We start from the raw sequence: 57671 nt of genomic DNA, 5'->3' as shown, positions 1-57671 counted from the left end.
TTTTTCATACAAAATAATTCCTTCCTTTTGAATGCTCGCCAGCAGCTCCGGAGATACCTTCTCGTCCAAATTGACAACATCATACGTCAGCAGCGTAGAGGTTTCTTCTTCCAAATCCAGAGAAAAACGCGTGATGTCGCCGCCGGAAACTGCCAAATCAATATCGCTGGCTCTCCAATAATCTCCCCGTGCACGAGAACCAAACAGAATCACTCGGTTCAGATGATATTTTTCAGCCAGATGACAAATCTCGTCTTGCACTTGCGGTTTGATTCCGGTATTGTAAATCATAGGTGCACCCTCCCATCAAAATTCTCCACTTTTAATTTTTAAAAGACCACCCACTGGATGTTTCCCTCTAAATCGTCTCGGAAAACCTTCGTTATATCTCCTACCAGCAATTCGTCATCGTAGATTCGCACATGATAAATTGTCAGCTTTCTCGAGCACTGTACATCTCCAAGCCGATACTGTTTTCCATATTTGTCTTGCCGCTTTTCATGAAATGCAACAACTTTTCCTTTTCGCCTTGGATGCATGCCAAAGGCTTCTTTCATCTCACATATCCAATCATGCTCGTGGTTGGTATTATTCGTAAAGTACAAATGATGCTGATATCTGCACACCAAGACTGCGATATATCCAACTGTCACTCCCAAATAAATACATGTGAGGACGTCCATAGCAAAAACTATTTTTAATCCGAATATCCTGTACAGAGAGTATGAGATAACAAAGATAATCCATAATACGATCGCAGCAAACTGCATCACCCATTCTTGTTTTAAAACATGGTCTTTATATTTGAAAATATATAAAAAGCGAAAATGTTTTATCTGATGGAAAACCGGCTTTCCTGCCGGTTCTCTATTTTCTTTTTGTTTATTGGAACAATAGCTGCTGAAATAAAACTGAAATGTTATCAGCAAAAGAAATATGATTGTTTTTAACATAACTCCTGTTGTCGGTACTTTCGTGAGGAATCCATGATATGAGAATTGACAATTCCATCTCATGCGGTTATAATCTAAGTAGAAAAAGGGGCACACCGATAAACGGCGCGCCTTCTTATACGAAGTTATCTGAGAAAATAACCGCTAAGTTTGGTCGCTTGGGCGGTTATTTTCTTTTGCTTAAATAGGTAAGCAGAGCCAGAAAAAACATGCCAGACGTCGCAAATGCGGAAATCATCTGGAAAAAATCTGAAAATGTCACATACATAGCATCGCCCTCCCTTCTATTAAAAAGAGAGGGGTAAGAAAATTGTTCGCTCCCTCTCTGAAATAGAGAAGATGCGCCGCCTATCCGTTTATGGTGTACCTGCCAATAAGGATACTATACTTCTCAACAAAAATCAATATTTTATTCGAAAAGAGGCTCTTTCACATCGTAAGATTATAATACATCTTGTTTGATTGCAAAATTATATATCTCCTGAACGGAATCAAATAAATCCTGCTCTCGTTCTCTTTGCGGGCAGTCTCCTGCGCGATTCATTAAGAATTTTTTATGAGAATTGACAATTCCATCTCATGCGGTTATAATCTAAGTAGAAAAAGGGGCACTACCAGTAGACGATTTTTCCCCATACAGTGTTAAAGAAGTAACCGCAAGTTTCGTGGACTAGGCAGTTACTTCTTTTTTGTATGATCTAAAATCTGTAGAACTACAGAAATGACCGCTGCAATGGCTGCTGTATAAGCAAACAACGCTTCATATGTATCTCACAAGAATCAGGACAGCTTCCACCCCAGCGCCTCTGTGCGGACGTTGATGAGCGAAGCATAGATGCCGCCTTGCTTCATAAGCTGCTCATGCGTGCCGCGCTGGGCAATGCGTCCCTGATTCATTACAATGATCTGGTCTGCATTGCGCACGGTTTTGAGCCGATGGGCAATCATAATAATGGTCTTGTCTCTCGTCAGCTCTTCCATCGCATGTTGAATCAGCTGTTCATTTTCCGGATCAATGTTGGAGGTCGCTTCATCCAGAATAACAATCGGCGCATCCTTAATCATCGCGCGCGCAATGGAAATGCGCTGCTTTTCGCCGCCGGACAACGCCGCACCGTTCTCTCCGATGACCGTGTTGTACTGATCCGGCAGCTGCATGATAAAATCATGGCAGCACGCACGCTTTGCTGCGTCAATCATTTCCTTGTCCGTCGCATCCGGCTTTCCAAAGCGAATGTTATTGGCAATCGTGTCGTTGAACAAATAGACGTTCTGGAACACAACACTGATGTTTTCCAGCATCTGATCGGTATTATATTGACGAATATCCTTGCCGCCGATGGAAATCGAACCGCTGTCCACATCCCAGAATCGGCAAATCAAATTGCACAGGGTAGTTTTGCCGCTGCCGGAATATCCGACAATCGCCGTCGAGGTCTTTTGCGGAATGGTCAGCGATACATGGTCAATCACATTTTTCTTCTCATAGGAGAAACAAATATTGTTCACTGTAATGTCGCAGTTTTTACCGATGAACGTCTCGCCGCCGTTTTCCAGCTGCGGCGGATTTCCGCTCTCCTCAATTTCACCCAGTGCCGTGTCTACATTCTGCAAAATTGCAATCATGCTGCCTGCCAGCTGGAGCTGGTTGAAGATGACAAACAGCCAAATGACTGCCAAAGCAGATTTTTCGACAGCAATTTGTCCATTGAGACCCATCACCACCGCCGCATACATCGCCAGCACCGAGCCGCACTTCAAAATAATCTGTGAAATGACCGTGTACGGCATGACCTTTTTCTCATACGATGTCTCTGCCGCGCGGCTTTCATTGAGTACCTGCTTCATACGCACTTCGGCGCGATTATTGTCGTCCTGAAACGAGCGAATGATGACAATGCCCTGAATGTATTCCAATACGCCCTCAATGAGCTTGGTCACAGCCTGCTGCTTGCGCGGGGCTTCGTTTTGCGTCGCGCGGAACATGCCCTGCACAATGACACAGTAAAGCACGGCAGAAATCACCATAATCAGACCGATTTTCCACTGAAAGCACAAGAATCCGACGAGAAGGACCGCTGTGTACAAAATGCCCTGCAGGACATTGCTCAAAATAGACGGCACGGTGTTCTCGATCATATACAGCTTCGAGGATACCGCCGCGGTAATTTTGCCTAGGCTGCTGTCGTTAAAATATCCCATCGCCGCATGGCGCAGCTTGTTGCCAATGTCAATGCGCTTGTCCGCCGCCATGTATAGGCCGGCGCGCATCTGCTTGATGTTAGACTGCGCGTGCATGACAATACAACCGGCGATGCTAATCAGCATGACCCCAAATGCCTGCATCGGAATATTTCCCTCTGCATGAGTCGCTACCGCACGCAGAACCAGATATACCGCCAAAAACTGAAGCAGCTCAAAGGCGGAATACAGCAAGCCGTACACGACCGACTTTCTAATATACGGCTGTTCTTTCTCTGACAGGCAGTATAGCTTTTTTAGAATGTCTATCATGGTTATTCCTCCATCTCCTCGCTGCGCACACCGACATGGGAATCCCACATGTGCCGGTACAGCGCACTTTCCTGATACAGTCGGGCATGCGTGCCGCACGCCTCCACCTGTCCGTCGTGAATTAAGGCAATCTGATCCGCATCCGCGATGGTAGACAACCGGTGCGCAATGATAATCAAGGTCTTGCCCGCAACCAGACGAGAAATCGACCGCTGCAATACCGCTTCATTTTCTGGGTCCGTGAACGACGTCGCTTCATCCAAAATGACAATCGGCGCATTTTTCAGCATGGCGCGCACAATGGTGATTCTCTGCCGCTCACCGCCGGACAGATGGCCGCCCTTGTCACCGACCATCGTCTGATAGCCGTGCTCCAGCTGTTCGATAAATGCATGACAGCCGCATGCCTTTGCCGCATTTTTTACATCCTCATCCGTCGCACCCTTTCTGCCAATGCGGATATTTTCCATGACCGTATCATTAAACAGAAAGCTGTCCTGCGAGACATAGGCAATGCTTTGGTTGAGATTTTCCTGTGACAGCTGCCGCAGCGGTACACCACCAATAGAGATTTCTCCGGCATTGACATCCCAGAATCCGGCAATCAATTTTGCAATCGTGGATTTACCGCTGCCCGACGGGCCAACCAGTGCCGTCACTTTGTTCGGCTTCATGGTCAGATTGATGCCCTTGAGGATCATCGCGCTGTCCTCCGCATTCTGATAGCGGAAGCTGACGTTTTTCAGCACGACTTCATGGCTCGTGAGCGGTGCGCTCGTCTCCGGGCGAACCAGCTCCGGTGCCTCCAGTACAGCCGCGATCTTGTCAAACTCCGCCTCCATCTTGGTTGTTGTCTCGAACATAAACATCGCTTTAATCATCGGTGTCATGAGGCCAATCGCCAAAATGATAAACGTCAGCAGTACTTCTACCGAAATGCTGTCCTTGTGCCAGAAGTAATAGCCCATCGGCAGAATGGTCAGCATGGTAGAGTGCAAAATGCAAATGGCACCGGACAAAAATCCCTGTGCGCCCTTTTGCCACTCATAGCCAAATTTGGCGTTATTGTACACGGCGTTGGAATACTTGGCATAGGAGTCCGCCGAACGGTTGAACGCTTTGATGACCTCGATGCCATTGACATACTCGATGACTGCATCGTTTACGGCATCTTTTGCCGCATAGAACTTGCGGCACTTTTCGTCAAAGCCGCGCATCATGCCGACACAGCACAGCACAACCGCCGGAAGCGTCAGGAACATAATCAGCGTCATCTGCCAGCTGACGATAAACAGATACACGAGCAGCACCAGCGGAACCAGCAGATTGGCGGTCAGCTCCGGAATATAATGGGCAAGATACTGCTCCAAGCCGTCTACATTGTCAACAATGGTATTTTTCAGAGTGCCAGTCGGCGTTTCCTGAATATATCCCAGCGGCACCCGCTTCATCTTTTCGATGAGCGCACAGCGAATTTCATAGAGTACGTCAAATGTCGCCTTATGCGATGCCCATGTCGAAAGCGTTGTGAGAAGCGCACGTGCGATATACGCCGCCACGGCAATGCCAAGCGGCAGCACATATGCATGCAGATCGTTCTGCCCCTCATACATCATGCAGATGACCCGAACGCCGACAAAGTACGGAACCATTTCCGCGGCAACGCCCAACAGCGACAGAATGACGGACAGGATAAAGCCCTGCTTTCGCGACCCGATAAAGGTATAGATAGACAGTTTTTTCTGTTTCACCGGTTATTCCTCCTTGCGGCATGTGCCGACGGCAACGTTTTCCTGTTGTTCGTGCAGCTTTTCCGCAACCAGCTTGCTCATATCGCCAATCGTGGTATGCCGAATCATGCCGGAGAAATCAAAGTCGATGCTGTATTGGTTCTGAATCGCCTCAACTACCATCATGGCGGTCAGCGAATTGCCGCCGATGCTGAAGAACTCGGTGGACGCATCCAGCTCCTCCGGCTCCTCGATATCCAGGACGTCCGCCACAATGTCTCTGATTTCGATTTCCAAATCACTCATGTCAATACCTCCTAAAACAGCCCGTAGGCTCTTACAATTTTACCGTAGATATTTTTGGGAAACTCCTTCGTCCGCACCGTGATGTCCATGACACGGGAATAAAACGGCAGCCTTTGGTTGGTCTGATTGACCGCCTCCAGCACGGCCGCCTCGCGCCCTGCCGCATCTTTTTCCAGCACGGCATCCGTCGGATAAATCTCCGCGAGAATATGGTCGTTTTTTTCCGACACGCACACCTCGCGGACACTCTCGCTTTCTCTGAGCAGCTGCTCGATGTACTCCGGAGAAATATTTTCTCCGCTGCTCAGCACAATCAAATTCTTTTTTCGTCCGGTCAAATACAGCGCGCCTTTTTCATCGAACCGCCCCAGATCTCCGGTTTTTAGCCAGCGATCAGAAAGCATTTCTGCCGTCGCATCCGCATCTTTGTAATAGCCAAGCATGACGGAGGGAGAGTGAATCCATATCTCACCGTCCACCAGTTTGATCTGTGTATGCTGCATCGGCTCGCCGATCGACGCGGCCTGCGCCGGATTCTGCAGCAAATTCACCGTAGCCATCGGTGCATTTTCCGTCATGCCGTAGCCCGGCCGTACCGTAATGCCATAGTCCAGCATAGCGCGCACCGTGTCCGCGTTGGACGCCGCACCGCCGACGCCAATATACCGCAGGTTGTGCCCGAACAGCTTTTCCGCCGCCTCTCGTTTGGACAGCTGCGGGAACCGCTTTTGCATCCCGCGCAGCCGCTGATACAAAAATTCCAGCATCATCGGAATCAATACCGTAAAGGTCGGCTGATAGCGCTGCATATTTTTGAGCAAGTCCAAATGCGACGTCGCAATCAGCATATCTCCGCCATTGAAAAACGGGGCGAGTGTGCACTGGGTCATGCCAAAGGCGTGCGCCACCGGCAGAACACTCAGAAAGCTCTGATCCGCTGTATAGTCACAAATGGAAATCGTGTCCACAATATTGCTGACAATATTGGTCTGACTGAGCATCACGCATTTCGCCTGCCCCGTCGTGCCTGATGTAAATACCATCGTGCACAGCGCATCCGACTGTGCCGCGCCCTCATATCCGAGTATATCTTCGGTCGATTGGTCTTGTACGGCCTGTGCCAGCGAAACCACCTGGCAGCCCTGCTCGTACAGCGCACAAGTCAGCGTCTCCTGCATGGTATCATATACCACGCACGTGACGTCCGCCCGCTTGACATAGCTGACAATCGTTTCCTGCGGCAGCCGCCTATCCAACAAAACCGCTACATTGCCCGAAATCACGATTCCCAAGTACGCGGAAATCCAGTCCGTAGAGGAATCCAAGTACACGCCCACGTGCTTAACGCGGTCGTTTTTCAGCCATCGTGCAACCTGCACCGCTTTTTCGATAATCTCCCGTCTGGTTTTGGCGAGATAGGTATTGCCAACGGCATCTCGCACCAGGTATTTCGGGTGTTCGCCCTCGTTCTCATACTGCTTTCGCGTCAGTTCCCAAAAGGTTTTCACTGCAAGTTCCTCCCATGTCCTCGATCATCTCTGCCAGCGTCTTGATATTGGTGCAGTTCATCACGCGCTCAAAGCTGACATCCATGCCAAAGGTTTTGCTCAGATCCGAGGTGATTTTTAAAATAGATACGGAATCCATGCCGATCTGCAAAAAGCTGTCATCCATGCCGAAATCATCGTAGCCAAGATTCTTTTGGAACAGGGCAAACACGGTTTTCTGCATCTCGGTCTCCGGCTGTGTTTTGGACTGCACATTGTACGCCAAAAAGAGGGTCTGCAGCTGTTTTCGGTCTATTTTTCCGTTTGCCGTCAGCGGAATATCATCCACCGGCACATAGAACGTCGGCACCATATATGCCGTCAGCCGGTTCTTGGCCTCCTGCCGCAGCTGCTTCCACTCGTCCTCTCTTAGCTCATGCTCTCCGACAATGAACGCCGCCAGCTGTTTGCGCCCGCGCAGCTCTACCGGCTCCGCGACCGCCTGCTTGACAAACGGCAGCTGTCCCAGAACGCTTTCGATTTCGCCCTTTTCAATGCGGAAGCCATTGACCTTGACCTGTCCATCCATGCGCCCCAGAATTTCAATCCAGCCCTCCGGGCAGTACCGTCCGAAATCTCCGGTGTGGTAGATGCGTCCGAGCGTCGGATGCTGCTTAAACTGCCGCGCCGTGATTTCCGGCTGGTTCAGATACCCCTCTGCCACGCCGTCACCGCCAATGACAATTTCGCCGATGACATTCCACGGGCAAATGCGGCCGTTGGCATCCAGCACATAGCACTGCTGGTTATCCAGCGGGTATCCATACGGAATGCGGCTGTGCTCTCCCACGGTGTGCACAGGATAATAAATCGACCAAATCGCGCCTTCTGTAGCGCCGCCCAGACTGTACAACGCCGCGTGCGGCAGTTTTTCCCGAATTTCTCGCGCCAATGTCGGAGAAATCCAGTCGCCGCTCAGCAGTATCGTGCGCAGCGATGCGAGATTTTTTCCGCCCGTGACATCCATGAGCAGCTGCATGATCGCCGGAACCGAGTTCCACAGCGTGATGTGATGCCGCTGCACGAGCTGTGCCATGTGCAGGATGTCGTGCAGATCTGGAACCATGACCAGCTCTGCGCCTGCCGCCAGCGTACCAAAGATGTCATATACCGACAGATCAAAGCACATCGAGGAGATGCCGAGCACCTTGTCCGTCTCATCGACGCCAAACCGCCGGTTGATGCTCAACAGCGTATTGGATGCCTCATGGTGTGTAATGACGACGCCTTTCGGATTTCCTGTGCTGCCGGAGGTAAAGATGATGTACGCCATCTCCGATCCGTCCAGCTCCACCGGCTCCCGTGCAGCTGTGCTCTCTGCCGGTTTCCATTCGCGCAGATAGTGGGTGATATTTCCCTGTCTCACAATGTCGTCCTTGCGCTCCTGCGGGTAGGACGGATCAATCGGGACATAGGCCGCGCCCGCTTTGAGCACCGCCATCAACTGAACAACCGTTTCTTTTCTGCGCCAGCCTTCCACCGCAACCAACGTTCCTTTTTTCACGCCGTCCCGCTGCAATGCCGCCGCCAGCGCATCCGACATCCGATCCAGCTGCACATAGGTCAGCGTTCCGGTTTCGTCCGTCACCGCCGGACGGTCTGGGAAGCGCGCGGCGGCCTGCCGAAACAGCACATGCATCGGCTTTACCGGCAGGTCCGCCTGTGTCGCATTGTAACGCGCAATCTGCTGCATCAGCGCTTCACTCACCGGACGCAGATACGGGACTTCCTGTTCTCCCTCTGCGAGCTGCTCCACCAGCGCGCGGAACATCGCAAACATTTCGGTAATCTGTCTGCGGTCAAATTTGTGTACCAGATAGTCCCACGTCAACATCAGTCCGTCCTCTGTCTCCATCAGCTGGAAGTCCAGATAGACTTGCGGCGTCTGGCTGACGCTGTATTGTACCGTGCCGAGATATTGGTCAAAATCCTCCGTGTACCGCATGCCAATCATGCTGGTAAACACAACCGGATACAGTGCCTGCTCTCCGCGAACGCGGCCAATTTCCTGCTCCACCAGCACACCGTCAAACGCGCGATGCTGATAGTCTTTGAGAAATTGTGCCTGCACCTGCTGTGCCTTATCCCAAAAGCTCTCATTTTCTTTTCCTGCCGGAATTTCCAGCAGCAGCAGCGAGGTGAAGTCGCCCAGCGTCCGCAGCAGCTTTCCGGCAAAGCTGGTTCGATTGGTCAGTGTGACATTCAAACAAAAGTCTTTTCCCGGTGCGTAATGCCCCAGCACAGCGGCATAGGCCGTGAGGAAGAAATTCGATGCCGTAATCTGCCGCTTACCAAACTGCGCCTGTAAGTGTTCCCAGCAGCTTTTGCTCATGTTCCATGTCAGACGCTCAAACTGCGGCTTGTCGCTGTCCGTTGCAGCATACGGCAGATCCGGCGGCGGCGCGATACGCTCTAATCGCTGTTCCCAGTACTGCCGATCACCAGTGTATTTTTTCTTGCTCTTTTTGACCTCGGATTTGAGGACATAGTCTCGAAACGACATCGGCAGCGCGTCCTCTGTCGCCTCTGGATTGCGGTAATATTCCATGCATTCGCGCAGCAACAGGCGCAGGCTGCTGCCGTCCGCAATCATCAGGTCAAAGCTGTAAAACAGATAGGTCTCTGTCTCCGACAACCGAATGGCCTCCACCGCGAACATCGGCCACGTGCCAACCGCAAAGATTTTATGCGACAGCTCCTGCCGCCGCTGTAAAATCAGAGCCTTCTTTTCCTGTTCTGATGCACCCGACATATTATATGTTGGGATCTGATAGGACGGAATCGGATTCAGCTCGCGCTGATAGCCGCCCGGATAAATGACCGTGTGCAGCATCGGATGGCGGCGAATCGCCTTATTGAGCGCCGTCTCATAGCGATGAATATCCACGTGATTTTGAAATTCAAAATAGACATGCGTCGATATGCCGCCGGAGGAAAATGCCGCATTGCGTCCAAGCAAATAGCTCCGCTGAATATCCGTCAGCGGATACCCACCGGTCTTTTCCGCATACGCCGCCAGTGCCTTTCGATACTGCTCACACAGAAAGTTCGTATACGAATCCAAATCCTTTTCAAAATAGAAGTGATCACCTGGGAAAGTCTGCATCACGACGTCTTTGCCGACCACCGTTTTCCAGTCCTCCACCTGTCCGATCCGGTACGCGGGATCCTCTTGTCCATACGTTGCCACGAGATAAGACGGAAGCAGTTCCCCCTCATGGGCAAACCGATAGGTCCGCAGCGTATCCAAATCCGCCTGTAAAATTGGCAGCAGTTCGGTCTCAAAAATGCGGTTTTTCAGCACATTTTCCTCCGTGCCGCCGATGTCACGCAGATAAGCGATCATCTCTTCGTTTGACATGCCCACTTCCTGCTTGGCCGCCACATACGGAGAGGCCGCGCCGGAGAGTATCGTCATCACAGGGGCATTGTGATGCACTTTCTGCATCTGATATGCCGTCTCAATCGCCGCATACGCACCCATGCTGTGTCCGAACAAGCAATACGGTTCCGACGGGCCGAGCATACCGGCAATCTCCTCGCTCATGCTGTGCATCAGCTCGTCAAACGTCGAATAAAACGGCTGCCCATATTTTTTTCCTCGTCCGGCATATTCCAGCGGAATCAAGGTGATGCCGTCATTCGACTTTTTCGCCATCATATCTGCCATCGCGTCGTACCGCATGGCAAATCCACCCGCGTGCACCAAACAAAACATCTTCATTTTGCTGGCTCCTTTCCTGTTTAGATGTCCAAAATATCTATATCCTCCAACACATCGTCGGTCTGGTTTTCTTCCTTTTGTTCTGCAAATACTTCTTTCACCAAGCGCACAACCGTCGGCGCATTCAAGATATCCGTCGCGTGAATGGTGCGCCCGAAGGCATCTGCAATCATGGCGAGCAGGCGCGGAATCTGCGCCGATGAGCCGCCGGAAAAAAAGAAATTATCCTGCTCTGTCAGCTGCGTGTTGTGAAGAACCGTCTGCCACAGCGCAAGCATTTTTTCTATGTGTTGCTTGTGCTCTTGGAACTCGTTTGCGCACGGCTGCATCTCCGGTTCGCGGTACGGGGTCAGCGCACCGCTCTCCAGCAGCTGCCGCAGCGTCTTGCGCCGGATTTTGCCGACGCTCGTCCGTGGGATTTGCTCCGGCGAGACGAATATCAGGACATCATAGCTGCATCCGAAATGCGCAATCAGTACCCGGTGCAGCTGCTCGCTGCACGCCGCCTGATTTTGTGGATCGCAAACGGCAAAGACCGCCAGTTTATCTCTTCCGCTGTGCGTATCCGGCAGCACCACGCAAACGACCTTCGCACAATCGCCTGACAGCTCTTGTAAGACGCACGCTTCCATCTCTGCGCAGGAAATATTGCGTCCGTTTCGGATAAAAATATCCTTTTGCCGTCCCACAATGACAAACGTGTCACCCTGCACAAAAATCTCGTCACCGGAGTGCAGCCATCCATCCGCGTCACAGCACATCTCATCGCATCCGCCGACATAGGTTTGTGCAACCGTGTCGCCGCGCACCAGCAGTTCTCCATATCCATCTTCCCGATACTGCACGCCGACTTCAACGCCTGCAATCGGTTCACCGGTCGAGCAGATGCTGCCGACAGACGCGTTATGTTTCCATCCCCGTGAGGTCAGCATATATCCTGCGGTCTCGGTCATGCCCCAGCCGACGTGAATCACATCATCTTGCAGACCAAACGGCGCCCACTGCTGGACAAAGTGCTCGCACGCCGTCCTCGTCACGGTCTCGCCTGCGCTGAACAGGCAGCGAATGCGAGAGAGATCGAGAGGACGCAGCGGTTTAATGTTAGCGTCAGTTAATTCGTAAGCAAAATTCGGCGCCCAACTGATCGTCACCTGATATGCACTTGCCAGCTGCATCCACTGCGCCGGTTCGGAAAGAATTCTGTTCGTGGAAATCTGAATTTGCGCACTCTGCATATATACCGGCAGCAAATGCGCCTGCACCATAGCAGCAGAGTGATCGAGCGGCATCCAATTCAGGAAAATATCTTCATCCGTGAACGGAAACGCGGCCGCATGTCCGGCAAGGTTTGCCCGCAGCATTCGCTCGGTAATCGGAACACCCTTTGGCTGTCCCGTGCTGCCGGAGGTAAACAGAATCATCATCACATGATCGTCGTCCAGCGGCTGCGCGTTCCATGCCTGCGCAGGCTGCGCCGTCAACTGCTCCGACGTTAAGATCGGCACACTGCCTACTTGCTCCAACCAATCGGTTATCATCACCTTGGGCTGCGCGATGCGCTGGATACTGGCAATTCTGCTCCGCGCTGCCTCCTCCTTCGGTCTGCCGAACGCCGTGCGCTCAATGGGAATCGCCTCCGCGCCGCTGAGCACGACACCCCAGAAGGCAGTCAAAAAGCTCGCTCTGTTGCACACGGAAACACACACACTGTCTCCGCAGCCAATGCCCATCGCCTGCAAATTTGCCGCCGCTTTTTCGGCGTTTTCCCGCAGCTCACGATAGGTCATCTCAACACAATCCTGTGGTTCGGACAAACAAATCAGCGTTCGTTCCTGCCACGCGCCCTCTCGCAGCAGCAGATCTCTGGCAAAGCGAATCGCACTCAGCGGTGTCGGTTTGCCTCGTCGCAGCACCACGGTCTGGCTCTCGCTCATTCGTTCTCTCCTCCCACGTAATAGACTTCATTGCCGCGTTGTTCCGGTGCCGTTCCCGGTGCCGTCGGCCATCCGATTGCCATCATTGCCCACACAATATGGTTGCGTGGAATATGATATTCCTCCAGCTTCGCACGAATGGTCTGCTCGTCGCACAGCGTCATCAACGCATTGAGCCACACGCTGCCCAAGCCCAGCGACGTCGCCGCCAGCATGATATTCTCTGCCGACACTGCGGCATCCTGAATGCCATCCTGATTGCGCCGATCGTTAGAGATCAAAATCAACAGCGGCGGATTCTCAAATCCGTTAAGCGGCAAGTTGTTCTTTGCCGTTGCCTCGTGTATTACCTGTTTGAATGCCGCGATTTCTTCAGCATCCTGTATAACTGTAAACCGGCGCGTCTTGAGATTTTTGCCGGACGGCGCGGCCTTGGCGCATTCCACCAGCACAGAAACCATCTGCGCAGGCACGGCTTTGTCCTGAAACTTCCGAATACTCCGGCGCTGAAAAATGGTCTCAATGGTCTCATTCGTGCTGCTCTGTATTTCCCAGTCGCGCTTGAGCGCTTTGCGGTCGGGCTTTCCCATAGCATTGCGCGGAATCGCGGACAAGCGGATGTATTCCTGCGGCACTTTGTGCTGCGGCAGCTCTCGGCTCAAATACATTTTCAGCTCGTCTGCCGAAACCGGATGATTTGCATCCTTTGCCACATAAAATAGAGCGGGAACCTGTCCCATGCTGCCCTTTTTATCCTCTACACCGAGCACCATGCACTCAGTGAGCCATCCGGATTGCATCACCTGTTCTTCAATTTCGCGCGGCGCAACCTTTTCGCCGCCGACATTGATGATGTCATCCGCTCGGCCGACCATGTACAAATATCCATCCGCATCACGCCAAACCAGATCATTGACCAGCATCCAGCCGTCGCGCAGGGTTTCTCGCGTCAGCTCCTCCTGTCCGTAATAGCCGGACATCTGCATACCGCCGCGCAGCGCGAGCCGTCCGACGGTATCCGGGCCAACGCCGTCCATTAGCTCTCCGTCCGCACCCACAATACCGACCTCAATACCGTCTAATGGCCGTCCGGCAGAGGTAATTTTGTCTGTCCGTTTGCTGACAGGGAGAAACAGGCAGCCGCCGCTCTCCGAGGAACCCCACGTGTTGTGAATCTCCGTGTTCGGCAGCAGGTCTAACAGCCGCTTGCGCAGCGGAACCGATACGGCTCCCGCGCTGAATTCGATATACCGCAAGCCGCCAAACATGCGCTTCACCTGCTCCTCTCCTACCGCGTGCAGCATGGTCTCCATCGCAACACTGACGCTGATTGCCGCGGTGCAGTGGAACTGCCGGATGTTTTCCGCCGTCTCTTTGACGGAAACAGCGCTATTTTGCAGCACGACTGTTGCACCAACTGCAAACGCGGAACGCAGCACGCGCAGAGCAAATGAGTGATTGAGCGGCAGGGGGATGAGCACGACATCGCTCTCTCGCATTCCGATGCCGTCTCTGGTATTTTTGATATTGCACCATAGAGCACCTGCCGTGTGCATGGCTCCCTTGGGGCGTCCGGTCGATCCCGTTGTGAAAATCAGTTCCAACAGCGTCGTCTCGTCAACCGGTGCAGCTTCTTCCAGCGGCGCCTGTACCATGGCGCATTCCATATCGTGGTATGGTACCGCTGTTACGCAAAAGTCCCGCACCGCCGATGCATGTAAATACAGGCGCGCGCCCGTCAGCTCGGTGATATAGTCCAGCACATGGCGTTTTTCTGCCCGCGCTACCGGAATCGTTACAGCACCGACTGCCTGTACCGCGAGAAATGCCGCGACAAAAATTGGCTTCGGTACCGCCTCCAGCATCACGCGGTCTCCCGGCTGCAAACCCATGCTGCGCAGCAGCGCGGTCATGCGCGCTGCGCTCTCATACAGCTTTCCATAGGTCAGGCATTCGCCGCGATAGATGACAGCCGGATGCTCCGGCCGGCTCTCTGCCTGCCGTCTTACCAGCTGAACCAGCGTATTCATATCTATCCATCCCCCTTACGATGCAGTCTCCAAAATACGATGCGCGAGCTTTTCAATGGTCTCGTTCTCGTAAATCTCATAAATATCAAAGTCAATGCCAAATTGCTGGTCAATCGGGTCCGCCATCATCTCAATGAGCAGCGAATTTCCGCCCAAATAAAAGAAGTCCTCGTCGTAAGCAATGCTATCCGAGAAATTCAAAATTTTCATCCAGAGCTTTTCCAAAAACTGCTCAACTTGAATCAGTTTTCCGTCTCCGTTTATCGGCGGCTCCGGTTTCATCTGCTCGTTCTGTGCCGATGCCTGTGCGAGATGCGGCATTTTGATTGGCTGCGCCAAATGCGGCAGCTGAATCGGCTCAGCTGGCGACGGAGCAGCCGGTGCCGATGTCGGCGGCACAACGCTCGGCGTCACGCCGGAAACGCGCTCCGCCTGCTTTTTTTCCGGTGTGATCCAGTGGCTGCACTTCTCAAACGCGTAGCCGGGCAGGCACACGCGCGGCTGCTTTTCCTGATAGAATACCTCCCAGTCGATGGATTTGCCGTTGTTGTACCAATCGACAAATAATCCTGCCATCTCGCGCGGACGCGCCACAGACAAGACCTGTACGCCCTCCAGGCAAACCAACTGGCGCAGAGCGCCCTTATGTCCAAAATCGACAACCAATAAGTTATTATCTTTTGCTAACTTTTCCAGCTGCTTGACCACTTTTGTATAATCATTGTCCGTCTGGTTTACAGCCGCCTGCAAATCCTCTATGCTCCGGCGTCCCGCGGCATACTGTACCACCGCCTTGCCGGCTTTGTCTGCCAGAACGTAATCCGGGGTCATGCCGCACGCAGTGAAATACCGATAGGCCGCGCACTTAAACGTCAGATCCGGTATACCAGTCTCCTTCCAGAACGAGCGCATACCGGGAAACAGTGTCTCATACGCCCCGCACTGCGCCTGCTCACAGTCCTCCTGTTTGAGCACAAATACAAGTTTCTTGGGCTGCGGCTCCGTTGTCGGGCGCATCATATCCAGCCGTTCTAGCAAATCCTGTTTGCTGTCGCAATAGACCAGCCGACGCACAGCACCGTCGTCGCGCGCTGTGTTCATTGTGTACACGGCGGCCGCGTAATCGGTCTTGCCGTCACGAAGCGCCTGCGCAAACCGCTCGCTGTTGCCATAGAAGGATTCCTCACTCTGGGCGCTCAGTTTGACGAGGCTCGGCGCGTCATTGCGCTCCTGTACCTGCTTGTTGGCATAGTTTTCTACCAAAACATGGACGTTGGTTCCACTGATTCCGAAACCGTCAATACCGGCAACCCGATGGCTTCCCGGTGAAAAATGTCGGGTTTCGGTCAGTGGAGTCAAACCCACCGAAGCGAAATCAATCAGGGCGTTCGCCTGCTGGAAGTTTGCCAGCGGATACGCCTCATCATAGCGGAAGCCCAGCAACACCTTTACCAGACTTGCCACACCGGCGGCTTCATACAAGTGTCCAATGTTGGTCTTGACCGCGCTGAGGTAAATCTCTTTTTTATCCAGCCCAGCGGCACGCAAATTTTCAAATAGCGCTTCTGCTTCGACAGAATCACCGATTTTGTTTCCAATGCCGTGCGCTTCAATCTCTGTGAGCTCCGGATTGCCGCTGTCGCGCCATGCCCGTTCAATGACCTGTCTCTGCGCCTCCGGACTCGGCATCGTCACCTTGCTGCACCGCGCGCCGTCACCGTTGACCGCGCCGGAGGTCAGCACGCCATAAATAAAATCCCCGTCGCGCTCTGCATCTTTTAATCGCTTGAGCAAAACAAAGGCAGCGCCTTCTCCTGCGCTCGTGCCGTCTGCCTGCTCATCGAATGCCTTACTACGGTACTCTGGAGACAATAAACCCATAGTCTGATATTTCTGTTTTTTCTTATCTTCGATGTCTGTGAACAGAGAAATGCCTCCGACCAGCGCATACTCCCATTCCTCCGTCATCAGCTTCATGCACGCATCGTGAATCGCTGCCAGCGAGGACGAGCAACCCGCGTCATACATCGCATTGGCCGCCCGCAGATCGAGAAAATATGCAATCTTTCCACAGATCATCAGTTTCATATTGCCCAGCACCGACAGAGACGTCGATGCGGCGCGCTCTTTGTTGTACGCGATTTCCGAGCTGGAAACCAACACGCCGCAATTTTTTCCGCGGAACTGCTCTAACGAATAACCTGCATTTAGTACGGCTTCGGTTGCAAGTTCCAAACCCAATCGCTGTTCCGGACTCATAAAATCCGCCTCTTTGGACGGAATGCCGAAATACTTGTGGTCGAAGCAGTCAATGTCCTCGATGCTTCCCAACTGAATGCAATCGGCATCCGGTTCTAAACCCAGCAGACGCTTGCGCTTTTCCGACACCTCCGCAATACAGTCCTGCTTTCGACTGAGCACGCGCCGGAAATCCAGCAGCGTTTCCGACTGGGCAAACCGCCCGCTCATGCCAATGACTGCGATTTGATGATACTGCATCGCTTTTTTACTCCTTTACTCCTGCTCAAATATCTAAAATCGTCATACTATCTCCGCCGCTTTCCTGTCGGATGATCTCCATGATCTCGTCACGGCTCTCCTCAAAGGTAAAATGATTGCCGCACACGGTCTTTAATACCAAACCGCCGTCGCAGTAATCCTTCCATTCCATGAGATCCGCTTCTCCGGTCAGCGTGTCCTGCTCGCCGCGCATGACAGTCAGCGGACACCCCAGCAAAAACGATTCGTGCTCGGAATGACTGTAATCCAACAACATCTGCTGATCATATTGGAAAATGTCCAGCGCGTCATTGGCAAAATCCACAATACGCGCGAGGTTTTCCTCTTTTCCGGCAAGTTCGCCACAGTCCTGCATCAGCTCATCCAGCGGGACGGGCTGAATACACTGCGTCTCATCAAATTTGTCAAACGCATGCTGTGTATACAATTCGGTAATTTGCCCTAAGCTCTCTGTGTGGGTAAACAGCTGTTCCGGAAAATATCGGACAAACATCTGTCGAATTTCTCCTCGGAACGAACGGTTCGCAAACACGGGTTCCGCAATCTTTCGATTTCCCGGAGATCCGATAGAGCTGCAAAAAAAGTGCTCAGGTTCCTTTTTTCCCAGCATCCGAAGCTTGCGGCACAATTCATAGCCAATAATCGCGCCAAAGCAGTATCCATAAATCACATAGGATTCGTCCGGCTTCAGCTGAATGTCTATCTTCTGAATCAGGACATCCACCAGCTCTTCCATCGTTTTGGCCGGAGCGTCCTTCTTTCGCATACCGCGTCCCGGAATTTCCAGCAGGCACAGTTTGAAATCTTCACTGCCGTTGAGTTCTTTCATCCACGGCAGAAACATCACTGCAGAGGCTCCGGCACCTGGAATACAAAATAATTTTTTCATATAGTCTAACTTCTTTCTCTATTTACTCACAGCAAAGTGTTTGATATAGCATCTCGCTGTTTATCTCACAAATATCCGTCGGTGCTTGTGCGCACACGCTGTAATACAGTCTCGGGTATCGCCCCCACGTCAGCACAGCATCACCAATGTCTCGGCTTCCGCACGGTTGTACACAACCGGAATAATCCAGCTCTCTCATATCGCGGCGCAGACCTACTCCTAAGTACTTGAGATAGCTTTCTTTTAAAGCCCAAAGCCGCGTAAAGGCGGCGTCCGCCTCCTCTTGCGGCAGGTTGCTCCGCTCTCGTTCATGCAGGCAGCGAGAATACAGCACCTGTGCATCCAGGATATCGTCTTGAATATCACATCCGACTTCCTGCATATCCACAGCGCAGAGAATTCCGCCGTGACAATGCGACCAGTTAAACCGCGGCATGGCTTTGTCAGTAAAGTACGGTTTTCCTGAATCTGCAGATCGCATCTCCGGCATCCTGCGTATGCCGAATTGCCTTTTCAGTGCATATTCCAACAGACAATAGGCTAATACGCAGTTTTTTCGATCTTCCTCTCGCCGATAACGCAGCATACGCTCCCGTCGATTCTCAGGCAAGATTTGTTCCAGCCGCCTATACTGCTCCGTCGGCATTCGCTGCGCATGGCGAAGGAGATACGCCGTCGGCTGATACACGATTTTCTTGCCTCCCTATCGCAACACGCTGTAATTGATTAATGTTAGTTAATTTAATTACTTGTTAATTACGCTATTTTTTGTTTCTTTTTCGACAAATTTCCCATTTTTGTTTCTTTATAGTTGGTTTTTCCGATTTCTTGGTAAGTCAACGCTAACTATATCTTACACCGATTTTATGCTTTGTCAATCCCTCGCTTCTGCTGGTCTCCTATCTCAACTTTCCGTTTTGCCTACAATTTGATTTCGGAATCAAGGCACTTTCCCTGCATTTATTCCCTTTGTGCTACCATTTTAATTCCAATTTGTATCTTTATTTCACGTATAGTTTTTTGTAGGAACAAGAAAATTATAGGAATATAGGTCTACAATTCTCTCATACAAAAAATCCTCAGAGGTTTCAACCTCTGAGGATTTCACTTGCATCCATGTACGTTTTTTCTCTTACATCAGCAGGAACTTTTCTAATGACAGCTCTCACAGTTCCCCATATTTTTCCTTATACCGCTTCAGCTGCTCCATCGCATTTACGAGATAGTCCGAGGCGGCCTTCTGGTCTCCCCACAGCTGTTCCGGAATCACTCGCTGCAATGCCTGCTTGGTCGGTGCTTTGAATACGGTCTTTGGCTTGGCATCCGTAAACAGAAACGCGGTGTCGTTCTCTGTCAGCACGTTGCTCTGCGCGTCTTTCGCCGCAGCGATGCGCATATCATACGCCGCCTTGAGGGCACGCAGGGCGGCAGTCGTCAGCTTTTTCTTGCAATAGCTTGCCAGCTGCCAGCCTTCCTGTTCACTTGCCTGCTTGAGCTTTTCCATTAAGGCGCGCTGGGTTTCCTTGTTCATGCGCGTCAGCGTCTGCGATGCCGTGCTCACAGGAATGCTTCCGCTGTCCGCCAAGTCAATAACTTCAGGAATGGCAATTTCCGGAATGAACTGCCGTGCGCACTTGATAAAGGACGGCGAGGTTTGATTCTGCTGTGCCAGCTCGGTCAGCGTGTCCGTTCCCTGAGCCGCCGCCTTTCCCTGATGCTTTTCCGCTTGAAACTGCATTTCAAACGCCATGCCCAATTCAGAGATCAATAATTGGTCTCTGCGGTGTACATTGGTCAAAACATAGGTCAAATCGCCCAGTGCAAAGGTGTTCGCCTTTACAGCTTGTAAGTCCAAAACCGTGGCGTTCAACGTGTTGCGCTCGGGATGTTTTTGCTGTACCAATCGCGCGGCGCGCGTGCGCTGCTTGCCGGACAGCACCTCATACATGCCCGGCTGCTGCTCAGATGGGAATACAATAATGTTCTCTACTTGTCCGTCCCGCTCCAAGCTGTTTGCCAGCTGCTCCAGCTTTTCCTGTGCGTAGTCATGGAAAATCGGATTGCCGTTCACATTTTCCCGATGATACGGAATCAGCTTGTCCAGCGGAATGCTGTGCGTCGAACGGTTGCGCTGATCCTGAATGCGCTGTGCTGTGCCGCCTGTCGGAATAATCGGTCTGCCGCCTCGTGCCATGTCACTTCACCGCCTTTATTAGTGCATCGGCAAATGCCGCATAGTCTTTGAGCGCATTGTTTTTGCGATGCATCTGAAATACATTGGTGTGCATGGCTTCCGCCTCACCGAACAGACCTTCCGCCAAACGAATCCATTCCGGAAATACCTGACAGCCCATCTGCTGGGCAATGGTCTCCAATTCGCCGGCAATCGCCTTGCAGGCGAGCACACGCTTGTTGGACATGGTAATCAGGAAGCCCAAGATGCGCAGCTTCGGATTGGTGTTCTGCACATAATACACGGTATCAAAAAATGTCGGGATGCCGCGGATGCTCTGTGCCGTCGCCTTGGTCGGAATGACAATATCATCCGATGCTTCCAGCGCAGCTGTTTGCAGCCAGCCGAGATTTGGCGGCGTGTCAATCAAAATAAAATCATACTGCCCGCGCACCTCGTCCACAATCTCTTTGATGGCAGAGGTGCCGAGACCCAAGCGGTCCATGTCATAGAGCAGGAACGAAGCGGTAATCAAATCTCCGGACGGCGTATGTACAATGCTGTCCGGCACGCTGAGATTCTCATCCATGATGAGATGGTACAGCGAAGCCTCTCTCCCCTCTTCCTGCTTCTCAAAATCAGAAACCATGTAGGAAGAAGCCGTTGCCTGCGGATCGGTGTCTATCACCAGCACGGTATAGCCGCGGCCAAGGAGACAGCCGGCGGTTGCGACAACCGACGTCGATTTTCCCACGCCGCCTTTCTGATTGGAAAACGCAATCACAGAACAGCTCATTTTCCCACTTCCTTTTCTTCTATCGCATCCATGCGTTCTTTCACGATCATACGAATGTAGCTTGCAACAGGTAAGCCCTTTTTCTCTGCTTCCCGTTCAATTTTGCTATATAATGCAGCCGGCCAGCGCACGGTTGTCATCTTTGTATTGCCTGCCATAAAAATCACCTCTTTATGCATCTATTATATGCCGTTTGTCATCTGTCCGTCAAGCAATACAAGTAAAAAGATTTCAATGAAATTCAAAAGAATCCGACAGCCGGCAGCATCCGCCGTGCTTATTCCCGTAATTTCGAAAATGGATATTACGGAAATCGAAATTACGGATTTGCGTACATATATAATACTATTTAAATATAAGACTAAGAGATATTATATTATTATTTATAAAAGACAGAGCAGTGCAGGCAAGTGAAGGTGAGATAAAGTGAGACAAGGCGAAAAAAGTCTTGACAAGTCGTCGGACGTCCGCTATAATAACGGTATACATAGTTAAATTTAAATATTCTTTTTTTTCTTATTTTCTTATCTTATCTTGTTTTTTTATCTTCTGCGCAATCATTGCGTCTGCAAAAGCATACAGGACATATCGTATACATCATGTCCCCCCTGATAGAAATGTATCCTTTTTGTATTGTAAGATTGTATGGAAGTGTTGTTAAAGGATAACAGCACTTTTTTTGTGCAGAGATTACGATACGGAGGTACCATCATGGGTGTAGCAGTCAATTTAACCATCAATCGAACAGAATATCAAACCGGTTTTACCAAGGTCCCGAACAGCTTAATTCATTCGCAAAAGATTTCTATGAAGGCGAAAATGCTGATGACCTATTTGATTGGTCAGCGCGACAGCTCTTTTACGCCTGTTTCGGAAAATGATCGGTGGACAATGACATTAAAAGGCCTGTCTCATGTGTTCAAAGAATCTATCGGCTGCATCAAGCGCTGTATGGATGAGCTCATGCGAGAGGGCTTTGTTGTGCGCGTAGACGTGTTAAGCAAGCGAAATTTGCGCATTCGCAGCGAATATGTGGTATTTGAGGAGCCAATCGCAGACGTTGACGGCAAACCGCGCCGTATTCGGGAAGAAGAATTAAATAAGGGCGTAACCCTGCTCTCTGTTGCCAATCCGAACGGAAATGTATCCGATGCACAGAGCAAGGAGCTGGAAAAAGACGCTTGCAGAGAAGTTGTCAAGGAAATGATTGAAGAAGATACGCTCCGTGAAGATTTCTCTCCGGAAGAGGCGGAGGAAGTGACGGATGCTATCTGTGATGCGGTTTGCGACGACAAAACCATTTATATTGACGGGGATTCTGTCACGCCGGAGGCGTGCAAGGAAGCCCTGTTTAAGCTGTCTCGTCAGGATGTCACAAAGATTTTGGATACGGTTCGACTGCGAAAAGACATCAGAAATCGCAAGCATTACGTCCTTGCCATGCTGTATCGGGCTGGTGCACATAAAAACTTTTCTACCGGAGAACGCTATGCAGCTATGGATGAGATGCAATTGCTGCTCGCTGCCGTGCGCCGTGGAGAACTGATAGACTGGTGGAACGATACCTTTGAACAGCTGACGCCGCTGACGCAGTATTTGGCAAAGGAGTATATTTATCATACGTTTTCGCAAGAGGAAGCCCTGCTGGACAGTTTGGAGCAACAGCTAAAGGGGCTCTATGTCCGTTGGTCACTGTAAATACAAAAGAATACGTTTGCATGATATAAAAACAACCCGCACGAGAAGTATATCCTGATATACCTCGTGCGGGTTGTTGTGCTGTTACTTCCGTTAATTGTTAACGGAAGTGTATCGACAAATTTCGAGACATAGTAAAACACGCTATACAAGACACAATCATTAAAAGCCTTGCACAGCGTGTTCTACATCTTATCTTTTTTATCTTCTTCGAGTATTATACAATGGATTTCCGAAAAAAGCAAGTGTTTTTTTTCGACAAATGAAAAAAAATTTCGACAGCGCGAAACAACGCGAAAAACAGGGTTGTTTTCAAAAAAAAGACTTCCGTTAATCGTTAACGGAAGTGGATACGCGCTTCTTTCCTTCCGGTGCGGACTTCCGTTAATTGTTAACGGAAGTGGATACGCGCTTCTTTCCTTCCGGTGCGGACTTCCGTTAATTGTTAACGGAAGTGGAATGTGTGCTTCTTCCCTTCCGGTGCGGACTTCTGTTAATCGTTAACGGAAGTGGATGCGCGCTTCTTCCCTTCCGGTGCGGACTTCCGTTAATTGTTAACGGAAGTGGAATGCGCGCTTCTTCCCTTCCGGTGCGGACTTCCGTTAATCGTTAACGGAAGTGGATGCGCGCTTCTGCCCTTCCGGTACAGACTTCCGTTAATCGTTAACGGAAGTGGATGCGCGCTTCTGCCCTTCCGGTACAGACTTTCGTTAATTGTTAACGGAAGTGGAATGCGCGCTTCTTCCCTTCCGATGCGGACTTTCGTTAATTGTTAACGGAAGTGGATACGTGCTTCTTCCCTTCCGGTGCGGACTTCCGTTAATCGTTAACGGAAGTGGATACGTGCTTCTTCCCCTCCGATGCGGACTTCCGTTAATTGTTAACGGAAGTTGATGTGCGCTTCTTCCCCTCCGGTGCGGACTTCCGTTAATTGTTAACGGAAGTGGATACGTACTTCTTCCCCTCCGATGCGGACTTCCGTTAATTGTTAACGGAAGTGGATGCGCGCTTCTTCCCTGCCGGTACAAACTTCCGTTAATTGTTAACGGAAGTGGATGTGCGCTTCTTCCCTTCCGGTGCGGACTTCCGTTAATTGTTAACGGAAGTGGATGCGCGCTTCTTCCCTTCCGGTGCGGACTTCCGTTAATTGTTAACGGAAGTGGAATGTGTGCTTCTCTCCTTCCCATGGTATAATCAAATCAACAGATAGAAAAATCAAAGAGAAGGAGAATGCATATGTATGACTTTCATACAGACGCAAAACTATTGTGGGAGTATCATCATCTCTATCAGCCCTTGCAAAAGGCGGATTGTATTCTTGGTTTTGGCAGTCATGACCTGCATGTTGCCGAACGGGCAGCCGCGTTGTATCTTGCCGGATATGGGGAATACATTATTTTTACTGGTGGGTTCGGTCGTATCACCAAACAGATTTGGAACAAGCCGGAAGCGATAAAATTTGCTGAGATAGCAGGGAAAAGGGGAGTGCCTCAGGAGAGAATTCTTACCGAATCGGAATCAACGAATACCGGAGAAAATATCCGCAATACGAAGCGCTTACTGCAACAAAAGCAGCTGTCATTTTCCAACTATCTGATTGTGGATAAACCGTTTAAGGAACGGAGAATCTATGCAACACTCAAGAAACAATGGAGCGACTTAGATTTTCGCGTGACCTCTCCGCAGAATACTTATGAGGAATATTACCGGTATTATCAGCAATCAGAGCAACTGCATGTTGCCGATTTTCTCAATATTCTGGTCGGTGATTTGCAGCGCATTGATCTGTACGGCAGGAATGGATTTCAAATCCCGCAGGAGATTCCGCCTGATGTATGGGCAGCATATCGGAGACTGGCAGACGCTGGATTTGACAAGCAGCTCATAGCGGGCTGCTCGTGAACATCAGCGTCCGCACAGCGGCGCCGGGGTGGAAGCTGTCCTGATTCTTGTGAGATAAAAAATGCATGGATGCAAACGAACAGCTCAGAGGTTCTGATATGCTCCCTATATAGCGAACAGTGAAGTAAAAACACTGAAAGCTATATAGGGAGCATCTTTGTATGAGAAGAGAAAAAATATCATCTGCAGTCAAATAAAACGTAATAAAAGAGATAGAATCCGGAAGACTATCGCAGGGCGAAGCCGCCAAAAGACTTGGCGTAGATAAGTCAACTATTAAGTACCGAAACTGCGGGTGCACTCGCAATGCGTCCAATCCGCAGTATGTGGCAGAGAATGTGCTAGGCCGTGATTTCCATGCGCCAAAGCTGAATGTGAAGTGGCTTACCGATGTTACAGATGTTACAGAGTTCAAATGGTATGAGGACACGGAAGTCCACAAAGTCCATTTAAGCGCTATCCTTGACCTGTACGACAGACGTATTGTTTCGTATATTATTAGCGACCACAATGACAATCCTATTGTATTCAACACATTTAAGGCTGCGGTGAAAGCCAATCCAGACGCACAAACGCCGATGTCTTGGCAAGCGTACCAAAATATGCAGAAAAAAATTGGATAAGATGCCTATTGAAATTGTTACAAGATGGAATATAATAGAAACAACTTAAATAAAAAGTTTTATAAAAGTTTATTTCTAATTAAATTCGCACAAAAATACGCGGATGTATTTGGGAAAAATAACCAAGGTTCGGCGATTTTCCGCGCGATGGAAAATGGGTGGACCAATGCATTTCTGGTTCGCTGAAAAAACAAGCATTAAGATTTTGTTTATCTCCTCGTAAAATAAAGGCACAAAAGATCAAAACGCTGATGCAGCGTGATCCAACGTGAAAAGAGGAGGAGATTCTTATGAATGAAAATTGGCTGAATCTGGACGGTGCGGTTGTTGTAGTGACCGGCGGCGCATCCGGTATCGGCAAACATGTTGTGGACACCCTTGTAAAGGTAGGCGCACAGGCGGTTGTCGTTGACATGAACGTACAGACCGGTGACCAGATGGACGGTGCATATTGTGTTCAGTGCAATGTCACGGACGCGGCAAGTGTACAGGCAATGGCAGACGCTGTTGTGGAAAAGTTTGGGCGCATTGATGCGCTGGTCAACAATGCAGGCATCAACCTGCCGCGGCTGCTCGTCGATGTCAAGGGCGAAAAGCCGGAGTATGAATTGAATGATGCGTCGTTCGGCAAGATGTTCGCCGTCAACGTCAAAGGTGTGTTCCTGTGTGCGCAGGCTTGTGCCAAGCAGATGCTCAAGCAGGGAAAGGGCGTTATTCTGAACATGTCCTCGGAGTCCGGCAAGGAGGGCTCGCAGGGACAGTCCGCATATTCCGCGACAAAGGGCGCTGTGGACAGCTTCACCCGCTCCTGGGCAAAGGAACTGGGCAAGTACAACATTCGCGTGCTGGCTTGTGCGCCGGGCATTATGGAAGCAACCGGCCTGCGCACCGCAGCATATAATGAGGCACTGGCATATACCCGCGGCGTCAAGCCGGAAGAATTGTCCACCGACTACACAAAGGTGATTCCGATGGGCAGAGACGGAAAATTGGATGAAGTCGGCGATTTGGTCGCTTATCTGATATCCGACCGTGCCAGCTACATTTCCGGCACAACCATCAACATTTCCGGCGGTAAGTCCCGCGGATAACATCAAAAAACGAGGCAAAGGAGCGCGATTGACATGAAAAGTTTATTTGGAGACAATCGCGTAGCCAATTTACTGATGCAGCTCAATAAGACACCTGTTATCACGGTAAGTGCTCTTGCTTCGCGTCTGAATGTCAGCGAACGAACCATCCGCAACGACATCAAACAAATCAATCAGGAATTACAGGATTGTGCCGTGATCGAAGGCACGGGCGGAAAATATAGCCTGCGTGTGTTTCAGCAAGATCGGTTTATGCAGATGCTGACGGAGATGATGCAGACGGATGACTTTATGAATTCTTCGCGCAACCGCATGGATTATCTGTTCGGCAAGCTGATGCGCGCCGAACAGCCGGTGCTCACGGACGACCTCGCCTATGAGATGAATGTCGGCAGAACCACGCTCATGAGTGACTTGAAAAAGTTGCGGGAGGAAATCGAGCCGTATCATTTGCAAATCATTGGAAAGACAAGCAGAGGTCAGGTGCTGAGCGGGAGAGAAATGGACATCCGCAGATATGTTCTGGACGGGTTGTATGACAGCATCTATCGGGAATATCCACTGGACGAGGAATTGCGCGCGGAAATCGAGCGGGCGTTTCGGGAAAATCATTTCGAAAAATGTGTGTGCACATCGTTTGAACACGTGGTCACGCTCATGCTTGACCGATTCCTCAACGGACATGATATTGGGATGCTTCCGCAAAACTATTACGACCTGACAGCCAGACAGGAATTTGTCATCGTTGACGCGCTGATGGATCGAATCGGTGAGATTTTACAAATTCGGATTCCCTTAGAAGAAAAGCTGTTTGTGCTTTTGCCGGTCATCGGCATGCGGACACCGGCGGATATGCACGATGCCCGTGCGATTGAACTGGATGAAACGGTTCGCCCGCTGCTGCAGCGCATACAGCTGCGCATCCACATGGAGTTGGGCATCACCGTAGAAAGCGGAGAATTTACGGAAGAATTTCTCTATCATATGATGTTTATGCTCAATCGGCTGCGCTTTCATGTGCCGCTGAAAAATCCCATGCTGGATGATCTGCGGGAAAAATATCCGCTGGCATACCGCATGGCGGGCATTGCGGCGGCCGTCGTGGAAGAAGAATACGGATTGGCGGTCAGTGACGATGAACGAGGATATTTGGCATCGTATTTCGGCGTCTTTTTGGCAGAGAGCGACTTGAAGCAGAAAAAACCGTTTCGCATTGCGCTGGTCTGCGGCACTGGACGCGTGACGGCGCGATTGGTTGCCGTTCAGCTCAAGCGCATTTTGGACAGCTCCACGGAGCTGGAATTGTTCGCTGATGAAAAAGCAACATCGGAGCTGTTAGATGGTTTTGATATCGTTTTGTCTACCGTAGACCTGTCGTGTGCTTGTCACCGTCCGGTCATTCGCATCCATGAGATTTTCAACGATCAGGAGCTGCTGCACAAGATAGAAAAAGCAAAATACTGGGATCACGTCGATGTTCCGGTATTGGACAGCAATTGGTTCGTCATGACCGGATTGATGGATGAGAGTCGGTTTTTCGTCTTGGATGATGTCGCAGATTATCCGGCCGCTGTGAAACAAATGGTCAGCCGTCTGACACAGGACGGACAGCTGGATGCCGCGTTTGCCGACCGGTTGGAAGAACGGGAGCGCAAGGGAACAATGGTATTTGGAAATTCCGTTGCGATTCCGCACAGTGTACAGTATGCAAGCGACAAGCTGGTGCTGGCGGTGGGCGTTGTGCCGCAGGCGATTGAGCATAAGGGGAAGGAAATCCGCGTCATCTTTCTCTTGGGTCTGCCGCGGCTGGTGCAGGCGGATGACACGCTGCTCATTCGTGTATATGATGAAATCATTAGTATAACAAAGGATACCGAGCTGCTGAACAAGGTCAGTGCAGCAGCAACATTTTCCGATTTGCTCCGTGTGCTGTATCGCAACATGGGAGTAATCTGAACAAATCTACAGAACGGAGGAACACAGATGACAAAGCTCTTGCTGATCGTAGCGGCTGCATTTGTTTTGCAGATCGTGTTGAGCATGGCGCAGATGAAGCACTTTTCCAAGGAATTTGTCAAATTGCGTCGACAGGGGAAAGTGGCTTGCGGACGCAAGGCAGGCGGACTTCGAGCGGGAGCCATCGTTATGTTCCTGCTCGACGAAGATGGAATCGTGCGCTGCGCCAAGAAGATGGAAGGCGTTACCTGCCTGGCGCGGGTCAAGCCGCTGCCGGGATTTGAAGGGCGCGATATCCGCACGCTGACCGCGGGCGATGTGCCGAAGAGCCATAAAAATCTCGGAAAAGCGGTGGAGGATGCCTCGCTGACCTTCCGCAAATTTACCGCCGGCGAGATCATTCCGGAACCGCCGTCCCCATTCCGAAAGCTCGGGCAGTCTGTAGGTGTTGTGAGAAAAACAATTTCGTAACAGAAAGGCGGATATAGTATGGAGTCTATCGTAAATATTGCATCTGGTTTTATGAATTTGTTCACCCTCGGCGGCGAACAGTTTAAAAACTGGGTTGTCGGCATCGTCCCGACCATCACAGTTTTGTTGGTATTGATGAACGCAATCATCGCGTTGGCAGGTCAGGATCGCGTAGACAAGCTGGCTCGTGTATGCACGAGCAACCCGCTTCTGCGTTATGCCGTGCTGCCGTGGGTTTCTGCGTTTATGCTGGGCAACCCGATGGCACTGTCCATGGGCAAGTTTATGCCGGAGTATTACAAACCGAGCTACTATGCAGCAGCAACCTATCATTGCCACACCAACAGCGGCATTTTCCCGCACATCAATGCATCGGAGATCTTTATCTATCTCGGCATTGCGAACGGTCTGACCACACTGGGACTGGACACGACACCGCTTGCCATTCGCTATTTGCTGGTTGGTCTTGTCTGCAACTTTATCTCCGGCTGGTCGACAGATTTTACCACAAAGATTGTAGAGAAACAGCAGGGTGTCAAGCTGAGCCGCAAATTGAAGGGCGAAGCATAACAGAGAAGGAGAAGAGAGTATGGCAGAATTTCGTTCCATCAAGGTAGAAAAAGGCAGCGGCGGCTTCGGAGGCCCGCTGATTATCACACCGACCGAGAAGAAAAACAAGGTCATGTTTATTACGGGCGGCGGCACAGAGCCGGAGTGCCTGCAAAAAATCGTCGAACTCAGCGGCTTGACACCGGTCAACGGCTTCAAGACCAACTGTCCGGAAGAGGAACTGGCACTGGTCATCATTGACTGCGGCGGTACCCTGCGCTGCGGCATCTATCCGAAAAAGCGCATTCCGACGATCAACACCAATCCGGTCGGCAAATCCGGCCCGCTGGCACAGTTCATCAAGGAAGACATTTATGTATCCGGCGTCACCTCGGCACAAATCTCTCTGGCAGACGGCAGCGCCCCTGCCGCACAGACAGAGGAACAGCCGCAGAAAAAAGAAGTCAAATTCTCCGCGGACAAGAAGGTATCCGAAACCCTCGCTGCACAGGAGAAAAAGAGCATTATCACACGCATCGGCTTGGGCGCAGGCAAGGTTGTTGCCACCTTTAATCAGGCGGCGCGTGACGCCATTCAGACGATTATCACAACGATCCTGCCGTTCATGGCATTCGTTTCCATGCTCATCGGCATTATCAACGGCTCCGGATTCGGCAATGCATTTGCTTCTATTTTGACGCCGCTGGCAGGTAATATTGTCGGTCTGGTCATCTTGGGCATTATCTGCTCGATTCCTGGTCTGTCTGCACTGCTTGGCCCTGGTGCGGTTATTGCACAGATTGTCGGCTCTCTGATTGGTGCTGAAATCGGCAAGGGAAATATCGCCCCGCAGCTGGCACTGCCGGCACTGTTTGCCATCAACACGCAGGGCGCTTGTGACTTCATTCCGGTTGGTCTGGGTCTCGCAGAGGCAGAGACGGAAACCGTAGAAGTCGGCGTTGTATCAGTAATGTATTCTCGATTCCTGACCGGCTGGCTGCGCGTACTTATCGCGTATGCAGCAAGCTTCGGTCTGTATGCAGCATAAAACGGAGGAAATTACAATGAAAATCATTTATGAAAATCAGGTAAAGGCGCTGGGCGCTTGTGTGGACGAATTTCAGGAAGCCGGACTGTTCATTATCTTCGGCGACAATGCACCGGACGAACTGAAGGACTACTGCTATTCGGTATCCGTCAACCCGATTCAGGGTACGATCGCCGCAGGTCAAGTATTGAAGGTGGATGATGCCTTGTACCGTATCACCGCTGTCGGCTCGGAAGCGCCGCACACGCTGGAAGGCTTGGGACATTGCACCATCAATTTCAGCGGGCAGACCACGGTAGACCTGCCGGGTACGATCTACGTGGAAAACAAGCCGATGCCGAAGCTTTGCGTCGGTACCGTGCTGCAAATTATCGAAGAATAAACACCGGTAACGATTGATTTTTTTCGAAAAACAGGATAAGATTACTCTAATCAATACTTTTAGAAAAGAGGAAATCTAAATGCCTGGGACTCACACCGGAAACAAACAGACGCAAGCACGGATTTTCCATTTGCTGCTTGCGGAACAATCGCTGACACGGCAGGAAATCGCGGAAACGCTGCATTTGAGTATGCCGACCGCGCTGCAGAACATCACAGAGCTGCTGCAGCGCGGTTTGCTGGAGGAATGCGGTGTCATCCAATCGACAGGCGGACGCAAAGCCAAAAAGATCTGCGTCCGTGCGCAGGCAGGCAAAACCATTGGCATTGACATCGCCCTGCATCACATAGAGCTGGTCGTGACGAATTTGAAAGGCACCGTGCTGTGTCAAAAGCAGCTGTCGATGGTGTTTCGTGATGAGCCGAGCTGGTATCAGCAATTGCGCGAACAACTGATGCAGTTTCTTGCGGAAAATCAGCAGGATTCGGCACAAATTCTCGGCGGCGGCATCTCGTTTCCCGGCATTGTGGATGAAGCGGCAGGGCAGATTTCACGCTCCCATGTCCTTTCTCTGCAAAATGTCAGTCTGGATTGGTTTAAAAAATATATTCCGTTTCCTGTTGTCGTGGCAAATGACGCCAATTGTGCGGCATTTGCAGAACAGTCTCCGACACGCTGCGACTATGTCTATCTCTCCCTCAATGAATCGGTCGGCGGTGCCATTGTGAAAAATGGTCAGTTGTATCTCGGTGATACCTGTCAAGCGGGGGAAATCGGGCATATGCTGCTCATTCCGGGCGGAAAGCAGTGTTACTGCGGGAAATATGGCTGTGCCGATGCATATGTATCGCCCAATGCGCTGACCACATGGGGACAGACTGTCGGTGATTTCTTCGTGGAGCTGCAAAGCGGTTCCCAACGAGCGCAGACAGCTTGGAACGAATATCTCGATCATCTCGCCGTGCTCATCACCAATCTGCATATGCTGTTCAATGCACATATCATCCTTGGCGGTGCGGTGGGAGGTTATATGGAGCCGTATCTGCCGCAGCTTCTGAAGATTGCGGAAAACTATGACCATTTTGTACGGGAAATAGACTATATTGATGTGTGCCGCGTGAAAACCTGTGCTTGTGCGGCAGGCGCCGCAAAGCTCGCTTTGCAGAAATATTATATGCGATTGTTTGCATGATATTTTTGCGGCACATCATCGGATTTTGACGATATCATCTATGATCCGGACGGATTTCATGCGCGTCCGGCAGGCAGCCTCATAAAAGAAGCGCCGAAAACTTATGATAGGCTTCTCTATTTTTCTAACTTTATTTATTCCCAGCCGCTGTGGGCGGACGGCTCGCAGCGGCAACGCAGGCAACGCGGATATACAGGCAAACAAAATTAACAATATTACTGGAACACGAACAAATCAACAATTGTATATCATGCGTGAAAACACCGCCGCAGAGATTTCTCTGCGGCGGTGTTGTTGTTTCTGCATTTTATCGGCGCAGTGGAATGCCGCTTGTGCAGCAAGCAAAGACTTGCTATAATACACAGAAAGCAAGGAGGGCAGTGCCATGGCAATTTTTCAGCCGCAGCCGCAATTTCATGACAACATCCTGCAGTCTGTTCCGCAGCTCATTGATGCCGAGATGCAGGACATGGAGCACACGCGGTTAACCCGTGCGCATGAAGGGCTTGAAACCCAACCATATTTTGCCGGAAGGCTTTGGCATGTACGCGAGATAACAAAACGACAAAAGGAACCATTGCTGCCAATGGTTCCTTTTGCTTGGTAAAGAATAGTTAGAAAACGGATGCCTTAACCGGCAAGTCCGATTGGAGAAAACAGAGTGTACAGCGCCAGCATGAGCACAATGCAGATGATGGCTGCCTTCTTGCCGTGCTTCCACGGTGCCATGTCTACAACCTGCGCATCCTTCATGACATACGGCTGCGCCGTTGGGCGAACCTTGCCCATAATCAGCTGGAATGCGATCTGGAACACGAACAGGAAGAACAGAACATACAGGTAATGACAATGAATCGGGAACAGCGGGGTCTTGGTCAGCGAGTACAAAACGACGTGCAGAACCAGACCAGCCTTCGGTGCGATCGGCGGGGTGTACTTGGTGAACATGCCGATGATCACGGTCGCCAGAATCGGCACGTTGAAGAAGCCGAAGCAGGACTGCAGGAAGTCATACAGACCGGACGGAGCCAAGCTGACAACCGGCGCGATGCAAATGGAAATGATTGCGAGCACGATGCCGAAGCGCTTGCCGATGCGAACCAGATATGCGTCCGAAGCGTTCGGGTTGAACAGCGGGCGATGCAGATCCAGCGTGTACAGGGTGATGCAGGAGTTGAGCGCGGAGTTGAACGACGAGAGAATCGCGCCGAACAGAACGGCTGCGAAGAAGCCGAGCAGCGGCTTTGGCATCATGGTGATAATCAGTGTCGGGTACGCGAGGTCGGAGGTCTTTTCCAGAGCGGCAACCTGATCGCCGGACAGCAGACCGTTGTGCGCCATGTAAAATACCAGCAGACCGCAGATAGCGATAAACAGCGGGGTGATAATCTTGAGTGCAGCGGCGTAAATTGCGCCCTTCTGTGCCTCAGCGAGGTTCTTTGCACCCAGTGCGCGCTGAATAATTGTCTGATTGGTAGCCCAGTAGAACAAGTTGTTGACAACCATGCCTGTGAACAGCACCGGCCACGGAATCATCGGAGCCTGTGCGTTTGCGGGGTTGATTGCGTTGAACTTTTCCGCCGGAATTAAGTTGATAAAGTTGTGGATGCCGTCGACAAAGCTGCCGTGACCGAATGCACACACCGTGATGACCGGCAGCGCGATGCCGCCGATAATCAGACCGATGCCGTTGACGGTATCGGATACGGCAACCGCCTTCAGGCCGCCGAAGATGGCGTAAATCGCACCGACAATACCGATGGCAGTCGCCGTGATGGTAACGCCCTGCAGTTCAGAGACCTGCAGCAGACCGCTGATGTTGAAAATCTGGTTGAACACCAGAGCGCCGGAGTACAAAACCGTCGGCAGGTAGGTGAGCAGGTAGCCGAGCAGCAGCAGCAGTGTGATGAGCTTGCGCAGACCGGAATCATAGCGCTGTTCCAAAAATTCCGGAATCGTGGTCAGACCCATCTTTAGATAGCGCGGAACGAACACAAACGCCAGAAGAATCAGCGCGATACAGGACGTGGACTCCCAAGCCATCGGGCCCATGTTGGTCGCATAGGTCTGGCCTGCCTGTCCGACGAGCTGTTCGGTTGATAGATTGGTCAGCATCAGGGAACCGGCAATGACCGGACCCGTCAGGCTTCGGCCGGCGAGAAAATATCCGTCTTGGGTGTCCAAGTTTTCTTCGCGCGTCTTAAATGCTGCGATAACAGCAACCAAAGCCGTAAAGAGTAAAAACGTAATGACGATAAACATATTGGATCTCTCTCCTTATTTTGCAGAATTTGTTTTTATTTAGAACAAATTTGCGAATCCATTTTGCAAGATTTGTTTTTATTTGAAACAAATTTGCGAATCCTTTTTGCTTCTATCCTGCCTCCCGCACCCCCTGTTCCCATGCAGGGGGGTGCGGGAGGCTATGTTCACAGCAGCATCAATCGTCGCTGCTGACGGACAGCATCTCTCCGGATTCAAAAGATTCCTTGCAGGCATATGCTGCGCGCGATACGGCAGTGCCGTCGTATACAGTGACCTCCGGCTTGCGGCCGTCACGGATGCAAGCGACAAATTCCGCAATTTCGTTGATGTATGCCTGATGCCAGCGGCTCAGGAAGTCTGGGTAGTATTCCGAACGCGCACCGGCGCCGTCAATGATCTGGAGCAGGTTTCTGCTGCCGACGTTTGCAATGCGCAGCGTGCCCTTTGTGCCGATGATTTCGGTCTCTACGTTGCAGCCCGCGCCGTGCGTGCGGTTGGTGAACATGAAGCCCATCGCGCCGTTGTCACACTGTACGGTAGCGGCGGCGTTGTCGGCGTCGTTGAGTTCCCGATACAGGTCAAATTCAAAGACACCGCCGAGACCCCAAACCTTCTTGACCTCGGAGCCGGTGAACCAGCGAATCAGGTCGAGATCGTGGACACACATGTCGAGGAACTGGCCGCCGGAATGCGGGGCAAACTTGAGCGTACCCTCGATGGTGGTGCGCGGGTCCTGCGTGTAGGAGCGAACCAGAACAACCTTGCCGATTTCGCCCGCTGCAATGCGGCGCTTTGCCTCTGCATACGATTCATCGAAGCGGCGCATGAAGCCGAGCATGAACACGCGGTCCGGATGCGCCTCTACTGCCTTCTCTGCAACCTTGCACTTGGCAATGGTGGTGTCCAGCGGCTTGTCGCAGAATACGTGCTTGCCGGCATCCAGTGCAATCTTGATCTGGTCTGCGTGGAACATGGACGGGGAGACGATGACAATGGCATCCAGCTCCGGATTTGCGCACATTTCCTCAAAATTGGTGTAGGTGTACGCGACGTCAAATTCTGCGGCTACGTCCTTTACGCGCTGTGCGTCAATGTCGCAGATTGCGGTCAGCTGTGCGCCGGGAATGCTGGTGGCAATGTTTTTTGCGTGCTCATAGCCCAGACGGCCCAGACCGACGGAACCAATTTTAACAACCTTTTTCATGTGAATTTTCCTCCTGTTTATTGATACATCTCTGGCTTCTCCGGAAGAACAATGTCCTCCGGCTTTCCGGTTTGTCTCGAACGAATCAGTGCGTCGCCGGTCACACAGGCAACGTATCCGTCCCAAGCGGACGGACCGGTCGGTGCGCCGTTCAGCAGGCTCTTTGCCCATTCCTGGAACTCGATGTCATAGGCTTCGATGAAGCGATCCTTCCAGTCCGTCATGAGCGGCGTGTGAATGGCAGCGGCTGCCCGCTTGGTCACGCTGGTCGGGTCGGGCAGGGAGACGATGCCGTCCTCGCCGACAACATGGCACTGGATGTCATAGGCATACGCGCCGTCGGTCTGCACTTCGACGTCGATGCGCTGACCCGAACGGGTGGTGAGCATCATAATCTGCGGGTTGAGCCATTCGCCGCTTGTCCGGCTGCTCTGGCGCACGCCCAGAACTTGTGCGGTCGCGTACTCGTCATCCAGAAGCCAGCGGCAAATGTCGATTTCGTGGATGGCAACGCGGGTGACCGCATAATCGGTCTCAAAGCCCGGCGCCTGCGACATGTTGCGGTGCGCGGCGTGAATCATGAGCGGCGCGCCGATTTCATTGCTGCTGATGGCGTGCTTCATCGCCATATAGCCTCTGTCGTAGCGGCGCATAAAGCCGACCTGCACCAGCTTCTTTCCGGCAGCCTGCTCGGCGGCGATGATTTGCTGGCATTCCTCTGCGGTCTGCGCCAACGGCTTTTCACAGAACACAAATTTCTTGTGGCGGATTGCCTCCAAAACGTAGGCGGCGTGAGACGGGTCTGCAGAGGTGACCACAACGGCATCGACATCCGGAGAGGCGATCAGATCTTCTCCGGTCTGAAATGCGGTGCAGTGAAACATCTCTGCGGCGCTCTGCGCTGCCGGCAGGAAATAATCCGCAACGCCTGTCACGATGGTTTCCGGAACGACATCGGTGAGCCGGCGCAAATGCTCTTTTCCAATTGCGCCGCAGCCGATGACGCCTACACGGAGCTGCTGTTTCATGAAAATCTTCCTTCCTTACTGGTTTGTTGTGGGTATATAATAACATTAAAATAATGTGAAATCAAGTCGAAAACGTAAGTGAGCAATAAAATGAAAAGAACCCGTCCAGCCGGTTTTCGTTTGCGATTTCCTGCGCAAGAACGAGGTATTTGCTCCAGACCACTGGTGAAAATAGTCAATCAAAGGCGCGCACAAGATAGTTTTTTCGGTATTGTGACGGAGGCATGCCGACATTCTTGGCAAATTGGAAGTTAAAATAGCTCTGTGTGTCGAATCCGACCGACTCCGCAATCTTGGCAATGGTGGTGTCGGTGGAAATGAGCAGCGTCTGCGCCTCGCCGAGCCTGCGCCGCAGCAGATACTTCATCGGCGCATAGCCCATGAGATCCTTGAACACGTGACACAGATAATAGTGGCTGACGTGCAGATGCTGGCCGATGTCGGTGAGCGTGATCGGCTCCGTGTAGTGGGCGTCCAGATACTGCTTGACGTCCAGCGCGAGCTCCAGACGCTTGCTCTTGCCAATTGGTTTTTGCGGCGCATCCGCGGCGAGCGTGAGCGCCTGCACGAGCAGTGCTTCCATCATATTGTGGCAAAAAACCGAGGCGTTCGGATAGTCGGAGGACAGCTGTTTGAACATCAATTCGAACAGAAAACGCACGGATTCGAAGTGTTCTCCGCAGGAAATGACACAATTCCTGTCATCTGCGAGCAGCGCATTGGGACGGAGACCGGGCATGTGCAGCCCGCTGAGCGTGATGCAGTACATGCCGATAGGGTTGTCCGCGCTGGAAATTTCATCGTGAATGACGCCGGAATTATAGATGAGCAAATCGCCGGCGGAGACCGGAACGTATCGGTCGTGAATAAAGAATTTACCAGAGCCGCTGTACATCAGCGCCAGCTCCACGGCATCGGCATGTGCATGGAGCATGCGTGGGTACATGCTGGTCTGCGGGCGAATGTTGCTGACATAGAGCAGCCGCGGCTGGTTGGTTCCGGTGAAAACCGGCTGATACTGCTGCTTCACAGCACACTGGACATGCAGAGGATCGAACTTGGACATACTAAACTCCTATTCCCGTGAATTTTATTATGTATACGGGTTATAATAATATTAAATTCATTTTATTTCAAGTGGGAAAAGTGCCGATTTTTTCCGATGCCGTGCGCGGTCATATCGAATTTTGAGAAAAAAACTGCAAAAACTGCCCGTGAATTATCGACTTTTCCGAAAAACACGGCTGCCAAATCGGTGCAATACGCACAAAAAAACTTGACAACAATACGGGAAATTAGTATTGTTAATGTAGGAAACAAAAAACGGAGGGTGAACACTATAAAAATAACATTAAAACAAATTGCAGCGCGCTGCGGTGTTTCTACCAATACCGTGTCGCTTGCCCTGCGCGGCATGTCCGGCATCAGTGAAAAGACCCGCAAGCGAATTGAGAGCGCCGCCTATGAGATGGGGTATTTTGAACAGAAAAACGCGGCGGCGGGGAAGCAGAATTTGGTTCTCATCGCTTCGCGCCGCCACCTGCAGGACAGCTACTTTTATATGCGGTTCTATCAAATGGTAGCGGGATGCGCATTGAAGCACGGATACAATCTGATTGTTTTGGACGAAAAGAGCATGCATCAGGACCCATATGCGTTTGCCGGTCAGATTGCGGACAATTCCGCGCGCGGCATCCTGCTGCTCGGCGATATGATGGAGGAATCCGTCAAAAAGGTGTGCATGTGCGGCCTTCCGGTCGTGTCCATCGGCACGCATTATCCGGGGTTGTCCATCGACACGGTCATGGAGGACAACGACGCGGTGAGCCGGCTTGCGATGCAGCATTTGGCTGCCGCAGGCTGCCGCAGCGTTTCCTTTGTCGGACAGCCGGATTACAGCACGGCATTTTCCCAGCGGTATTTTTCGTATCTGGCGGCGGCCAGTCAGCTGCCGGTTGAGACGCCGGATGATATGCTGATTGGCAGACCCGACCAAGAGATGAACGAGCTGATTGCCGAGCTGACACAGCGCATCGGCGCGCGGGAGACGCTGCCGGATGCTTTTTACTGCGCGAACGACTACATCGCCATCATGCTCATTCGCGCGCTGACCACACAGGGCATTTCGATTCCGGAACAGGTGTCCATCATCGGCGTGGACAACAATCCGGTCAGCGCGCTGGTCTCGCCGCAGCTGTGTTCGCTGGATATTCAGTGCGGGAAGCAGGCGCACTATGCGCTGCACCGCATGACCGAGCTGCTGCACGACAAGACGAGCGAGCCGGTTCGGCTGCTCATTCAGCCGCGCCTGATACCCGGCGCATCGGTTCAGCACGCATAACGAAAAAGCACCCGCAGGCTTGCGGGTGCTTTTTCATGGGTTTCGTTGTATGAATTATGTGCAATATCGAAAGGTCTTGTCGGTGACAATGCGGGCGAAGATGAGCCCGAGCGGCAGCGCCGCGATGATGAGCAGGGCGGAGGTCATCCAAACTGCCGCATCGCTCAGCGACATAATGCCGAGATTGTAAATGGCTTTGTACAGATACAGCCCCGGCACCATGATGACGATGGACGGCACGGTAATCGACACGCGCGGATAGCCCACATAAGCTTTGAGCAGCGAGGCGAGCAGTCCCGCGGTCAGCGCGCCGAGAAAGGCGGCGATGGCAGGCGGACACGTACTCAAATCCACCAGCTCCAGCCGCAGGGTGTTGGAAACGGCGCCGATGGCGGCAGCTGTCGCGGCGATTTTCACCGGACTGTTGAACATGACTGAGAAGCCGAACACGCCGCAAAAGCTAAACAGCAGACGCAGCACAAGATACTGCGTGGTGTTGAGATGCAGATTCATAAAATCAACCGGCGTCAGGTGCAGCAGCAGCGCCATCATCCAAGCGGCGAGCGTCGCGACCATGACGACAAGAACCGCATAGGCGAGTCGCTCCAAGCCCGAGCGCATGTCCAGCTTGGCGAGGTCAATGCCGCTCGTGATAAACGGAAAACCGGGAACGATAAACAGCATGGAACAGATATAACCGGCTTCGTGCTGAGAGGAAATGCCCAAAAACATCTCTGCCAGCCGCAGACAGCCGGCGTATATCAGGCACGCCGCCGCAACCGAGGTGACGATGCACAAAAACAGCGTGAAGTGATGCTTGGTCAGCTTGCAGCGAATCGTGTTGCCGACACCTGCGCCGAGAAAGGCAAAGCACATTTCCCACAAACCGCCGCCGAGCAAAAACGTAAATGCGCCGCACGCGAGCGCGGCGGCAAGGCCCAGCGCGAGCGGGGAGTACAGGCCGTGAATTTGTTCGATGTCATCCAGTCTGCTGTGCAGCTGTTCGCCGGTGAGCGACAGCCCTTTTTCGGGAAAATCCGCGACAAAACGTTCCAACCGGTTTAATTTCGACGTGTTGACGCCGGTGTTGGTCAGACACAGCGACTGGGAAAAGCTCTCCGTGCCGTCAAAGCAGGTGTATTCGACCGACATCAGCCCGATGTCCGCGGAGCACACCACACCCAAGCATTCGGAAATGGTATTCATAGAACTGCGCACGCGCCATGCGCCCGTGCCGCACGACAGCAGCATCAGCCCGATGCGTCCAATCACGGACGCCTTTTCACTCAGGGACGCCTGCGTGATGGGCAGTTGTTTTTGCTGAATGTAATCATGCCACGGAATCGCCATGTGATTGCGCTTGATGGTCTGTTCCGGCATAGAAAATCCCTTCTTTCTACTATCTTATTGTAGTACCGGAGAGAAAAAAGTCAAGCAAATACCCGTGCATTGGATATAGAAAGAATCAATATATGGCGTCTTTACATCATTCGCCAATCGGCGTATAATGGGGGCAGAAAAGAGGGATCGAATATGAGCAGTATTTTCCCGAGAGAACAGCGGGTAGAACAGTTATTTGACCGGATTTTACGCGATCCGCGCGCGTGCCGGCGGCTCAAGGAAACCTTTTATGAGAGCTGTCCGGAAACCGACTTGATGGACGCGGACAGCGTTGAGGCGACCGACGCCATCTTTGCCAACGCCTTGATTCGCGCCTATCAGAACCAAGACCTTTCTGCCTTTTTGATGGCAATTTGCGGCAACAGCATGTTTGACCTGCTGCGCAATTCGTTTTTGATTCCGCTGCGTTTTAACGACAAGGACGTGGAAAATCCGGTGATTCTGACCGATGAAACCGGCGCTTTGCGCGACAATCTGCCGGTTGCCGTGCCCGACAAAAAATACAAGATTTTTTGCGATTTATATCGAGAAAAACCGGAAATTCGAGATTTTCAAATGTGTCTCGCCTACGGCTTCCGCGAGCGGCATTTTTACAGCGAGGACTTGAAGGTACAGACCGACAAAATCGGCGAGCATCTGGGCGTGCTGCTGCTGTATCAGCTGCCAAAGGACATAGAAAACCACGCGGCAGACGCGGAAATTTATGCGACCGTCTGGAACTACATGATGCAGCTGGAGGAGACGCTGCCGCGCGCCTTCATGTATTATGGAAAGATGGAAAAAGACGGAAAAGAGCTGGAGAGCGACCGCATCGGCATTTTCCTGCCGTTCCACCACTTTGAGAGCCGCATGAAAAAGTACATGGAAATGGCAAACGGCATCGGGCTTGCCTGCCGCGGAAACATCGTGGACATGCTCCGAGACCGAGCATCCATCACGCCCGCAAAAAAATGATACATGACGGCATCTCCGCTCATTTTTCACCGGAATGTCACGTGGTATTGCTGTGAATACCATGAGAGAAACACCATCAATCTGTCGCTGTTTATCCAGCAGATGATTCAAAACAGCCGCCGAGATATTTCATCTCGGCGGCTGTTTGCCGTTTCTTTTACTGTCCAAACTGCTGTGCGATAACATCTCCAATCAGCTGCGCCAGCTGTGCATGCTCCGCCGCAGTCAGGTGAACGAAATCACAGCAGTGCTGCGCCGCGACCTGCGCCCCGTCCGCAAACAAACAATGGTACTGCTCCGCGAGCTGTCGGAACTGGTTGGAAACCTCCGGTATCATCTCTGCACTGTGTGCGTCAAACATGCCATAAAATGTGCCGCGCTCGATATCTCCCATGCGCGGCGGCGCAACCAGCAGAATTTGCGGTCGAACACCGGTGTCCGACCACGCATCCGTGTTTTGTACCAGCCGAATCATGCGTTCCATTGCCAGACGCATGGTCATCGGCGTGTGTCCAAACATGATTTTTGTGTCATTCGTGCCCAGCATGATAACCACCAAATCCAGCGGTTCATGGGTCTGCAGCAGCATGGGCAGCGTCTCCATGCCGTTTCGGCCTCTGTCTAATGGATCGTCGATGCAGATGGTGCGTCCCGGCAAGCCTTCCTCTATGATGTGATGCTGCGGAAAGCGGTTGGCGATGATGCCGGTAAACCGTTTTTCATATGCTAGTCTGACCTGCGGCTGATCTCCCTGAAATCCCCATGTGTTGGAATCTCCGTAAAATAAAATGTTCATACGCTGTCCCTCTCTTATCAAACTCTCTTTGCATCATAGCATGGTTGGCAGCGAGATACAAGACTTGCCGTGATGCAGAGCCGGCATCACATGAGGATTTTATCCTGTTTTCCCGCAGTGCACAGAAAAAACACCTTGACCTGCTGCATTTCCGGTGCTATACTACAAGTAGGCTAACGAAGCAAGTACGCTTAGTGGAAACACAAAGCAAAACCCCTAGCAGTTGCACCTGCTAGGGGTTTCTTCTGCTTTTACGGAGCAGTCAACCGAGGTCGGTTACCGAAATTTACTTCTTTCCGTCCAACCATTTGCATATGTAATGGCTGATTACACCTGCCACAACGGAAAGAATCCACGAAGCAAGTACTTCCATAGCGGAAACACCTCCTTCCTGTCACAGATTGCGCCAGATCGGAGCGGTAACGACAATATTATATCATGTATCCCAAAAATTTCAAGAAAAAACGCCTTGACCCGTTATGTTTCCGGTGCTATACTACAGATAGGCAAATGATAGAATTGTGTTATCCATGTCGAAGCACAAAACGAATCCCCTAGCAGTGGCAGCTGCTAGGGGTTTCTTCTGCTTTTACGGCGCATCAAACCGGGGCTGGTTACCGATGTCTGTTAATCCAACCATCCAGCCACTTGCATATGTAGTGGCAGACTACACCTGCCATGATGGATAGGATAAATGATAGAATTGTTTCCACATCGAAACACCTCCTCCCTGTCACAGATTGCGCCAGATCGGAGCGGTAACGACAGTATTATATCATGTATCCCAAAAATTTCAAGAAAGAACGCCTTGACACCTCCCGCTCGGCGTTGTATAATCCAAAATGAACGTTGTTCATTTTGAGGTGAGCTTATGAATACGATTGCGACATCAAAAGAAGAAATCCTACAGACCAGCCGGAAGCTGATTCAGCAGCAGGGATGGTCTGCGGTCAGCATTCGTTCCGTCGCGGCGGCTTGCGGCGTATCGGTGGGCTGCATCTACAATTACTTTGATTCCAAGGCGGCGCTGGTCGGCGCTACCGTAGAAAGTGTATGGTGCGAGATTTTTCGCCGGCCGACAGATGCCGCTGTCTTTCAGAATGTACAGGCGTGCGTGACATGGATGTATGCGCGCATGGCATACGGCTGTGAGCAGTATCCCGGATTTTTCACCCTGCATTCGCTCGGCTTTATGCAGGAAGAAAAGTCGGACGGCAGGCGGCGGATGCAGCAGACATGGCAGCATATTCTGACCGAGCTGTGCGGCGTTCTGCACCGCGACCGCAGCATTCGGCCGGATGCCTTTACCGAACAGTTCACTGCGGAAAAATTTGCCGATGTGCTGTTTTCGCTTATGCTGTCCGCCCTGATGCGGCAGGACTATGACGCATCTGCGGTGCTGGAAATTGTGCGCCGGACGCTGTATTGACGGTCCCACACCCGTGGGACTTTTCTATCCGGCAAAATGAACCATGTTCACTTAAAAAAGGAGATTGAGATACGATGACAAAACAAAGCGATACTCCCCGCGTTCCGGATTTGATGGAGGCGGTTTTTGACACCTGCTATTTGCTGTTTGACTTGATTGCAGGCATTTTATTTTTTGCCTTTTCTCATGGCAGTCCGCTGTTTCTCTTATACGGCGTTTTGACATGGACGCTGTGTTTCGGCGATGCCTTCCATCTGGTTCCCCGTGTGCTGCGCGCGGTCAAGGGAAGCAATGAGAAAATTGAAAGACAATTGGGCATCGGCTTACAGGTTTCCTCCATCACCATGACGATATTTTATATTCTTTTGCTGTATATCTGGAAACAGACATTTTATGAAATGACGGCGCCGGTGATGCTGGAAATCCTGATTTGGGTTTCCGCAGCTGTTCGCATTGTCGTCTGTATGCTGCCGCAGAACAATTGGTGCGGCGAGGAAGGCAATCGCAAGCTGTCTGTGATTCGAAACGCCGTCTTTGCCGTGACCGGCATTTGTGTGATTGTGCTGTATGTGATGTCCGGCAATACTTATGGATACCATATGACGCGCATGGCGGCGGCGATTGTTATTTCGTTCGGCTGCTATCTGCCAGTCACGCTGCTGAGCAAGAAAATGCCGAAAATCGGCATGCTGATGATTCCAAAGACCTGTGCGTATATCTGGATGATCGTCATGGGTTTGCAGCTGCTGTTCTGACAAAATATTCCTGTATGCAAAAACCCAGAGGTGTGAAGCAACACCTCTGGGTTTTTGTATCTTTGCAGGTCTTGATATCTGTGCGAAAATGCGTTTGGTTTTCCCGTGATCTGTACAGTATACTGATAAAAAGGAGGAAGGGCTTATGCTGCAACATTTTGTTCAAGCTCTTTATATTTGCAATTTGCATAAGCGTATGTTACTCTAAAAAAGAATGGTTTCGCATTCAAACAAAGATAAGGGGAAATGACATATGAATCAATGGTTGCGGCGCATCCGGTGGCGATGGCTCATTGGCATCCTCGCGGCGGCACTGGTGATTGTGCTGGGGTATATTCTGCACCTGGGACAGACGGACGGTGACGGGCATTTTCGCATTGGTGCAACGTATATGACGATGAACAATCCGTTTTACAGCGTCATTGACGAGGAACTGCGGCTGAAGATCGAGAGCCGCGGTGACATTCTGCTGACACGAGATCCGGCATTGGATCAGGAAAAGCAAAATCAGCAGGTACATGAGCTGTTACAAGAAGGAATTGATGTTTTGGTCATCAATCCGGTCGATTATCAGCAGGTACATACGGCACTGTCCGAAGCAAAAGAAGCCGGTGTGCCGGTCGTTGTTGTCGATTCACAGGTCAATGACACGGATTTGATCGCGTGCACCATCGCCTCGGACAATTACGGTGCAGGTGTGCTGTGTGCGCAGCATCTGATGCAGACACGCGATTCGGCGCACATCGTCCTGCTGGAGCATCCCACGGCACAGTCCGCGGTGGACAGAATCCGCGGATTCTGTGACACCATTGCCCATCATCCGGCATATCAAATCGTTGACCGCGCAAACAGTGAGGGACAGTTGGAAATTGCCATGCCGGAGCTGAGTGCGCTGCTGGATGCCGGAGAACCCATTGATACGGTCATGGCACTCAACGACCCCTCGGCAATGGGTGCCATGGCGGCATTGGAGGAGCATGGACTGTTGGAGCATACCTTGGTATACGGTGTGGACGGCGCACCGGAGGCAAAGAGCATGATTGCCGAAGGCTCTCTGACCGGAACCGTTGCGCAGTTCCCGATCAAGATTGGACAGACCACTGCACAGACCATTTATCAGATTTTGTCCGGAAAGTCGTATCCGTCAGAGATTACCATTCCGGTAGAATTTATTACATCGGAAAATCTCGACCAATTTGACATGGACGGTTGGCAGTAAGGGGGATTTATGCAAAACGATTACACATTATCTGCGATTCGGCACATGATGATTGTGCTGAATGTTGCGATTGTGGGCTTTTTGTCTGCGATCTTCTTTTTCACCCCGCAGACAGCGGTTCTCCATGCGGAGGCGATGCAGTTTTCCCAACAGCTGCGGTATGTGCCGGAACGGCCGGGAATGCAGGCATTTTCGCTGCTCGGTGTCGCCGCGCTGCTTGCGGTCAGTGCGCTGTACCATCTTCCGATGCAGAAGCAGCACCGGAAGATCTTTCGTATGTACTGGCTGGAACCGGTCATCTGTATGATCGTCATTGTCTCGCTGCATTTGGACTACAATGGACTGCTGTTTTTGGTCGTTGTTGATCTGGTGGATACCTTGCAGCATCGGAAACGTGCCATTTTTCTGAGCGTGATGGTGCTGCTGTATCTGCTGACCAGCTTAGACATCGTGCAGTCTGCACTGCGTATGCCTTCTGTCACAGATTATATGGCATATTATTCGCCGTATATCCAACAGGTCATGCAAAGTGCGCTGGGACTGTTCAATGCGTTTGTCATGATTTTGTTTATCACCTATGTGCTGCTGCTCGTCATCCGCCGCACCGATGAGAATACGAAAATTCGCCTGCTCAATCATCGGCTGGAACATGCCAACGACAAACTGTCGGTTTTGAATGAGCAGCTCAAGGCATATGCCTCGGAGAGCGAACGCATGGCGGAGACGCGGGAACGCAACCGCCTCGCGCGAGAAATTCATGACACGCTCGGTCATTCGCTGACCGGCATTATTGCAGGCACGGATGCCTGCATCACAATGATGGAATTGTCGCCGGAACTGGCAAAAAAGCAGTTGGAAGTCATTGCTTCCACGGCGCGAAACGGCATGAATGAAGTGCGCCGGTCGGTCAAGGCACTGCGCCCGGATGCACTGGAACGATTTGAGTTAGAGGAAGCCCTGAAAAATCTGTGCGCGGAGATACAAGCCGCCTCTCATGCGACGGTCGATCTGTGCATCCAGACGGAAAATCTGCGGCTGTCACCGGATGAGGAGGATGCCGTGTACCGCACGATTCAGGAGAGCCTGACCAATGCCATTCGGCACGGCAAAGCGACACAGGTATCTATTCGGATGTCGTGTGAACAGCGCAGGCTGCGAATCATCGTACAGGACAACGGCATCGGCTGTGAGAAGGTCACGCCGGGATTTGGTCTGCGGCATATGCGCGAGCGGCTGCATTTGCTCAACGGCACGTTGCAGACGGACGGAACAAAGGGCTTTAGACTAGAGGCGGTCATTCCGCTGAGATGGGGAGACGAAGTATGATAAAGGTTTTAATTGCAGACGATCAGGAATTGATTCGACAGAGCTTGAGCTATGTGCTGGATGCACAAAAGGACATTGAAATCGTGGGCACAGCCGTGGACGGCAAACAAGCGATCGAGTTGGTGCGCAAGCAGCATCCCGATGTCGTTCTCATGGATATTCGTATGCCGGAGGTGGACGGTGTGGAGTGCACCAAGCTGATTAAATCGGCATATCCGAACATGAAGATTATCATTCTCACGACATTTGATGATGATGAGTATGTGTTCAATGCGCTGCGGTACGGCGCATCCGGCTATCTGCTCAAGGGTGTATCTGTCGCAGAACTGGCGGAGGCAGTGCGTGAAGTGGTGCGCGGCGGCTCTATCATTATGCCCGGTGTCGCGTCCAAGGCACTGGAGATGTTTGCCCGCATGGCACATGGACAGACATGTATTTCCATTGATGACAAACAGACCGAAGAATTGCAGGACAATGAATGGAAAATTATTCGAGAGGTCGGCTGCGGTCTGTCCAACAAGGAGATCGCTGCTGCGCTGTGTCTGTCCGAAGGCACGGTACGCAATTATTTGAGCAGCATCCTGAGCAAGCTGGATCTGCGTGACCGCACACAGCTTGCTATTTGGGCAGTACAGAAGGGCATTTCACACATGGAATTTGGAGAAAACAAGTGAAAACATGGGTTTACCGATTACTGACCTGCGCTGTGATGACGGCAGTCGGTCTGGGCTTCGTTGTCTGTGCGGCATCGAGAGAAGTTGTTTTGACGGTCGGTTTTGTCTCTGACAGCTATTGGGATGCGCCGTTGGGAAACTGCTATGCGGTGTTGGACGCTGCCATTGACCGATTTGAGAACAAGCATCCCGGCGTGCGCGTTACCTATACCAGCGGCATTCTCAAAGAGGATTACTCGGAATGGCTGACCGGACAATATCTGCTCGGCAAGGAGCCGGATGTATTTATGGTGCTGCCGGAGGATTTTGACATGATGCAGGATTTCGGAGCACTGGAGCCGCTGGACACACGCATCGAGCGCGATTCGACCGTACAGGCGGAGGATTTTTACCGTGCGGCTTTGGACAGCGGCAAGATGGGAAACACCCAGTATGCCCTGCCCTATGAATGCGTGCCGACGCTGATGTTTGTCAACAAAACGCTGCTCGAAAAAAACGGCATCTCGGTGCCAAGCAACGACTGGACATGGGATGATTTTTACCGAATCTGCGAGCAGATTACGCGCGATACGGACGGCGATGGCAGCATGGACCAGTTCGGCAGCTATGGCTACACCTGGCAGAACGCGCTGCCATCTAACGGCGCTGCCTTGTTTTCCGACGATGGCAAGCAGTGCCTGATCGCCCAGCCGGAGGCAGTCGAGGCGATTGCCTTCAGTCAAAAATTGGAAAAGCTGTATGAGACCTGCGACATTACCGCACAGGATTTCGACACCGGTCATGTGGCATTTCGTCCGTTTCTGTTCTCGGACTATCGGACATATCAGCCGTATCCGTGGCGCATCAAGCGGTATTCCGGCTTTGAATGGGACTGCATTCAGATGCCTGCCGGCCCGATGGGCAGCAACGCCTCCGAGCTGAGCACGATGCTGGTGAGTATGGACAGCCGTTCCCTGCACAAGCAGCTGGCATGGGAGTTCATGAAGGAGCTGACATGCTCGGATGAGACGCAGGCGATGCTGTACACCGAGTCCAACAGTGTTTCCGCGCTGCGGCGCGTCACCCAGTCGGAAAAAACCAAGGAAGTACTGGCGCAGGACACACCGGGAGAGATTCATCTGGGTCTGGATCTGCTTTCCGACACCATGGAACATGCGGTTGCCGTGCCGCGCTTCCAAAACTATGACCAAGCACTGCTGCTGGCGCAGCAGCTCATCCCCGCAGCGATGCAGGATGAACACAATTTGGAGCTGCAGCTGCTGCGCGCCCAGCGCCAGCTGGACAAGCTGCTCAACAACTGAAAATTGTAAAATAATGGAAAAAATCTCGTTGTTTTTTTGGTGTATGCCAAAGACAGCGAGATTTTTTTATGCAATTTTCACAACAAGCATGACAAATGTCATGCGGAAAATGACACATATCATCTGACATTGGTGACAAAATACAGGTGATAAAATTTTACAAAATTGTTAAATTTAATGTAACAAATCGCAGGAAGGGAGAGAAACACATGCGATACTATCTTTTGGTCAGCCACGGTGTCTTTGCACCGGGACTGCACAGCGCAGTTTCCATGATGGCAGGTTCCGGACGGACGGACATCCGCTCCACAAGCCTAGAGGACGGCATGGATGTACCGACTTACCGCGCAGCGTTTGAGAAGCTGGTCGCTGACATCACAGCGGATGATGAGATCCTGCTGTTCGGCGACATCATCGGCGGCTCGCCGCTGACCAACGCGGTGGAGATCCTGACAGAAAAGGGTCTGCTGGAACACACCGTAGCCATTGGCGGCATGAATCTGCCGCTGGTTCTCACCGCAGTCTTTGCGGACGAGGACGAATCCTTGCAGGACGTTGCACGAGAGGCAATGGAAGAATCTGCACAACAGATTAGACAGTTTACCATGAGTAACGACGACGAAGACGACGATATTTAAGGAGAGAACGATATGTCTATTTCATTTATTCGCGTAGATGACCGCATGATCCACGGACAGACCTGCACCCGCTGGTCTCTGGAGTATCCGTGCGACGGACTGATTGCAGTCAACGACAACGCAGCAAACACGCCGGTGCTCAAGGCAGCATACAAGAATGCCAGCAGCAAAAAGACGTTTGTTTGGACGCTGGACGATTGGCGCAAGAAGTGCGGCAAGGTTCTGGCAAGCAAGGATCAGTACTTCCTGATCACCAAAGACCCGATCACCATGAAGAAGATCCTCGTAGATGATGGTTTCGATCCGGGCGAAGTCAAGACCGTTATCATCGGACCGTGCAACGACAGACCGAATGCCACCAAGCTGGGCAACAACCAGTCCATTACGCAGGAAGAAGCGGATGCTCTGGAAGCAATCATGCAGAAGGGCTATGACGTCGAGTTCGCTCTGGTCAAGGAAGCGGCAATCGGTAACTGGAAGAAATTCCGTGGTCAGTTTGGCTACTAAAAACGGATTTCAAAATAAAAAGAAAAAAGAAAGGTAAGGTGAAAGGATTATGACGATCCAACTATGGCAGGCGGCTTTGTTCGGCCTGTTTGCCTGCTTAGCATCTATGCCTGGTCTCGGCGGTACGGTTCTCGGTAACTACACGCTGGGCAGACCGCTGGTAGCAGGTCTGGTAGTCGGTCTGATTATGGGCGATGTACAGACAGGTATCTACTTAGGTGCAGCGATTCAGGTCGTTTACATTGCACTGGTTACACCGGGCGGCACCGTATCCGCTGATGTCCGTGCAATCTCTTACATCGGCATTCCACTGTCTATCGTGGCAGTACACAGCATGGGTCTGGACCCGTCCACCACGGCAGCACAGGCTATGGCAGTTACGCTGGGTTCCGCCGTTGGCACCCTCGGCACGGTTCTGTTCTACGGCACCGCTACCGTAAATCTGGTATGGCAGCACATTGGCTGGAAGGCCGTAGAGAAGGGCGAATTCAAGAAGCTCTATCTCGTTGACATGGGTCTCCCGTGGATCTCTCACATTATCTGCTCGTTCATCCCGACCTTCATCATCACCAAGGTTGGCGTTACCATGGTCGACCTCATGAAGGCATACATGCCGATGGACGGCATCGCAATGAAGACGCTGTTTACCGTAGGTTCTCTGCTTCCGGCAGTCGGTATTGCCATCCTGCTCAAGCAGGTAGCAACCAAGCCGGTGGATCTGCTGATATTCGCATTTGGCTTCACACTGGCTGCATGCATGGGTCTGAACTTGATCGCAGCTTCTGTTGTCGGCGGCTTCTTCGCAGTGATTAACTACCGCATCAAGCTGCTGTCCTTGCAGAAGGCAGCTCCGGCAGCAGCAGGCGCTGACGGATTTGACGATGACGATGAGGAGGAAATATAGGCTATGGCTGAAAAGAAACTTTCTAAAAAGGCGTTGTCCAAATCCTTCCGCAACTGGTATTATGGACATTTGACCTGTTTCTCGCAGGAGCACATGCAGACCTTTGGTTATCTGTGTGCCATGCTCCCGCTGATTGAAGAACTCTATGACACCAAGGAAGAACAGAAGGAAGCACTCCAGACGTATTCCGCATTCTTTAACACAGAGCCGCAGCTCGGCACAGTCGTTGTCGGTATGACAGCCGGTCTGGAAGAAGCACGAGCAAACGGCGAAGGCATCGACGGCGAGATGATTAACGGTATCCGTGCCGGCCTGATGGGTCCGGTTGCCGGTATCGGTGACAGCTTGGTTGTCGGTACCCTGATTCCGATTCTGCTGGGCATTGCTCTGGGTCTGTCCTCCGGCGGCTCTCCGCTCGGCGCAATTTTCTACATCATTGTTTACAACCTCGTCCTGACGCTGGGTATGCGTTTCCTGTATTACAAGGGCTATGAGCTGGGCGGCAAGGCGGTTGAAATGATCGTCGGAGAAAAATCCAATGCCATTCGTGAGTCCATCATCATGCTGGGCACCATCGTTATCGGCGCAGTAGCCGCAACGTGGATCTCCATTACAACACCGATGATGCTCCCCGGCGATATTTCCTTGCAGGAAGGCGTTCTCGACACCATCTTCCCGCATTTGCTCCCGTTTGCCGTAGTTATGTTCTGCTACTGGCTCATGAGCAAGAGAAAAATGTCTCCGATTGCCGTAATGCTGATCTTGGTTGTTGTTGCGTTTGTCGGTGTTTTGGTTGGATTCTTCGACCCGCAGCTGTCCTACTAAGTTCGCAGCGATCTCTTTCCTATTTTCTAACTCTCCAGAAGGAGCCGCTGGCTCACCCAGCGGCTCCTTCCAGCTAAAAAACACAGGTACCATCTTGAGAGGAGATTTTTGTCAACTACCCATCACCTAAAGGTAATGGGCTTGTAACTGCCCAGTCGTAGTAACGGCTTACGCCTCCGACCTTTTATCCCCAATAGGAATTGCTGCCTAAAGTGGCGTTACATCACAGGGTGGTTGACAGCACCCTTTACAGACAAGATATACTCATCTGTAACTGTATCAGGTACTAAACTTCCCATGCTATACAGTAGGAATTTTATTACGGATAAGATTTTACGCAATACGCGAGTTTTGTATTGCAACCTCATATCTTGTCAATGCACAAAAGAGTGTCTTTGATGAGCAGCACATCTAACGGTTTTCTCTTTAAAAACTGCTACGGTTATTGTAGCATATTGGGTAATAATTTACAAGGCTCCTCCCACCGCCTAAAGGCAGTGGGTTTCCGCCTATGACAAAGGAAGGGATTTATCTATGAAACAGAAACTCAGCAAAAAGCAGCTGCTGCGCGAGGCTCAGCAGCAGACGGATGCATTGAAGCAATTGAAACGCTGGATGCAGTGGGCAATGATCGTTTCCTCTTGTGCAGTGGCACTGGCATGGTGGGGTCTGATGGGCGAGGGCTTCCGATTTGCGTTCGGAATCGTCGGTGTCGTTGCGACCTTCGCAGGTATCATCTGCGCGGCACTCATCGGACTCGGTATTCGCAATGGACGCAGAAATGTCGAACACATTCTGCGCGCCGCAGGGGGACGGTAATCAGCCATGAACCATGCGGCAATTCAACTGCTCTGTTTGGACATTGACGGCACATTGCTGGATTCTCAGCATCAGCTGCCGGAACGCAACCGAACAGCCATTCAACAGGCAGCACAGGCACATGTCACGGTCTGTTTGACCTCTGCACGGCCGCCTGCCGCTGTCGTCCCGATCTTACGGGAACTCAACATCGAACACGATATGATCTGCTATAACGGCGGACTCATCTTACATAAAGAACAAACGCTCTCGGAGCAGCGCATTCCGGTTTCCGTCGGTGTGCGCATCGTCCAAGAGGCACAGCGATGCGGCATTTCTGTGAGTGTGTATCGCGGCTGGGACTGGCTCATCGAGAGAGAGGACCCATGGAGCGAACAGGAAAGTGCCATCACCGGCACGGTGCCGGTCTCGGTACCGCTCATCGAAACGATGCGCCAATGGCAGGAAGGTGCACACAAGCTGCTGTGCATGGGACCGGCGCAACAGATTGATGCCGTAACTGCCGTGCTGGCGGCGCAGCAGCTGCCGGTACAGCTGGTACGCTCCAAAGATACGTATTTAGAAATTCTTCCTCCGCTTGCGGAAAAGGGCGTTGCTCTGCAAGCGATGTGCCGGAAACTGGGCATTCCCGTCCGGCAGTCGATGGCGATGGGAGACCATGACAACGACTGCGGTATGCTGCGGGCAGCAGGCTTGGGCGTTGCGATGGGCAACGGCTCGGCAGCGGCAAAGGCAGCAGCAGATGTATGCACGAGCACCAACGATGATGCGGGTGTGGCGCGTGCAATTGATACATGGATTTTACACAAGGAGGGAGCACATGAACTATAGGCTACTGGCATTGGATCTGGACGGCACCCTGCTCAATTCCCGCAAGGAAATCACGCAGGCGACCAAAGATGCCATTGCCCGCATAAAACAGAACGGCGTCAAAGTTGTCTTATCGACCGGCCGCATTGTAGGAGAAGCGGTAGAATTCGCACGGGAGATAGACAGCGATGATTTCATGGTGACCGCAGGCGGCGCGGCGATTTCCTCGGTGCGCGGTGAACGCAATTTGTTTGAATGGGATATGCCCGCCGAGATCGGCGCCCGCGTGGTAGAGCAGATTCAGATCAGACCCATCCGCATGATGATCTATGTCGGGGATAAGGTATATATCAACCCGTATTCCGACCGCGATTTTGTTGTGAATTATCGCGTGGAGGGCTTTCACGCCAATAAAGTCGTCTTAGACGATGTGGCAGCGTACATTCGGGAGCACGGACTGCGTGTGACCAAGGCATATGCCATCGGCACGCAGGAGACACTTCACGAGGTACTCGAAGCGATTCGAGATTTACCGGGGATTACGATTACGAGCTCCGGCAATGACAACTTTGAGGTCATGCCGGAACATGTAGATAAAGGAACTGCATTGGTTCAGCTGGGACAAATGCTCGACATTCGTCCGGAAGAAATGTGTGCAATTGGTGACAGCGATAACGACGCACAAATGCTTCGGACGGTCGGTATGCCGGTCGCTATGGGCAATGCAGAGGAATCTGTCAAGCAATTGGCTCGTTACATCACCGCAGACTGCGATCACGACGGTGTAGCACAGGCAATTGATCATATTTTCAGATAAGAGAGAGGGAAAAAAATGAAACGAACAACAAAGCAATGTCTATCTTTGTCATTGTCTCTGCTCATGGCGGCAGGCGTGCTCCCGGCGAATGCGCTGGAGCTGCCGGACGTTACGTCGATTGTCAGCACAGTCAAGACTGCGCAAAACGACAACGAACAGGACAACACCCAGTCCTCTACGGACGTTGCGGCAACCGAGGAAAACTTTAACAGCTTGAGCGGCACCATGACCGCAAACAATGGCGAGCTGACCTTGAGCGACACAGGCGGACATCACCATTTATCCGATGAACAGCATCTGGCCGTCCGGTAAGACCGAAACGACCAAGCCGGTCACCGAGGTATTCACCGACGTTGATGCCGATCAGTGGTATGTACTATATGTACAGTATGTATATGACAACGATTTGATGGTTGGTCTGAGCGACACCCTGTTTGGGCCGAACATGCCGCTGAGCCGTGCAATGCTGGCACAGATTCTCTACAATCAGGCAGGTCAGCCTGCTGTCTCCGGCAAGGATGCCTTCACGGATGTCGCAAAGGACGCATGGTATTATGACGCGGTACAGTGGGCAAGCCAGCAGGGCATTGTCAGCGGCATCGGCCACGGAAAGTTCGATCCGGAAAGCAACATTACCCGTGAGCAGTTCGCCATGATTCTGTACAAGCATGCAGGAGCACCAAAGGTACGTGGTTCGCTGGCATTTTCTGACAAGAATCAGGTCTCTGGCTGGGCAGCTGACGCCGTTCTGTGGGCAAATCAGAACCACATCATCAATGGCAGAAAGAGCGGCAATACCAATCTGCTGTGTCCGAAGGATTCTGCGACCCGTGCAGAATGCGCAACGATGCTCAAGCAGTATTTTGAAAAGACAAAATAATCAGAATCTTTCGCCGATGATAGAGAAATAGGGAGGAATGACTGTATGTCGTATATGGATTTGCATTTACATTCTTCTGTGAGTTTGGACGGAGAGATCTCTCCGCGCGGACTGGCTGAGCTATGCCGCCAAGAGGGGATTCGCTTCGCTGCGCTGACCGATCACAATGCAGTATCCGGTATACAGAAATTCAGCTGGCGCGGTGCACAGCTCGGTGTCCGCGTGATTCCGGGCATTGAGATCGACTGTATGGCAGAAGGCCTCCATCTGCACATGCTCGGCTATGGCATCGACAGTGCCAATGACGAGTTAGTAAAGCTGGAACATACGGTAAAAGAAATGCAGCGTGCTGCATCTGTGGAACAAATGGATGCACTGGAAAATCTGGGCATTTTCTTAGACCGTAATGCTTTGATGGAACAGGCAAAGGATGGTGTGATCTCCGCTGAAGCTATGGCAAAACAAGCCCTTCAGCTGCCGCAAAACCACGATCATTCACTGCTGCTTCCGTTTCTGCCGGGCGGTATGCGCTGTGATCAGCCGCTAGTCAATTTCTATTGGGATCTATGTTCCCGCGGCAAAAAAGCCTATGTTCCGATTTCTTTTATCTCGGCAAAACAAGCGATTCAACTGATTCACAACGCCGGCGGTTTGGCTGTTCTGGCACATCCCGCAATGCAGCTGCAAACAACGGAAAATATGATCGAATATTTCCTTCCATTGGAACTCGATGGATTGGAAGTGTTTAGCAGCTATCACAATGCGATTGAAACGGCATTTTATCTGGAAGTGGCAAAAAAGCATCATTTGCTCATCACTGGTGGGAGTGATTTCCACGGCATGATAAAGCCCAACATTCGCATTGGCGGCGTAGATATGTTATATATGGAGGATATGCTGGCAGCGCAGTTGCTTGATGCACTGGGCATGACAGCATCCTCTTGAAAAAAGATAAACCAAAAGGAGCGTATCAAAATGAAAAGTTTTGCATACACAATCACTGACCCGCAGGGACTTCATGCACGTCCAGCAGGCGTGCTGGTCAAGCAGGCAAAGGCAGTCGTTCCGTGCACTGTCACGATTGAAAAGGACGGCAAGAAAGCGGATGCCCGCAAAATGTTTGCCCTGATGGGTCTCGGCATCAAGAGCGGAGACACAGTCACCGTCCATGTAGGAGGTGAAAACGAAGAGCAAGTAGCAGCTGATCTGGAAGCATTTATGCAGGAAAACCTGTAATCGTTTCCGTTCACACATATCACCATTTTTACTTCACACAATCTATTCTATTTATCTATTCCTTTTTTGCGGAGTATCCCATGCGGGACGCTCCGCAGCGAAATTCTCATTCTGACGGACAGTTGATATACACAACCAACGAAATCAACACTGGAACAATGTATCACAAAACATACCGTATCTCATGCTATTTGTCGGAATGATGATGCCGCCCCGCTGCAGGAAACCTGTTTGCAGCGGGGCGGTTTTTTTATCTGTCAACTTTTTGCAGGATTTCTTATACCCGTGTTCCTTAACTGAACAAAAACATTATTTTGTTCAGTTGGATTGTTTCGTCCTTCCACACGGTATCCCATGCTGACATCCATCGACGTCCCCAAAACAGAAAAATCCCGACTGTCAGCGTTTTGTTTGTTCCAGTTCGTGTATTTTGCCTCTGACAGCCGGGAAAGTATTTAATTGACAGACTGTGCAAACCGCAAAAATGCCTGTTTGCCGGTTTCCGTGCGTTTGAACACGCCTGCGTGCTCCAATACCTGAGAGAACACAATGCCAACTTCCTTTTGCAGGATGTCCATGGCGTTTTGTTCGGTAAAGGTATATCGCGTTTTCAGCTTGTTTGCCCAATCGGCATGCGGTGCCGTGCGTTCGTCCGCGGTCAAATCCGCACCGGAGACCAGTGCCTCCGCCACAGCGGCAAGCTCGGTTTTGAGCCGCGCCGGAAGAACCGCCAGACCCATGACTTCGATTAAGCCGATATTTTCTTTCTTGATGTGATGCAGCTCCGCGTGCGGATGATAGACGCCGAGCGGATGTTCCTTGGTCGTGATATTATTGCGCAAAACCAGATCCAGCTCGAATTTCCTGTTTCGCATGCGGGCAATCGGCGTGATGGTGTTGTGCGGCTCGCCGTCGGTCTCCGCAAGGATAAATGCGTCTTTGTCGGTATATCCGCGCCATGCGGCGAGAATCTTGGACGCCAGCTCGACAAGCTGCTTGTCATCCGCACTTCTCAGACGAATCACAGACATCGGCCACTTGACAATGCCCGCTTCTATGCCGTCAAACCCGTCAAATGTCAGCTCGGTTTCGATGGGTGCGCGCTCCATGGCGAATGTGTAATGTCCGCCTTGGAAATGGTCATGCGCCAAAATCGAGCCGCCGACAATCGGCAGATCCGCATTGGAGCCGACAAAATAGTGCGGGAACTGCTTGACAAAATCCAGCAATTTGCGGAACGTTGCCGGTTCAATTTTCATCGGCGTGTGCTGCGAATTGAATACAATGCAATGCTCATTGTAATATACATATGGCGAATACTGCATAAACCAGCGGCTGCCGTTGATTGTCACCGGAATCACGCGGTGATTTTGCCGCGCCGGATGATTCACACGACCGGCATAGCCCTCATTTTCCTTGCACAGCAGGCACTTGGGATACGAGGACTGCGGCATCAATTTGGCTGCCGCAATCGCCTTCGGGTCTTTTTCCGGTTTGGATAGATTGATGGTAAT

The 57671-nt window shown here is 51.6% G+C and carries 53 protein-coding genes (2 of these 53 only partly in view); 30 read left to right on the top strand and 23 right to left on the bottom strand.

Going from position 1 to position 57671, the window contains the following annotated elements:
- Positions 1 to 8, bottom strand: the start of a protein-coding gene (locus KQI75_RS12540; RefSeq protein ID WP_216471162.1) for an HI0074 family nucleotidyltransferase substrate-binding subunit. It extends 397 nt beyond the left edge of the window; 8 of the gene's 405 nt are visible here — the first part of the coding sequence; its start codon is at positions 6 to 8; its stop codon lies off the left edge, out of view.
- Positions 1 to 291: the 5' portion of a nucleotidyltransferase family protein gene (locus tag KQI75_RS12535; RefSeq protein ID WP_216471159.1), read on the bottom strand. It extends 6 nt beyond the left edge of the window; 291 of the gene's 297 nt are visible here — the first part of the coding sequence; the start codon lies at positions 289 to 291; the stop codon falls past the left edge of the window. The genes KQI75_RS12540 and KQI75_RS12535 overlap by 14 nt, the downstream gene beginning before the upstream one ends.
- A 38-nt stretch (positions 292 to 329) precedes the next feature.
- Positions 330 to 953 carry a hypothetical protein gene (locus KQI75_RS12530; protein ID WP_216471157.1) on the bottom strand — a complete coding sequence of 208 codons (624 nt, stop codon included), beginning with the start codon at positions 951 to 953 and terminating at the stop codon, positions 330 to 332.
- 780 nt (positions 954 to 1733) lie between these two features.
- Positions 1734 to 3467 carry an ABC transporter ATP-binding protein gene (locus KQI75_RS12525; RefSeq protein ID WP_216471155.1) on the bottom strand — a complete coding sequence of 578 codons (1734 nt, stop codon included), beginning with the start codon at positions 3465 to 3467 and terminating at the stop codon, positions 1734 to 1736.
- A gap of 2 nt (positions 3468 to 3469) precedes the next feature.
- Complete coding sequence (locus KQI75_RS12520; protein ID WP_216471154.1) at positions 3470 to 5218, bottom strand: ABC transporter ATP-binding protein; 1749 nt, start codon at positions 5216 to 5218, stop codon at positions 3470 to 3472.
- A gap of 3 nt (positions 5219 to 5221) precedes the next feature.
- On the bottom strand, positions 5222 to 5503 hold the full coding sequence (locus KQI75_RS12515; protein ID WP_216471153.1) for an acyl carrier protein: 282 nt from the start codon (positions 5501 to 5503) through the stop codon (positions 5222 to 5224).
- Between the two features lie 11 nt (positions 5504 to 5514).
- A complete protein-coding gene (locus KQI75_RS12510; RefSeq protein WP_216471151.1) occupies positions 5515 to 7011 on the bottom strand; it encodes a class I adenylate-forming enzyme family protein in 1497 nt (498 codons plus the stop codon).
- Positions 6974 to 10774 carry a non-ribosomal peptide synthetase gene (locus KQI75_RS12505; RefSeq protein WP_216471150.1) on the bottom strand — a complete coding sequence of 1267 codons (3801 nt, stop codon included), beginning with the start codon at positions 10772 to 10774 and terminating at the stop codon, positions 6974 to 6976. The genes KQI75_RS12510 and KQI75_RS12505 overlap by 38 nt, the downstream gene beginning before the upstream one ends.
- Positions 10775 to 10794: 20 nt before the next feature.
- Positions 10795 to 12708 (bottom strand): non-ribosomal peptide synthetase, encoded by a 1914-nt coding sequence (locus KQI75_RS12500; RefSeq protein ID WP_216471147.1) that lies wholly within the window; start codon positions 12706 to 12708, stop codon positions 10795 to 10797.
- Positions 12705 to 14738, bottom strand: coding sequence for an AMP-binding protein (locus KQI75_RS12495; RefSeq protein ID WP_216471145.1), 2034 nt, complete (start codon positions 14736 to 14738; stop codon positions 12705 to 12707). Before KQI75_RS12495 ends, KQI75_RS12500 begins: the two co-directional genes overlap by 4 nt.
- Positions 14739 to 14753: 15 nt before the next feature.
- Positions 14754 to 17237 (bottom strand): type I polyketide synthase, encoded by a 2484-nt coding sequence (locus tag KQI75_RS12490; protein WP_216471143.1) that lies wholly within the window; start codon positions 17235 to 17237, stop codon positions 14754 to 14756.
- Between the two features lie 25 nt (positions 17238 to 17262).
- Entirely contained in the window at positions 17263 to 18147 is an 885-nt protein-coding gene (locus KQI75_RS12485; RefSeq protein ID WP_216471142.1) for a thioesterase II family protein, read from the bottom strand.
- A gap of 22 nt (positions 18148 to 18169) precedes the next feature.
- Positions 18170 to 18628, bottom strand: coding sequence for a 4'-phosphopantetheinyl transferase family protein (locus tag KQI75_RS12480; RefSeq protein ID WP_216471141.1), 459 nt, complete (start codon positions 18626 to 18628; stop codon positions 18170 to 18172).
- A gap of 684 nt (positions 18629 to 19312) precedes the next feature.
- Positions 19313 to 20341 (bottom strand): ParB/RepB/Spo0J family partition protein, encoded by a 1029-nt coding sequence (locus tag KQI75_RS12475; protein ID WP_216471138.1) that lies wholly within the window; start codon positions 20339 to 20341, stop codon positions 19313 to 19315.
- A gap of 1 nt (position 20342) precedes the next feature.
- Positions 20343 to 21116 carry a ParA family protein gene (locus KQI75_RS12470; RefSeq protein WP_216471136.1) on the bottom strand — a complete coding sequence of 258 codons (774 nt, stop codon included), beginning with the start codon at positions 21114 to 21116 and terminating at the stop codon, positions 20343 to 20345.
- Positions 21113 to 21274, bottom strand: a complete 162-nt coding sequence (locus tag KQI75_RS12465) for a hypothetical protein (RefSeq protein WP_216471135.1) — start codon at positions 21272 to 21274, stop codon at positions 21113 to 21115. The genes KQI75_RS12470 and KQI75_RS12465 overlap by 4 nt, the downstream gene beginning before the upstream one ends.
- A gap of 553 nt (positions 21275 to 21827) precedes the next feature.
- On the opposite strand from KQI75_RS12465, the gene KQI75_RS12460 reads away from it, so the two are divergent.
- From KQI75_RS12460 to KQI75_RS12410, 11 genes are all read left to right on the top strand, one after another.
- A complete protein-coding gene (locus KQI75_RS12460; protein WP_216471133.1) occupies positions 21828 to 22814 on the top strand; it encodes a DUF6017 domain-containing protein in 987 nt (328 codons plus the stop codon).
- A gap of 1236 nt (positions 22815 to 24050) precedes the next feature.
- Entirely contained in the window at positions 24051 to 24716 is a 666-nt protein-coding gene (locus KQI75_RS12455; protein WP_216471132.1) for a YdcF family protein, read from the top strand.
- 338 nt (positions 24717 to 25054) lie between these two features.
- On the top strand, positions 25055 to 25339 hold the full coding sequence (locus tag KQI75_RS12450; RefSeq protein WP_216471130.1) for a hypothetical protein: 285 nt from the start codon (positions 25055 to 25057) through the stop codon (positions 25337 to 25339).
- 290 nt (positions 25340 to 25629) lie between these two features.
- Entirely contained in the window at positions 25630 to 26430 is an 801-nt protein-coding gene (locus tag KQI75_RS12445; protein WP_216471129.1) for an SDR family oxidoreductase, read from the top strand.
- A 33-nt stretch (positions 26431 to 26463) separates the two neighbouring features.
- Entirely contained in the window at positions 26464 to 28386 is a 1923-nt protein-coding gene (locus tag KQI75_RS12440) for a BglG family transcription antiterminator (protein ID WP_216471127.1), read from the top strand.
- Positions 28387 to 28413: 27 nt separating this feature from the next.
- Positions 28414 to 28857 carry a transcriptional regulator GutM gene (locus tag KQI75_RS12435; RefSeq protein ID WP_216471125.1) on the top strand — a complete coding sequence of 148 codons (444 nt, stop codon included), beginning with the start codon at positions 28414 to 28416 and terminating at the stop codon, positions 28855 to 28857.
- A gap of 18 nt (positions 28858 to 28875) precedes the next feature.
- The gene (gene srlA, locus KQI75_RS12430; protein ID WP_216471124.1) at positions 28876 to 29427 is read left to right on the top strand and encodes a PTS glucitol/sorbitol transporter subunit IIC; all 552 of its coding nucleotides are present in this window, start codon (positions 28876 to 28878) and stop codon (positions 29425 to 29427) included.
- Positions 29428 to 29446: 19 nt separating this feature from the next.
- The gene (gene srlE / locus KQI75_RS12425; protein WP_216471122.1) at positions 29447 to 30454 is read left to right on the top strand and encodes a PTS glucitol/sorbitol transporter subunit IIB; all 1008 of its coding nucleotides are present in this window, start codon (positions 29447 to 29449) and stop codon (positions 30452 to 30454) included.
- A gap of 16 nt (positions 30455 to 30470) precedes the next feature.
- On the top strand, positions 30471 to 30836 hold the full coding sequence (locus KQI75_RS12420) for a PTS glucitol/sorbitol transporter subunit IIA (RefSeq protein WP_216471120.1): 366 nt from the start codon (positions 30471 to 30473) through the stop codon (positions 30834 to 30836).
- A gap of 79 nt (positions 30837 to 30915) precedes the next feature.
- On the top strand, positions 30916 to 32028 hold the full coding sequence (locus tag KQI75_RS12415; RefSeq protein WP_216471119.1) for an ROK family transcriptional regulator: 1113 nt from the start codon (positions 30916 to 30918) through the stop codon (positions 32026 to 32028).
- A gap of 385 nt (positions 32029 to 32413) precedes the next feature.
- A complete protein-coding gene (locus KQI75_RS12410; protein ID WP_216471117.1) occupies positions 32414 to 32635 on the top strand; it encodes a hypothetical protein in 222 nt (73 codons plus the stop codon).
- Positions 32636 to 32658: 23 nt separating this feature from the next.
- Here KQI75_RS12410 and KQI75_RS12405 read toward each other — a convergent pair whose 3' ends face one another.
- From KQI75_RS12405 to KQI75_RS12390, 4 genes are all read right to left on the bottom strand, one after another.
- Positions 32659 to 34290, bottom strand: coding sequence for a solute:sodium symporter family transporter (locus KQI75_RS12405; RefSeq protein WP_216471116.1), 1632 nt, complete (start codon positions 34288 to 34290; stop codon positions 32659 to 32661).
- 178 nt (positions 34291 to 34468) lie between these two features.
- A complete protein-coding gene (locus KQI75_RS12400) occupies positions 34469 to 35497 on the bottom strand; it encodes a Gfo/Idh/MocA family oxidoreductase (RefSeq protein ID WP_216471115.1) in 1029 nt (342 codons plus the stop codon).
- A gap of 17 nt (positions 35498 to 35514) precedes the next feature.
- Positions 35515 to 36525: a Gfo/Idh/MocA family oxidoreductase gene (locus tag KQI75_RS12395; RefSeq protein WP_216471114.1), complete on the bottom strand. Its 1011-nt coding sequence runs from the start codon at positions 36523 to 36525 to the stop codon at positions 35515 to 35517.
- A gap of 175 nt (positions 36526 to 36700) precedes the next feature.
- Positions 36701 to 37591, bottom strand: coding sequence for a helix-turn-helix transcriptional regulator (locus KQI75_RS12390; RefSeq protein WP_216471113.1), 891 nt, complete (start codon positions 37589 to 37591; stop codon positions 36701 to 36703).
- Positions 37592 to 37855: 264 nt separating this feature from the next.
- On the opposite strand from KQI75_RS12390, the gene KQI75_RS12385 reads away from it, so the two are divergent.
- Positions 37856 to 38866, top strand: a complete 1011-nt coding sequence (locus KQI75_RS12385) for a LacI family DNA-binding transcriptional regulator (RefSeq protein WP_216471112.1) — start codon at positions 37856 to 37858, stop codon at positions 38864 to 38866.
- Between the two features lie 54 nt (positions 38867 to 38920).
- On the opposite strand, the gene KQI75_RS12380 is transcribed toward KQI75_RS12385, so the two are convergent.
- Positions 38921 to 40246, bottom strand: coding sequence for a threonine/serine exporter family protein (locus KQI75_RS12380; protein ID WP_216471111.1), 1326 nt, complete (start codon positions 40244 to 40246; stop codon positions 38921 to 38923).
- A 153-nt stretch (positions 40247 to 40399) separates the two neighbouring features.
- On the opposite strand from KQI75_RS12380, the gene KQI75_RS12375 reads away from it, so the two are divergent.
- A complete protein-coding gene (locus KQI75_RS12375) occupies positions 40400 to 41221 on the top strand; it encodes a DUF4866 family protein (protein ID WP_216471110.1) in 822 nt (273 codons plus the stop codon).
- Positions 41222 to 41378: 157 nt separating this feature from the next.
- On the opposite strand, the gene KQI75_RS12370 is transcribed toward KQI75_RS12375, so the two are convergent.
- Entirely contained in the window at positions 41379 to 42017 is a 639-nt protein-coding gene (locus KQI75_RS12370; protein WP_216471109.1) for a GDSL-type esterase/lipase family protein, read from the bottom strand.
- Between the two features lie 871 nt (positions 42018 to 42888).
- Between KQI75_RS12370 and KQI75_RS12365 the strand changes: the two genes are divergently transcribed.
- The 17 genes from KQI75_RS12365 (at position 42889) to KQI75_RS12285 (ending at position 56157) form a co-directional block, all read left to right on the top strand.
- A complete protein-coding gene (locus KQI75_RS12365) occupies positions 42889 to 43446 on the top strand; it encodes a TetR/AcrR family transcriptional regulator (protein ID WP_216471108.1) in 558 nt (185 codons plus the stop codon).
- 74 nt (positions 43447 to 43520) lie between these two features.
- Positions 43521 to 44201, top strand: a complete 681-nt coding sequence (locus KQI75_RS12360) for a hypothetical protein (protein WP_216471107.1) — start codon at positions 43521 to 43523, stop codon at positions 44199 to 44201.
- A gap of 253 nt (positions 44202 to 44454) precedes the next feature.
- Entirely contained in the window at positions 44455 to 45420 is a 966-nt protein-coding gene (locus KQI75_RS12355) for a sugar ABC transporter substrate-binding protein (protein ID WP_246566666.1), read from the top strand.
- Positions 45421 to 45429: 9 nt separating this feature from the next.
- Positions 45430 to 46746, top strand: coding sequence for a sensor histidine kinase (locus tag KQI75_RS13640; protein ID WP_246566665.1), 1317 nt, complete (start codon positions 45430 to 45432; stop codon positions 46744 to 46746).
- Positions 46743 to 47420 carry a response regulator transcription factor gene (locus KQI75_RS12345; RefSeq protein ID WP_216471106.1) on the top strand — a complete coding sequence of 226 codons (678 nt, stop codon included), beginning with the start codon at positions 46743 to 46745 and terminating at the stop codon, positions 47418 to 47420. The genes KQI75_RS13640 and KQI75_RS12345 overlap by 4 nt, the downstream gene beginning before the upstream one ends.
- Entirely contained in the window at positions 47417 to 48721 is a 1305-nt protein-coding gene (locus KQI75_RS12340; protein ID WP_216471105.1) for an ABC transporter substrate-binding protein, read from the top strand. The genes KQI75_RS12345 and KQI75_RS12340 overlap by 4 nt, the downstream gene beginning before the upstream one ends.
- A 209-nt stretch (positions 48722 to 48930) precedes the next feature.
- Positions 48931 to 49359 carry a PTS sugar transporter subunit IIA gene (locus KQI75_RS12335; RefSeq protein WP_216471104.1) on the top strand — a complete coding sequence of 143 codons (429 nt, stop codon included), beginning with the start codon at positions 48931 to 48933 and terminating at the stop codon, positions 49357 to 49359.
- A gap of 12 nt (positions 49360 to 49371) precedes the next feature.
- Positions 49372 to 49866: a PTS system mannose/fructose/N-acetylgalactosamine-transporter subunit IIB gene (locus KQI75_RS12330; protein ID WP_216471103.1), complete on the top strand. Its 495-nt coding sequence runs from the start codon at positions 49372 to 49374 to the stop codon at positions 49864 to 49866.
- Positions 49867 to 49915: 49 nt separating this feature from the next.
- Positions 49916 to 50770 (top strand): PTS mannose/fructose/sorbose/N-acetylgalactosamine transporter subunit IIC, encoded by an 855-nt coding sequence (locus tag KQI75_RS12325; protein ID WP_216471102.1) that lies wholly within the window; start codon positions 49916 to 49918, stop codon positions 50768 to 50770.
- A gap of 3 nt (positions 50771 to 50773) precedes the next feature.
- Positions 50774 to 51595 (top strand): PTS system mannose/fructose/sorbose family transporter subunit IID, encoded by an 822-nt coding sequence (locus tag KQI75_RS12320; RefSeq protein ID WP_216471101.1) that lies wholly within the window; start codon positions 50774 to 50776, stop codon positions 51593 to 51595.
- 534 nt (positions 51596 to 52129) lie between these two features.
- Positions 52130 to 52414 carry a hypothetical protein gene (locus KQI75_RS12315; RefSeq protein ID WP_216471100.1) on the top strand — a complete coding sequence of 95 codons (285 nt, stop codon included), beginning with the start codon at positions 52130 to 52132 and terminating at the stop codon, positions 52412 to 52414.
- 6 nt (positions 52415 to 52420) lie between these two features.
- The gene (locus KQI75_RS12310) at positions 52421 to 53245 is read left to right on the top strand and encodes a Cof-type HAD-IIB family hydrolase (protein ID WP_216471099.1); all 825 of its coding nucleotides are present in this window, start codon (positions 52421 to 52423) and stop codon (positions 53243 to 53245) included.
- Positions 53235 to 54041, top strand: a complete 807-nt coding sequence (locus tag KQI75_RS12305) for a Cof-type HAD-IIB family hydrolase (protein WP_216471098.1) — start codon at positions 53235 to 53237, stop codon at positions 54039 to 54041. Before KQI75_RS12310 ends, KQI75_RS12305 begins: the two co-directional genes overlap by 11 nt.
- A gap of 15 nt (positions 54042 to 54056) precedes the next feature.
- Positions 54057 to 54353, top strand: a complete 297-nt coding sequence (locus tag KQI75_RS12300) for a hypothetical protein (RefSeq protein WP_216471097.1) — start codon at positions 54057 to 54059, stop codon at positions 54351 to 54353.
- Positions 54328 to 54921: an S-layer homology domain-containing protein gene (locus KQI75_RS12295; protein ID WP_216471096.1), complete on the top strand. Its 594-nt coding sequence runs from the start codon at positions 54328 to 54330 to the stop codon at positions 54919 to 54921. Before KQI75_RS12300 ends, KQI75_RS12295 begins: the two co-directional genes overlap by 26 nt.
- A 45-nt stretch (positions 54922 to 54966) precedes the next feature.
- The gene (locus KQI75_RS12290) at positions 54967 to 55866 is read left to right on the top strand and encodes a PHP domain-containing protein (protein ID WP_216471095.1); all 900 of its coding nucleotides are present in this window, start codon (positions 54967 to 54969) and stop codon (positions 55864 to 55866) included.
- A gap of 30 nt (positions 55867 to 55896) precedes the next feature.
- On the top strand, positions 55897 to 56157 hold the full coding sequence (locus KQI75_RS12285; protein WP_216471094.1) for an HPr family phosphocarrier protein: 261 nt from the start codon (positions 55897 to 55899) through the stop codon (positions 56155 to 56157).
- Between the two features lie 455 nt (positions 56158 to 56612).
- Here the strand turns inward: KQI75_RS12285 and KQI75_RS12280 are convergent.
- The coding region (locus KQI75_RS12280) for a UDP-glucose--hexose-1-phosphate uridylyltransferase (protein WP_216471093.1) at positions 56613 to 57671 on the bottom strand (1059 nt) is incomplete at its 5' end.

The sequence above is a fragment of the Butyricicoccus intestinisimiae genome, assembly GCF_018918345.1.
GTDB classification, from domain to species: Bacteria; Bacillota; Clostridia; order Oscillospirales; family Butyricicoccaceae; genus Butyricicoccus_A; species Butyricicoccus_A intestinisimiae.
This window is presented reverse-complemented; position numbering and strand designations above follow the sequence as displayed.

Coding starts and splice junctions, on each gene's coding strand:
- KQI75_RS12530 (WP_216471157.1), bottom strand. CDS start 953: ATGTTAAAAACAATCATATTTCTTTTGCTGATAACATTTCAGTTTTAT.
- KQI75_RS12525 (WP_216471155.1), bottom strand. CDS start 3,467: ATGATAGACATTCTAAAAAAGCTATACTGCCTGTCAGAGAAAGAACAG.
- KQI75_RS12515 (WP_216471153.1), bottom strand. CDS start 5,503: ATGAGTGATTTGGAAATCGAAATCAGAGACATTGTGGCGGACGTCCTG.
- KQI75_RS12505 (WP_216471150.1), bottom strand. CDS start 10,774: ATGAAGATGTTTTGTTTGGTGCACGCGGGTGGATTTGCCATGCGGTAC.
- KQI75_RS12500 (WP_216471147.1), bottom strand. CDS start 12,708: ATGAGCGAGAGCCAGACCGTGGTGCTGCGACGAGGCAAACCGACACCG.
- KQI75_RS12495 (WP_216471145.1), bottom strand. CDS start 14,738: ATGAATACGCTGGTTCAGCTGGTAAGACGGCAGGCAGAGAGCCGGCCG.
- KQI75_RS12490 (WP_216471143.1), bottom strand. CDS start 17,237: ATGCAGTATCATCAAATCGCAGTCATTGGCATGAGCGGGCGGTTTGCC.
- KQI75_RS12485 (WP_216471142.1), bottom strand. CDS start 18,147: ATGAAAAAATTATTTTGTATTCCAGGTGCCGGAGCCTCTGCAGTGATG.
- KQI75_RS12480 (WP_216471141.1), bottom strand. CDS start 18,628: ATGCGATCTGCAGATTCAGGAAAACCGTACTTTACTGACAAAGCCATG.
- KQI75_RS12475 (WP_216471138.1), bottom strand. CDS start 20,341: ATGGCACGAGGCGGCAGACCGATTATTCCGACAGGCGGCACAGCACAG.
- KQI75_RS12470 (WP_216471136.1), bottom strand. CDS start 21,116: ATGAGCTGTTCTGTGATTGCGTTTTCCAATCAGAAAGGCGGCGTGGGA.
- KQI75_RS12465 (WP_216471135.1), bottom strand. CDS start 21,274: ATGGCAGGCAATACAAAGATGACAACCGTGCGCTGGCCGGCTGCATTA.
- KQI75_RS12460 (WP_216471133.1), top strand. CDS start 21,828: ATGGGTGTAGCAGTCAATTTAACCATCAATCGAACAGAATATCAAACC.
- KQI75_RS12455 (WP_216471132.1), top strand. CDS start 24,051: ATGTATGACTTTCATACAGACGCAAAACTATTGTGGGAGTATCATCAT.
- KQI75_RS12445 (WP_216471129.1), top strand. CDS start 25,630: ATGAATGAAAATTGGCTGAATCTGGACGGTGCGGTTGTTGTAGTGACC.
- KQI75_RS12440 (WP_216471127.1), top strand. CDS start 26,464: ATGAAAAGTTTATTTGGAGACAATCGCGTAGCCAATTTACTGATGCAG.
- KQI75_RS12435 (WP_216471125.1), top strand. CDS start 28,414: ATGACAAAGCTCTTGCTGATCGTAGCGGCTGCATTTGTTTTGCAGATC.
- srlA (WP_216471124.1), top strand. CDS start 28,876: ATGGAGTCTATCGTAAATATTGCATCTGGTTTTATGAATTTGTTCACC.
- srlE (WP_216471122.1), top strand. CDS start 29,447: ATGGCAGAATTTCGTTCCATCAAGGTAGAAAAAGGCAGCGGCGGCTTC.
- KQI75_RS12420 (WP_216471120.1), top strand. CDS start 30,471: ATGAAAATCATTTATGAAAATCAGGTAAAGGCGCTGGGCGCTTGTGTG.
- KQI75_RS12415 (WP_216471119.1), top strand. CDS start 30,916: ATGCCTGGGACTCACACCGGAAACAAACAGACGCAAGCACGGATTTTC.
- KQI75_RS12410 (WP_216471117.1), top strand. CDS start 32,414: ATGGCAATTTTTCAGCCGCAGCCGCAATTTCATGACAACATCCTGCAG.
- KQI75_RS12405 (WP_216471116.1), bottom strand. CDS start 34,290: ATGTTTATCGTCATTACGTTTTTACTCTTTACGGCTTTGGTTGCTGTT.
- KQI75_RS12400 (WP_216471115.1), bottom strand. CDS start 35,497: ATGAAAAAGGTTGTTAAAATTGGTTCCGTCGGTCTGGGCCGTCTGGGC.
- KQI75_RS12395 (WP_216471114.1), bottom strand. CDS start 36,525: ATGAAACAGCAGCTCCGTGTAGGCGTCATCGGCTGCGGCGCAATTGGA.
- KQI75_RS12390 (WP_216471113.1), bottom strand. CDS start 37,591: ATGTCCAAGTTCGATCCTCTGCATGTCCAGTGTGCTGTGAAGCAGCAG.
- KQI75_RS12380 (WP_216471111.1), bottom strand. CDS start 40,246: ATGCCGGAACAGACCATCAAGCGCAATCACATGGCGATTCCGTGGCAT.
- KQI75_RS12375 (WP_216471110.1), top strand. CDS start 40,400: ATGAGCAGTATTTTCCCGAGAGAACAGCGGGTAGAACAGTTATTTGAC.
- KQI75_RS12370 (WP_216471109.1), bottom strand. CDS start 42,017: ATGAACATTTTATTTTACGGAGATTCCAACACATGGGGATTTCAGGGA.
- KQI75_RS12365 (WP_216471108.1), top strand. CDS start 42,889: ATGAATACGATTGCGACATCAAAAGAAGAAATCCTACAGACCAGCCGG.
- KQI75_RS12360 (WP_216471107.1), top strand. CDS start 43,521: ATGACAAAACAAAGCGATACTCCCCGCGTTCCGGATTTGATGGAGGCG.
- KQI75_RS12355 (WP_246566666.1), top strand. CDS start 44,455: ATGAATCAATGGTTGCGGCGCATCCGGTGGCGATGGCTCATTGGCATC.
- KQI75_RS13640 (WP_246566665.1), top strand. CDS start 45,430: ATGCAAAACGATTACACATTATCTGCGATTCGGCACATGATGATTGTG.
- KQI75_RS12345 (WP_216471106.1), top strand. CDS start 46,743: ATGATAAAGGTTTTAATTGCAGACGATCAGGAATTGATTCGACAGAGC.
- KQI75_RS12335 (WP_216471104.1), top strand. CDS start 48,931: ATGCGATACTATCTTTTGGTCAGCCACGGTGTCTTTGCACCGGGACTG.
- KQI75_RS12330 (WP_216471103.1), top strand. CDS start 49,372: ATGTCTATTTCATTTATTCGCGTAGATGACCGCATGATCCACGGACAG.
- KQI75_RS12325 (WP_216471102.1), top strand. CDS start 49,916: ATGACGATCCAACTATGGCAGGCGGCTTTGTTCGGCCTGTTTGCCTGC.
- KQI75_RS12320 (WP_216471101.1), top strand. CDS start 50,774: ATGGCTGAAAAGAAACTTTCTAAAAAGGCGTTGTCCAAATCCTTCCGC.
- KQI75_RS12315 (WP_216471100.1), top strand. CDS start 52,130: ATGAAACAGAAACTCAGCAAAAAGCAGCTGCTGCGCGAGGCTCAGCAG.
- KQI75_RS12310 (WP_216471099.1), top strand. CDS start 52,421: ATGAACCATGCGGCAATTCAACTGCTCTGTTTGGACATTGACGGCACA.
- KQI75_RS12305 (WP_216471098.1), top strand. CDS start 53,235: ATGAACTATAGGCTACTGGCATTGGATCTGGACGGCACCCTGCTCAAT.
- KQI75_RS12300 (WP_216471097.1), top strand. CDS start 54,057: ATGAAACGAACAACAAAGCAATGTCTATCTTTGTCATTGTCTCTGCTC.
- KQI75_RS12295 (WP_216471096.1), top strand. CDS start 54,328: ATGAACAGCATCTGGCCGTCCGGTAAGACCGAAACGACCAAGCCGGTC.
- KQI75_RS12290 (WP_216471095.1), top strand. CDS start 54,967: ATGTCGTATATGGATTTGCATTTACATTCTTCTGTGAGTTTGGACGGA.
- KQI75_RS12285 (WP_216471094.1), top strand. CDS start 55,897: ATGAAAAGTTTTGCATACACAATCACTGACCCGCAGGGACTTCATGCA.